Raw genomic sequence first — 57,293 nt, 5'->3', positions numbered from 1 at the left:
TTTCGCGCGGAACTGTCCACCTTCCGCGCCGTGCCGCTGCGTGGCGAGGGCTCGACCACCCGGGTGCATGCGCTCGAGGCCACGCCCGGCTACCTGGACAAACCCGGCAACCTGCAAAGCACCGGCCGCCCGTTGGACGTGGCCGCGGTGGGGCGGGCGTTTTTCGCCATCCAAGCGCTGGACGGCACCGAGGCCTACACGCGCGCGGGCGCGCTGCAGGTCAACGCGCAGGGCAATCTGGTGGGGTTCAACGGGCTGCCGATGCTCGACGCGGGTGGCGCCCCGATCCAGGTGCCCAACGACGCGCAGGTGAGCATCGCGCGTGACGGCACCGTCACCGCCAAGGTGGGCAACGAGGCGCCGCAGGTGCTGGGGCGCCTCAAGCTGGTGACGCCGCCGCAGGGGCAGCGCCTCAAACGCGGTGAGGACGGCCTGTTTCGCGCCCCGGACGGGCAGCCGCTGCCAGCGGACGAAACCGCCCGGTTGGTGGATGGCATGTTGGAGGGCTCCAACGTCGACCCCGTCGCCGCGATGGTGGACATGATCGCCGCCACGCGCCAGTACGAAGCGCAGATGCGCCTGATCCAAAACGCCGACAAAAACGACCAAACCGCCGCGCAGCTGCTCAGCGTCAACGCCTGAGGGCCGGGGCCCGTACACGGAGCATTGCCATGATCAACTCGCTGCACATCGCCAAGACCGGCATGCAGGCCCAGCAAACGCAGCTGGACGTGATTGCCCACAACCTGGCCAACGTGGCCACGGCCGGCTTCAAGCGCGGCACGGCGCTGTTCGAAGACCTGATCTACCAAAACCTGCGCCAGGTGGGGGGCAACACCGCCGACAACGCCGAGCTGCCCACCGGGTTGCAAATCGGCCTGGGTGTGCGCACGGTGGCCACAGCGCGCACCTACAGCCAGGGCAACCTGCAGCAGACCGACAACAACCTGGACGTGGCCATCAACGGCAACGGGTTTTTCCGCGTGCAACTGCCCGATGGTTCCATCGCCTACACGCGCGATGGCAGCTTCAAGCTCAACAACCAGGGCCAGATCGTCACCAACCAGGGCTACTTGCTGGTGGACACGCCCACCGTGCCGGCCAACGCACGCAGCCTGACGATTGGCAAGGATGGTCAGGTCAGCGTGGTGGTGCCGGGTCAGACCGCGCCGCAGGTCATCGGCCAGATCACACTGGCCAACTTCATCAACCCGGCCGGCCTCGAGCCGCTGGGGCAAAACCTGTTTTTGGAGTCGCAGGCCTCGGGCGCGCCCAACGAGGGCAACCCTGGCACCGAGGGCTTTGGCCAGGTGCTGCAGGGGTTTTTGGAGAGCTCCAACGTCAACGTGGTGCAGGAGCTGGTCAACATGATCCAGACGCAGCGCGCCTACGAGCTCAACTCCAAGGCGGTCACCACGTCCGATCAGATGCTGCAGCGCCTGACGCAACTGTAACGCACGCCTCCCAAGGAGCCGCCGTCATGAACGCCGCCCACCGCCTGCTCGCGCTGGCCGCCGCCGCCCTGCTGGGCGGCTGCGCCAGTCTGTCGCAAATCCCCGACGTGGACCTGGCCAAGCCGCCCGAAGACGGCATCCGCTACCCGCAGACGCGGCCCGCGGCGGGTGAGCCGCCCAGCGGCTCGCTGTACTCGGCGGTGGCGTACCGGCCGGGGTTCGAAGACCACCGCGCGCGCCTGCCAGGCGACGTGTTGACGATTCAGATCACCGAGTCGCTGTCCGCGACCCAAAGCGCCAAGACCGACGTCAGCCGCGACAGCGGCTTGAGCGCCAGCGTGTCGGCGTTTCCGTTCCTGAGCGCGGCCAACCTGGTGGACCTCAACGCCGGGGCCAAGAGCAGCAACACCTTCAAAGGCGACGGCAAGACCGAGGCCAGCAACACCTTCCGCGGCTCGATCACCGCGGTGGTCACCGAGGTGCTGCCCAACGGCCACCTGGTCGTCATCGGCGAAAAGCAAATCGGCGTCAACCAGGCGGTGGACGTGCTGCAGTTCAGCGGCACCGTGGACCCGCGCGCCATCCAGCCCGGCAACATCGTGCCCAGCACCCAGGTGGCCAACGTGCGCGTGCTGTCGCGCGGCCGCGGCGCGCCGGCCGATGCGCAGACATTTGGCTGGTTGGCGCGGTTCTTTTTGACGCTTTTGCCGTTCTAAAGTTTTTCCACAATCGGTTCACGAGGTGATGCGCGATGAACCGATCCAAGCAACTTCTGCGCCGGCTGGCGCTGCCCCTGGTGGCCTGGGCGCTGGCGTGCGCGCCGGCGCTGGCCGCCCGCGTCAAGGATGTGGCCAGCGTGCAGGGTGTGCGCAGCAACCAGCTCGTCGGCTACGGGCTGGTGGTGGGGTTGGATGGCACGGGCGACGGCAACAACGCCTACACCACCCGCAGCCTGGCCAACTTCATGCAGCAAATGGGCCTGGCGCTGCCGCAAGGGGTCACGGTGCAGCCCAAAAACGTCGCTGCGGTGATGGTGACGGCGGAGCTGCCGCCCTTTGCCCGCCCGGGGCAGACGATCGACGTCACGGTGTCGTCGGTGGGCAGCGCCAAGTCGCTGCGCGGCGGCACGCTGATCCAGACCCCGCTGCGCGGCGCCGACGGGCAGGTGTACGCGCTGGCCCAGGGTAACTTGGTGGTGGCGGGCGCGGGGGCCTCGGCCGGTGGCAGCAGCGTCACCGTTAACCACCTCAACGCGGGGCGCATCCCCAACGGCGCGTTGGTGGAGCGCACCGTGCCCACGCCGCTGCTGCTGGGCGACACCGTCACGCTGGCGCTGCGCGCCGAGGACTTCCAGACCGCCACGCGGGTGGCCGCGGCCATCAACCGCGCCATCGGGGACGGCACGGCGCAGGCGCTGGACGGCCGCACCGTGCAGGTGCGCGCCCCGCGCGACCCCAACGAGCGCGTCGCGTTCCTGGCCAGCTTGGAGGATTTGCCGGTCGAGCTGGCGGCGCCCACCGCGCGCGTGGTGTTCAACGCCCGCACCGGGTCGGTGGTGCTCAACCAGGCCGTGACGCTGGCGCCGGCGGCCATCGCGCACGGCAACCTGTCGATCAGCATCACCTCCACGCCGCAGGTGAGCCAGCCGCCGCCCTTTGCCCCGCCCGGCGCGCAAACCGTGGTCACCGAAAAGGCCGACATCCAGGTGCAGCAGGAGGGCGGCAAGCTCATCGAGGTGCAGGCCTCGGCGCAGTTGGCCGACGTGGTGCGCGCGCTCAACAAGCTCGGGGCCACGCCGGCGGACCTGCTGGCCATCTTGCAGGCGCTCAAGGCGGCCGGGGCGCTTAAAGCCGAGCTGGAGGTGATCTGACCATGGTGGCCGAGACGCGACTGTCGCTGGGCGTGCAAGACGCCGCGCGTGGGTTGGCGGCGGACGCCCGCAGCCTGGACGCGCTCAAGGCCAGCGCCGGGCGCGACCCGAAGGCGGCGCTCAAAGAAACCGCCCGTCAGTTCGAGGCGCTGTTCATGCGCGAGCTGCTCAAGTCCATGCGCGAAGCGACGATGAAAAGTGGCTTGATGGACAACGAGGGCAGCGACATGGGCACCGAGCTGCTCGACGAGCAGTGGGCGGTCAAGATGAGCGGCCTGCCCGGTGGGCTGAGCGAGATGATCGAGCGCCAGTTGCAGCAGCAGATCGACCCCGCCGCGCGGCGTGGCGCGGCGGCTTCGGCCGCGACGGCCCCAACGGCGGTGTCGGGGAGCGCGGCCGCCAACGCGACGCCGACGCAGGCTGCGTTCGTGGCGCGGCACCGCGACGTGGCGCTGCAGGTGCAGCGCGAAACCGGCATTCCGGCCGCGTTCATGATCGGGCAAGCCGCGCACGAAACCGGCTGGGGTCGCAGCGAAATCCGCGCCGCGGATGGCAGCAACTCGCACAACCTGTTCGGCATCAAGGCCACCGCCGGCTGGCAGGGCAAGGTGGCTGAGGTGCTGACCACCGAATACGTGGACGGCCAGCCGCGCAAGGTGGTGCAGCGCTTTCGCGCCTACGACAGCTACGCCGAGGCGTTTCGGGACTACGCGCGCCTCATCACCCAAAGCCCGCGCTACCAGGCCGCGGCCCGCAGCGTGCACTCGGTGCAGGCGTACGCGCAGCAGTTGCAGCAAGCCGGCTACGCCACCGACCCGCAGTACGCGGCCAAGCTCAGCCGTGTCATCAACACCACGCTGCAGTTGCAGCGCGCGTTGGGCTGACGCACCGCAGGGGTTGATCCATGAGCGCCCTCAACATCGCCACCCGCGCGCTGACCACCAACCAGGCGGTGCTGCAGGTCATCGGCCACAACATCGCCAACGCCAACACCGACGGCTACACGCGCCAGCGCGTCGAGCTCAACTCGGTGCCTGGGCAGCAACTGGGCAGCGGCTACTTTGGCAAAGGGGTGCAAATCGAAGCCGTCGTGCGCGAGGGCTACAACGCCTTTTTGACGCGCGAGTCCAACGCCAACCGCGCCGTGGCTGCCGCCGACGCCACACGGCTGCAGTACCTGCAAGGGGTCGAGTCGCTGTTTCCGCTGGGCGAGGGCAGCCTTGGCAAGCTGCTGGGCGACGCGCTCAACAGTTGGACCGACGTGGCCGCCAGCCCCAACGACAGCGCCGCGCGCCAAGTGGTGCTGGACAAGTTCGACGAATTGGCCGCGCGCATCCGCGACACGTCCGCGCGCATCACCGACATCGCCACCGGCGCGCGCCTGCAGGCCACCGAAATCACCAACGAAATCAACCGGCTGGCGCAGGCGATCGCCAACGTCAACCAGGCCATCGCCCGCGCCCAGGGTACCGGCGCCAGCCCCAATGACCTGTTGGATCAGCGTGACCGGCTCATCGCGCAGCTCAACGAGCAGGTGCAGGTGACCACGTTGCCGGCCGACGACGGCACGCTGTCGGTGTTCGTGGCGGGCAGCCTGCCGCTGGTGCTGGGCAGCACGGCCGCCGAGTTGCGGGCCACCCGCGCCGACCTGGACGGCGACCGCCAGCTCAAGCTGCAATTCGTGCAGGGGGCCAGCACCTACGACGTACCGCCCGAGTTCATCCCCGGTGGCAAGCTTAAGGGGGTGCTGGACTTCGTTAACCGCGACGTCATCCAAACCCAGGCGGAGCTGGGGCGCATGGCGTTGGCGTTGGCTGACACGCTCAACCGGCAGCAGCGCAGCGGGCTCGACCTCAACGGCGTGGCCGGGGCAGACCTGTTCAGTTACGGCGCGCTCACGGGCAAACCTGCCACGACCAACACCGGCTCGGGCTCGGTCAGCGCCTTGGTTGGCAATGCCACCGCGCTTAAGGCCGAGGACTACACCATCGAGATGACCAGCGCGACCCAAGGCCACATTCGCCGCAACAGCGATGGCTGGTACTGGAATGGCTCGACGTGGCAGGCCAGTGCCCCCGGCACGCCTTTGGCGCTGGCCTCGGGCGTGTCGGTCGATGGCTTGACCATCACCGCATCAGGCTCGGCTAGCGCGGGTGACCGGTTCGTGTTGTCGCCAGGAGCCACCGCCGCCGCGTCGTTGCAAATGGCGTTGTCGCGCCCGGCGGAGTTGGCGGCGGCCAGCCGCGTTTCGCTCTCGTTGGGCACGCCCAACGCTGGCAACGCGAGCATCGAGTCGGTTACGGCCACGGTGACGCAGGGCGCGTGGGCCATGCCCTCCTTGCCTGTGAACCTGACGTTCACGGCACCCAACACCTTTGCGTTGAGCGGTTTTTCGCCGGCATCGGTCACGTACACCCCAGGCGAGCCGATGACGTTCACCTATACGTCGGGCAGCAACACGGTCGAAGTCAAGCTCACGCTGCGTGGCCAGCCCGCCAACGGCGACGTCTTCGTGCTGGACAACACGCCCGCCATTGGGGTGGGGTTCAACGGCGGCAACGCGCAAGCCATGCTGGCGTTGCGCGACCAGGTGATGTTCGAAGGCAGCGTCAAGCTCTCGGAGGGGTACGTGGCGGTGTTTTCCAAGCTGGCCTCGCGCGTCAACGAGGCACAAACGCGCGCCACGTTTTCGCAGGCGCAGGCCGAAGACGCCGAGCAGCGCCGGGCCAACCAGGCGGGCGTCAACCTGGACGAGGAAGCGGCGCGCCTGCTGCAATTCCAGCAGGCCTACCAGGCGTCAGCCAAGTACCTGCAAACGGTGCAATCGATATTCGACACGCTCATCAGCACCTTCCGCTGATGGGTCAGGGGTCTGATCATGACGACGATCTACCGCGTGGCCACCGCCTACAGCTACGACAGCACCATCGGCCGCTTGCAGCGCCGCCAGGCGGAGCTGACCGAAGCGCAGGACCAGCTTTCATCGGGCAAGCGCGTGCGCCGCGTCAGCGACGATCCGGCGGCGGCGGCCCTGGCCGAGCGCGAGCAGGCGCGCATGCAGCGCATCCAGTCCGACCAGCGCGCGCTGGAAGCCGCCCGGCGCAACCTTGAGCTGGCCGAGAGCACCCTGGCCGACGTCGGTGACCTGTACCACCGTGCCAAAGAGCTGATCGTGCAGGGCGGCAACGGCGCGCTCAACGCCAGCGACCGGGCCACGATAGCGCAGGAGCTGCAGGGCATCCGCGAGCGCTTGTTGGCGCTGGCCAACACGCAAGACACGCTGGGTCGGCCAATGTTCATGGGGGTGGGGGTTGGCAACAGCCTGGCCAAACCCTTTCGCGAGGTGCTCACGCCGCCTGCCAACACGACCTACGGGCCCGACGGGCGTCAGGTGCTTGAGGAAGGCCTGCGCGGGCAAGCAGCCCCCACCGAAAGTACGCTGCCCACTGTCATCGATGGTTACCCGGTATTTTCCGGGCGTTTGGCCGCAACGGCCTCAGCGATTGTCGCGGCCAACCCGACCAACGCCGGTACCGCCGTGGGGTTGGATGTCCAGGTTGTCGATGCCACAGCCCTCAACACCACGCAGGTGTTCACGCTGGATGACAGCGTCCCCAACGTCGGCTCGTACACGCTGCAGTTCGATGGGGCGAATTGGTCCGTCAACGGCACCGACAAGTCCGGTGCGCCGTTTGGCCCCGTTTCGCCGATCACGGTCAACACCACTGGCGGCACGACCGAGGTTGCGTTTCAGGGCCTGAAGGTGCGCATCCAAGGCACGCCGGCTGCTGGCGACAGCTTTACCGTGACCCCAACGGTCGATACCGACATTTGGGAGAGCCTGGACCGGGCCATTGGGGCGCTCCAAAACGAGTCCGGCCATGACCTCAACCAGGAGCTTGCGGTGGTCAACCTGCACCTGCAGGCCCGCCTGGATCGGGTGCTGTCCGCCCGTGGCCAGTTGGGCGACTGGCTCAACCGCGCCGATGCGATGCAGGCCGCGCTCAAGGCGCGCGAGGACTACCACATCGAGCAGCAGTCGGAACTCACCGACCTGGACATGGTGGCGGCGATTTCGCGCTTTCAGACCCTGCAGCTGGGCTACCAAGCGGGGTTATCGGCCTACAGCCAGGTGCAGCGCCTGTCGCTGTTTCAGTACTTGGCGTGACGCGGTGCCTCGCGGCTTTCAAGCGGCCGTGCGCTGCGCTTCCCACTCGCGCAAGCGGAAGCGCTGGATCTTGCCGGTGGCGGTTTTGGGCAGTTCCGGCACGAACGCGATGGCGCGCGGGTATTTGAACGGCGCCAAGTGCTGTTTGCAGTGCGCCTGGATCTCCTCGGCGGTGGCGCTGGCGCCGGGGCGCAGCACGACGTAGGCTTTGGTTTTGGTCAGGCCGTCGGCGTCGGTGATGCCGATGACCGCGGCTTCCAGCACGGCTGGGTGGCGCACCAGCGTCGCTTCCACCTCGAACGGCGACACGTAAATGCCGCTGACTTTGAGCATATCGTCGTTGCGACCGGCGTAGATGTAGCGGCCGTGGGCGTCGCGCGTGTACTTGTCACCGGTGCGCGTCCACGCGCCCTGAAACGTCTGACGCGAGCGCTCGCGGTCGTTCCAGTACATCAGCGCCGCGCTGGGGCCGCGCACGTACAGGTCGCCGACGTCGATCGAGCCGTCGGGGTTGGGCGCCATGGGCAAGCCGTCTTCGCCGCGGATTTCCAGTTCGTAGCCGGGCACCGGCGTGCCGCTGGTGCCGTAGGCCACCGCACCAGGGCGGTTGGAGCAGTAGATGTGCAGCATCTCCGTGGAGCCAATGCCGTCGATGATGTCGACGCCGAAGTGCGCCGCCCAGCGCTCGCCGATGTCGCGCGGCAGCGCTTCGCCGGCCGACGAGCACAAGCGCAAGCCGACGTGGTGCCGCTCGGGGAGCTCGGGGTGCGCCAGCATGCCCGCGTAGCCGGTGGGGGCGCCGTAAAAAACGGTGGGCCGCCGCCCGGCCAAGGTGGGGGTGTTGCCCGTCAACCGGGCGAACACCGCGGTTGGCGTGGGGCGCTCGGCCATCAGCACGACGCTGGCGCCGACGCTGAGCGGGAAACTCAGCGCGTTGCCCAAGCCATACGCAAAGAACAGTTTGGCCGCCGAGAACACCAGGTCATGGGCTTGCAGCCCAAGCACCCCACGTCCGTACAGCTCCGCCGTCCAGTACAGGTTGGCGTGGGTGTGCACGGTGCCCTTGGGTCGGCCGGTGGAGCCGGACGAGTACAGCCAAAACGCCGGCTCGTCCCCGTGGGTGTCGGCGGCGGCGTTGGCAGGAGGGTGGGCGTCCAGCCAGGCGTCGAAGGCGTGCAGGGCCACGCCGCCGGGCTGCGCGGCGTCGGTGCTGCCACGGCTGACCACGACGCTGTGCACCTCGTGCCCGCCTTGTTGCAACGCCTGCGCCAGCGTGGGCAGCAACGCGGCGGACACCAGGGCGGCCTGCACACGCGCGTGGCGCAGCTGGTAGGCGTAGTCGTCGGCGGTCAGCAGCGTGTTGACGGCCACCGGCACCACACCGGCGTACAGGCAGCCCAGAAACGCCACCACCCAGTCGCTGCTGTCGTGCATCAGCAGCAGCACGCGTTCTTCGCGGCGCAGCCCCAGCGCGCGCAACGCTTGGGCGCAGCGGCGCACCCGCTCGTGCAGCGCGCCGTAGCTGAGCTCGCCCACGTCGTCGATCAGGGCCGGGCGCTCGGGGTGCGCGGCGTTGCGCGTCAGCAGGTGGGCGGCGAAGTTGAAGCGTTCCGGCGGGGCCGGGGGCAGGGCGGGTGGCATGGTGATGTCTCCTCGTGGTCGGGTGGCGTGGACAGCAGGTGCAGCGTGGTGCTGTTCACGCCCGGCGGTTGCGGTTATAAATGCACCATCGTGCGTGCGGTGCGACATGCACGATACTGCATGTTTGTGGCGGCTTAGGCCATTCGGGTTTTCCCGGATGGTGGGACCGCCCTCCCGACCTGGATACGATCTTGAAGCCCAACGACTTCGATCCTGCGCGCCGTCGCGCACCTGCGCCCGAGGCGCACCCCGACCCGGTGTTGCAGCTCACGCTGCCCACCGTGACCGAACCCCAGCCCGACCCCGCCGGTGGGGAGCCGCGCGTGCCCTTTCTGGTGGCGTTGGGCGAGCGCGTGCGGCTGCTGCGCGCGCGCCGTGGCATGACGCGCAAGGCCGTGGCGCTGGCGGCGGATGTGTCGGAGCGTCACCTGGCCAATCTGGAGTACGGCGCGGGCAACGCGTCGATCCTGGTGCTGCTGCAGGTGGCGCGTGCGCTGCAATGCCCGCTGGCCGAGCTGCTCGGTGACATCAGCACCAGCTCGCCGGAGTGGTTGTTGATCCGCGAGCTGCTGCAGGGCCGCGACGAAGCCGAGCTGCGCCGGGTGCGGCACAAGTTGGTCGAGCTGCTGGGCGCGCAAGGTGGGGTGGACAACGTGGGGCGGCAGGGGCGCATTGCCCTCATTGGCCTGCGTGGGGCGGGCAAGTCCACGCTGGGCCGACGCCTGGCCGAGGCGCTGGGCTACCCGTTCATCGAACTCAGCCGCGAAATCGAGCAGTTCGCCGGGTGCAGCATCAGCGAGATCCACAACCTCTACGGGGCGGCGGCGTACCGTCGCTACGAACGCCGCGCGCTGGAGGAGGCCATCCAAATCTACCCCGAGGTGGTGATCGCCACGCCAGGCGGCCTGGTGTCGGACCCGACCAACTTCAACCTGCTGCTGCAGCACTGCACGACGGTGTGGCTCAAAGCCGACCCGGCCGACCACATGCGACGCGTGGCTGAACAGGGCGACCTGCGTCCGATGGCGGCCAGCCCCGAGGCGATGGAAGACCTGCGCCGCATCCTGGCTGGGCGCTCGGCCTTTTACGCCAAGGCGGACCTGACCATCGACACCAGCGCACAGCCGCTGGAGGCCACCTTTGCCTTGCTGTTGCGCGAGGTGCAGGCCTTGCTGCACAAGGAGGCGCAGCGCGTGTGACGGCGCGCGGGATTAGGGTTTATCCCGATGGCGAGGCGATCGGTGGTGCTTGCGCGGGCTGGCAATGTGCACTATCATGCACACCAAGGATGCACGATGATGCATCTTGCGACCCCCTCCCGACCCACGCGAGCCGCCTGCCATGACCACCAACCCGCGCACCGACCCCATCGTCGACTACCAAACCCACCCAAGCCAGTACCGTCACCTGCGTCTGGAGGTGGATGGGCCCATCGCCACGCTGTCGCTCGACATCGATGAAGAAGGGGGCCTGCGCCCCGGCTACAAGCTCAAGCTCAACAGCTACGACCTGGGCGTGGACATCGAGCTGCACGACGCGCTCAACCGCATCCGCTTCGAGCACCCGCAGGTGCGCACGGTGGTGCTCACCAGCCTCAAGGACCGGGTGTTTTGCTCGGGCGCCAACATCTTCATGTTGGGCCTGTCGTCGCACGCCTGGAAAGTGAACTTTTGCAAGTTCACCAACGAAACGCGCAACGGCATGGAAGACTCCAGCCGCCATGAGGGCCTGAAGTTCCTCGCAGCGCTCAACGGCGCGTGCGCCGGTGGCGGCTACGAGCTGGCGCTGGCCTGCGACGACATCGTGCTGGTGGACGACCGCTCCAGCGCCGTGAGCCTGCCGGAGGTGCCGTTGCTGGGCGTGCTGCCGGGCACCGGTGGGCTGACACGCTTGACCGACAAGCGCCGCGTGCGCCACGACCTGGCCGATGTCTTTTGCACCAGCGTCGAAGGCGTGCGCGGCCAGCGCGCCGTCGAGTGGCGGCTGGTCGACGCCATCGCCAAGCCGGCCGTGTTTGCGCAGACGGTGCGCGAGCGCGCGCTGCGGCTGGCCGCCGGCAGCGACCGCCCGGCCGACGCGCAAGGGGTGGCGCTGCCGCCGTTGCAGCGCACCTTCAGCGATGACGGCGTGCGCTACCGGCACGTGCAGGTGGACATCGACCGCGCCCGGCGCGTGGCGACGCTGACCGTGCGTGCGCCGGACGCGGCCCTACCCACCGCGCTGGACGGCATCCTGGCCGCGGGGGCCGATTGGTGGCCGCTGGCCATGGGCCGTGAGCTGGACGACGCCATCTTGCACCTGCGCACCAACGAGCTGACCCTCGGCACCTGGGTGCTGCGCACCGAGGGCGACGCCGCGGCGGTGCTGGCCTGCGACGAGGCCCTGCAAGCGCACGCCGGGCACTGGTTCGTGCGCGCCACCACGGGCTTGCTGCGGCGCACGCTGGCGCGCCTGGATGTGTCGTCGCGCAGCTTGATCGCACTGATCGAGCCGGGCTCGTGCTTCGCCGGCACGCTGGCCGAGCTGGCCCTGGCCGCCGACCGCAGCTACATGCTGGTGTTGCCCGATGAGCCGCAGCGTGCCCCGCACCTGACGCTGCACGCCGACGCCAACTTCGGCCGCTACCCGATGGTCAACGACCGCAGCCGGCTGCAGCGCCGCTTTTACGACGAAGCCGAACCCCTGCAGGCGGCGCGTGCTGCGGCGGGCCAGCCCCTGGACGGTGATCAAGCCGCGGCGCTGGGGCTCGTGACCGCGGCGCTGGACGACATCGACTGGGCCGACGAGGTGCGCCTGGTGCTGGAGGAGCGTGCCGCCATGTCGCCCGACGCACTCACCGGTCTGGAAGCCAACCTGCGCTTTGGCGGACCGGAAACGATGGTCACGCGCATCTTCGGGCGACTGTCGGCGTGGCAGAACTGGATCTTCCAGCGGCCCAACGCCGTCGGCGACAAAGGCGCGCTCAAGGTGTACGGCAAAGGCGACAAAGCCCAGTTCGACTGGCAGCGCGTCTGAAGCGCCGCTGCTCCCCTCAGCCCCCAACCCATCCCACCCTTGCCCCCTGGTCAGCAGGAGACCCTCATGAACTCGATCAACTACAGCGACAAGATTCCCAACAACGTCAACCTGTCGGAAGACCGCACGCTGCAGCGCGCGCTGGAGCATTGGCAGCCCAACTACCTGCAATGGTGGCAGGACATGGGCCCCGAAGGCTCGCACGGCTACGAGGTGTACCTGCGCACCGCGGTCAGCGTCGACCCCCAGGGCTGGGCGCAGTTCGGCTACGTCAAAATGCCCGAGTACCGCTGGGGCATCTTCCTCAACCCGCCTGAGCCCGGGCGCAAAATCCACTTCGGCGACCACATGGGCGAAGACGCTTGGCAAGAAGTGCCGGGCGAGCACCGTGCCAACCTGCGCCGCATCATCGTCACGCAAGGCGACACCGAGCCGGCCAGCGTCGAGCAGCAACGCCACCTGGGCCTGACCTGCCCCAGCCAGTACGACCTGCGCAACCTGTTCCAGGTCAACGTCGAGGAGGGGCGCCACCTGTGGGCGATGGTGTACCTGCTGCACAAATACTTCGGGCGCGACGGTCGCGAGGAGGCCGAGGCGCTGCTGGAGCGGCGCAGCGGCGACCGCGACAACCCGCGCATCCTGGGCGCGTTCAACGAGCGCACGCCGGACTGGCTGAGCTTTTACATGTTCACCTACTTCACCGACCGTGACGGCAAGTTCCAGCTGTGCGCGCTGGCCGAATCCGGCTTCGACCCGCTGGCGCGCACCACCCGCTTCATGCTCACCGAGGAGGCGCACCACATGTTCGTCGGCGAGTCGGGCGTGTCGCGCGTCATCCAGCGCACCTGCGAGGTGATGAACCAGCTCAAGACCGATGAGCCCGACAAGGTGCGCGCTGCCGGCGTCATCGACCTGCCCACGATCCAGCGCTACCTCAACTTCCACTTCAGCGTCACGATCGACCTCTTTGGCGCCGACCAGTCCAGCAACGCCGCCACGTTCTACACCTCGGGCCTCAAGGGTCGGTTCGAAGAGGGCAAGCGCACCGACGACCACCGCCTCAAAAACGACACCTACCGCATCCTGGACGTCGTCGATGGCCGCCTGGTCGAAAAAGAGGTGCCGATGCTCAACGCCCTCAACGAAGTGCTGCGCGACGACTACATCCGCGACTCGGTGGGCGGTGTGGAGCGCTGGAACCGGGTGATCGAAAAGGCGGGCATCCCGTTCCGGCTGCAGGTGCCGCACAAAGCGTTCAACCGCAAGATCGGCACCCTGGCCGGTGTCAAGGTCAGCCCCGATGGCCGCGTCGTCAGCGAGGCCGAATGGAACGCGCGCGTCAGCGAATGGCTGCCCACCGACGAGGACCGGGCCTTCGTGGCCAGCCTGATGGGGCGCGTGGTCGAGCCGGGCAAATTCGCCAACTGGATCGCGCCGCCGGTGATGGGCATCAACCGCCAGCCGGTGAACTTCGAGTACGTGCGGTTCAACTGAGGGCCAACGATGGACGCCGCCGCCACCGTCGTGCAGCAGCACCTGATCGACCCCGAGATCTGCATTCGCTGCAACACCTGCGAGGCCACGTGCCCGATCGGGGCGATCACGCACGACGGCCGCAACTACGTCGTCGATGCGGACAAGTGCAACGCCTGCATGGCCTGCGTGCCACCGTGCCCGACCGGTGCCATCGACAACTGGCGGCTCGTGCCCCGTGGCCGGACCTACAGCGTGACCGAGCAGTTGGGGTGGGACGAACTGCCCCCACCGCTGCCCGAGGCCGAGCTGGCCAGCCTGGGGGCGGAGGCAGCGGCGCAGACCGAGGCCGTGCTGGCGCGCGCGGCGCAACCCTCGGTGGCCTCGGCGGCGTTGCAACCCGAGCCGGCCGCCCTCAGCGGCGCGACGCTGGGCGCCACCGTGCCCCCGTGGTCGGCGGCCCACCCCTACGTCAACCTGTACGGGCCGCGCGCGGCGCGCAAGTCGGTGCGCGCCACCTGCGTGGGCAACCTGCGCGTCACCGAGGTCGGCTCCGACTACGACACCCACCACATCGTGCTCGATTTTGGCGCCATGCCGTTCCCGGTGCTGGAGGGCCAGTCGATCGGCATCATCCCGCCCGGGACCGACGCCCAGGGCCGGCCGCACCACCCGCGCCAGTACTCGGTGGCCAGCCCACGCAACGGCGAACGCGCCGGCCACAACAACCTGTCGTTGACCGTCAAGCGCGTGTTGACCGACCACCAGGGCAACCCGGTGCGCGGTGTGGCCTCCAACTACCTGTGCGACCTCAAGGTGGGTGACGAAGTCGAGGTCATCGGGCCGTTCGGCAGCAGCTTCCTGATGCCCAACCACCCGCGCAGCCACATCGTGATGATCTGCACCGGTACCGGCAGCGCGCCGATGCGGGCCATGACCGAATGGCGCCGCCGTCTGCGGGCCAGCGGCAAGTTTGAAGGCGGGCGGCTGCTGCTGTTCTTCGGTGCGCGCACCCCGCAGGAGCTGCCGTACTTCGGCCCATTGCAAAAGCTGCCGCGCGACTTCATCGAGGTGCACTTCGCCTTCAGCCGCGTGCCGGGCCAACCCCGCCAGTACGTGCAAGACGCCATGCGCGCCCAGGCTGCCACGTTGGCCGAGCTGCTGCGTGATCCCGACGCCTACTTTTACGTCTGCGGCCTGCGGGCGATGGAGGAGGGTGTGCTGCTGGCGCTGCGCGACATCGCGCTCGGCGCCGGGCTGGACTGGGAGGCGCTGACGTGCCAGCTGCGCGACGAAGGGCGGCTGCACCTGGAGACGTACTGAACCGGCAAACCCCCGCTGTCGCCAAGGTTGGTGCCCGGCCACGCGCCGATGCGCTACATTGCGCCCCGTGGAGACCAAGCCATTGTCGCAGGGGGTGCAGGCGCATCCCCACAACGTTGCGGACGGCCAGCCCCCCACGCTGCGCGTGGGGGTGGTGATGCGGCGCGAACCGGTCAGCGGCCCCATGGCGCGCTGGCAACCGTGGCGCTGGGCCCTGGCCGACGTGCAGGTGCTGCAGGCGCCGCCCGGCATCGCGTGCACCCCGTGGCCGGCCGAGTGGCAAACCGGGGCCGCCGTGCCGCTGGAGCCCGAAGCCGGCGCGGCCCCCGGGGTCCAGCATTGGGGCTACGCACCGTTGAACGTGGCGCTGCACCCGCAGGACGCCGAGGGCTACTTGCTCAACGTGACCGCGCCCGCGCCGTGTTTTTGGGTGCTGTGGCGTGAGCCCGAGACCGACGACGGGTTGGCGCAACCGCTGATCGTCACGCTGAGCTACCACGACGCCGGCCGCTGGCTCGACGCGCAGGAGCGTGTGGATCAGGTGGCCGCCCCGGTCGCGCTGGTGCGCTGGTTGGCCGACTACGCGCAGCGCCACCACCAGCCCGAGCCCAAGCGGCGGGCGCGTCCGGCCAGCTTCCGGCCGTTGACCGACCGCTTCGGCCAGCCCGCGCGCATCAGCACCGGCACGCCGCGCGGCGCTGCAGGAGGGGGCGCAGGATGACGCCGACGGACGAGAGCTTTTGGTCGCGGTGGTCGCGCCGCAAGGCGCAGGCGCGCCAGGGTCGTGCCGAGCCTGCCCACGCCGATCCGGCGCCGCCCGCGCCCGCCGCGGTGCCCAGCCGTGTGGCTGCGCCCGACGCCGGGCCCGAGCCACGTCCGATGGCCGTCCCCGGGGCAGCGTTGGACGCGCCCCTCGACACCGCCCCCCCGGCCACACCACCAACCCCGGCGCCGCCGCCTCCACCGACGCTGGAGGACGTGCAGCGGCTCACGCCGCAGTCGGACTTCCGGCCCTTCGTGCGGCCCGAGGTGGCGCCGGAGGTGCGCAACGCCGCGCTGCGCAAGCTGTTCGCCGACCCGCACTTCAACCAGATGGATGGGCTCGACGTTTACATCGACGACTACAGCCGGCCCGACCCGCTGCCGCTGGCGCTGGCCAAACGCATGGTGGCGGCGCAGGTGATGGGTCTGTTCACCGAGCCTGCGCAAGCCACCCCAACCGCCCCTGCCGCGGCGCCAGCCGCTGCGCAGCCGCCCCAGTCACCCCAGCCGCTGCAGCCCCAGGCGGCGCGGCCCGAGGTGGCTGCGGCGCAGCCGTGGCCGCCCGGTGACCCCGCCGCGGAGCGGGGCGCGGCCGGCGATGAGCCCACCACCCAAGCCGATCACCCATGACCGTCCTTGCCTGTACCTGCAACCGCACCCAACCGATCGACGCGCAGGCCCTGCAGGCTGCGCTGCGCACCCCGGTGGTGCTGCACCATGCCCTGTGTCGGCGCGAAGCGGCGAGCTTTCAACGCGCGGCGCGCCACGGCGATGAGTTGATCGTTGCCTGCACCCAAGAGCAGCGTTTGTTCACGGAATTGGCCGCCGCCACCGAAGGGGTGCCGCCGCCGGACGTGCGGCCGATCCGCTTCGTCAACGTGCGCGAGACCGGCGGCTGGTCGCGCGACGCGCAGCGCGCCACGCCCAAGATGGCTGCGTTGCTGGCCGCCGCGCGCCTGCCCGAACCTGAACCGGTGCCGACCGTGCGCTACACCAGCCAGGGTCGGCTGTTGATCGTGGGGCCGCTGGAGCAGGCGGCGGCGCTGGCCGACCGCTTGAGCGACGTGTGGCAGGTGACCCTGTTGGGCACAGGGGGGGCGCTGCCGCAGGCGCACCAACACCCCGTGCTGGCCGGGCGGGTGCACGCGTTGCGGGGTTGGCTGGGCGACTTCACGCTGCAATGGGTGGACGACAACCCCATCGCGCTGGACCTGTGCACGCGCTGCAACGCGTGCGTGCAGGCTTGCCCCGAAGGCGCCATCGGCTTGGACTACCAGGTGGACTTGAACGTGTGCCGCGCCCACCGTGATTGCGTGCGTGTGTGCGAGGCCCCCGGCGCCATCGACTTCACCCGCAGCCCCGAGGTGCAGCAGGCCACGTTCGACGCCGTGCTGGACCTGCGGTCCGAGCCGGCGTTCACGCAGCACGCGTTGCCCCAGGGGTACGTGCACCTGCCGCCCACGTTGGACGCCGAGCAGCGGTTGCAGCGTCTGTGGGCGTTGCGTGACCTGGTGGGCACGTTCGACAAGCCCAAATTTTTCCGCTACCAGCCGCGGCTGTGTGCGCACGCCCGCAACGAGCGCGTCGGCTGCCAGGCGTGTGTGGACGTCTGCTCGGCCAGCGCCATCCGCAGCGACGCGCAGCACAACCGCATCGTCGTCGAGCCGCACCTGTGCGTGGGCTGTGGGGCCTGCAGCACGGTGTGCCCCAGCGGGGCGCTCACCTTCGCCTACCCCGACGCGGCCTACCAGGGCCGCGCGATCAAAACCCTGTTGGACACCTACCGTGCCGCCGGGGGACGCGACGCGGTGCTGCTGCTGCACAGCCAAGGTGCCGGCCAGCGCCTGGTGCAGGACTGGGGCCGCGCGGCCCGGCTGGACGCTGCGCTGCATGGGGTGCCCGCCCGCGTCATTCCGTGGGCGCTGTGGCACACGGCCAGCACGGGGCTGGAGCTGTGGCTCAGCGCCATCGCCTACGGCGCCAGCCAGGTGGTGCTGTTGCTCACCGACGAAGAAGCCCCTCAGTACCGCGACGCGCTGCAAGCGCAACTGGCGCAGGCCCAGGCGGTGCTGAGCGGCCTAGGTTACAGCGGGCAGCACATGCACCTTGTCCAGGCGCGCGACGCGCGTGACCTGGCCGCGCTCGACGCCACCATCCGCACGCTGCCGCCCGCCCAAGGCGTGGCGGTGGCGGCCACGTACGCGGTGCTGGCGGACAAGCGCGCCACGCTGGAGCTGGCGCTGCAGCACCTGATCGACCACGCTCCAGCGCGACCCGCCGATGACACGATTGCGCTGCCCAGCGAGGGCGCGGCGCTGGGCACGGTGCAGGTGGACCCCGAGCGCTGCACGCTGTGCATGAGCTGCGTGGGCGCCTGCCCCGCCGGCGCGCTGCAAGACAATCCCGCGGCGCCGCAACTGCGCTTCATCGAAAAAAATTGCGTGCAGTGTGGCCTGTGCGTGCGCACGTGTCCTGAGCAGGCGGTGGTCCTGCAGCCGCGCTTGTGGCTGCACACGCAGCGGCGCGAGCCGCGCGTGCTGCACGAGCAGCCGCCGTTTCACTGCATCCGCTGTGGCAAACCGTTTGGCACCCTCAAAGGGGTGGAGACGATGCTGGCGCGGCTGGCCGCGCACCCGATGTTTCAAGGGGCGGCGGCCGAGCGGCTCAAAATGTGCGGCGACTGCCGGGTCATCGACATCCACACCCACGCCGACGTGCGCATCACCGACCTGTGAGCACCGCCATGGCCGAACAACCGTTGCCCATGCCCACCCGGGCCGACTTCGACGAAGAACTGGCCCGCGCCGACACCTACGGCCTGCTGGCGGCGTTGCTGTACGCCCCCCCGCCCGAGGCGCTGCTGGCCCAACTGCGGCTGGCGGTGACCGAGCCCCCCGGCGCGGCGCAAGCGTACCTGCAGCCCGCCTGGCAAGCCCTGGTGGGGCAGGCGCGCACCCTCACCACCGCGCAGGTGCATGACGAGTACGACACCCTGTTTGGCGGCGTGGGCCGGCCCGAGGTGTACCTGTACGCGTCGCACTACCTGAGCGGGTTTTTGCACGACCAGCCGCTGGCGGCGCTGCGCGCCGAACTGACCGAGCTGGGGTTGACGCGGGCCGACGGCGTGGCCGAATCGGAAGACCACATCGCCTACCTGTGCGAGGTGATGCGCTACCTGATCGCCGGCGACGATGCGGCCATCTGCAACCTGGCGCGCCAGCAGGCGTTTTTCGCGCGCCATCTGCACCCCTGGGTGCCGGCGCTGTGCGACGCCGTGCAGCAGCACCCGGCGGCGCGGTTCTACGCCGCCGTAGCGGGTTGGCTGCGCGCCTTCATCGACATCGAAGCGCAAGCGTTCGAGATGGCCGGTTAGGTCAGCCCGACGCCGCGCCGGGCGCCGGCTCGCGCGGCTCGCTGTACAGCCGGACACGGAACACCGCGCCCGGGCGGCCATCGGCGCGTGCGTCGGCTTCCAGCCGCGCGCCGTAGCGCTCCAGCAGCCCTTGGCTGACCCACAGCCCCAGGCCGTTGCCGTTGGCTTTGGTGGTGAAAAACGGCGTGAACAGCCGTGCCCGCACCTCGGCGCTCAAGCCCGGCCCTTGATCCCGCACCTCCAGCCACGCCCCCACCACACGGTCGTCCTCGATCCAATCGCCGCTGTCCAGCTCCACCACACCGCCCGGGGGCGACGCTTGCACCGCGTTGACCACCAGGTTGATGATGACCTGCTGCAACTCTTGCCGGTTGCACGCCACCGGCGCCGTGGCGCGGTCGTGGCGTTGCAGCGTGATGCCGTGCTGCTGCACCAGCCGCTCGACCAGCACCAGGCAATCGGTGACCACCTCTGGCAGCGCCAGCGGCTCCACGTAGCCCGCGAACTCGGTCGGGCGCGCGTGTTGCAGCAGCCGCGTCACGATCAGGCGAATGCGCTCGATTTGCGCGTCGATCAGCCGCAGCTCGGCCTGCACCGGTGCGGCTGCCGGGCCCAGGGTGTCGCGCAGCAGGTCCAGGTTGCCCTGAATGACCGCGACGGGGTTGTTGAGCTCGTGCGCCACGCCGGCGGCCAGTTGCCCGATGGTGGCCAGCCGCTCGCTTTTGACCAGCTGTTGCTGCGCCTGCCGCAGCGCGGCGTTGGACTGTTGCAGCTCGCGCGTGCGCTCGGCGACCTTGCGGTCCAGCGTCTCGCCCCAGGCGCGCAGGCGCGCGGTTTGTTCGGCCACCGTATCCAGCAGCCGGTCCAGGTGCCGGGCCAGCTCGCCCAGCTCGTCGTGTTGGGGCAATGGGCCCACGCGCGCGTTCGCGTCGCCGTCTTCAACGCGGCGCATCGTCGCGTGCATGCGCTCCACCGGTTGCACCAACGCGCGCGCCCAGCGCAGCGACCACGCCACGGTGCCGGCCATGACCAGCGCCAACAGGGCCGCGGTGCCCACCAGCACCCCCAACCGCACCCAACGCAGTGGCGCTTCCAAAAAACCCACGTACAGCATCCCAATGCGCTGCCCGGCGCTGTCCAGCAGGGGTTCGTAGGCGCTCACGTACCAGTCGTTGACGACGAAGGCGCGGTCCAGCCACGTGCGTCCCTGGCCCAGCACCGCGTCGCGCACCGCCTGCGACACCCGTGTGCCGATGGCACGCTGCTGCTCAAACAAGCGTACGTTGGTGCTGATGCGCACGTCGTCCAAAAACAGCGTCGCGGTGCCCTGGCTGCCAAACGGCAGCGCACCGGGCGGGTAGACGATGCGGTTGATGTGGTCGATGAAGTCCAGGTTGCCGTTGAGCAGCAGCCCGCCGTGCAGCACCCAGCCACGCAACGCGGCGTCGGGGGGCAGCGCGACGCTGGCCAGCATCAACATGGCGCGCCGCTCATGGGTACGGGTGGTGGGGGCGGCGTTGCGCGTCGGCACCAGCGCGATGTCGAGCCGGGGCAGCAGGTGCGGCGCGTGGGCCGCCACCTGCGCCGGCTCCCACACCACCAGCCGCGCGCTGCTGCCGCTGCTTTGCGCGGGCGGGCTGTCGGGATCGTGCGGCGGGCGCAACACCAGAAAATCCAGCCCCAGGCGTTGGCGCTCGTGCTCCAGCCAATCCTGCACCGCCGCGGGCACCTGCGCGGGCGGGCGCGGCGCGACGTTGCCTGTCTGCAAGCGCAGGTGCAGCGCGTGCGATTCGGCCACGCTGCGCGTGCCACTGCCCACCTCCAGCAACACCTGCTCGAAGTAGCCGCGCGCCACCGCCAAGTCGGCACGCACCTTGGTGCGCAGCAGCTGGTCGTAGGCGTAGCTGGTCCACAGCGACAGCGCCAGCAGCAGCAACGGCAGCGCCAGCGCCAGCGGCGCCAAGGCCAGCACCAGCACCTTGGCGCGCACCGAGCGGCCCAGCCATGCCCGCCAAGGCCGCAGCAGGCTCATCGCGCTGTTCCGTCTTGTGCGGCCCACTCGGCGGCGCGACGCTCCAGCGTGCGCCGCGAGACCCCCAGCAACTGCGCGGCGCGCGTTTTGTCGCCGCCCACCGCATCGAGCACCGCTTGGATGTGGCGCCGCTGCAGCGTTTCGAGGTCCAGCGGTTGTCCCGGTGGGCTGGTGGGGCGCTCGCGCAGCGGTGGGTACAGCGCCGACACGTTGACCTCGCCCAGGATCAAGCTGCGCTCGACCCAATTGCGCAGCTCGCGCACGTTGCCCGGCCAGTGGTACTGCTGCAGCAGCGCCATCGCGTCGGCGTCGACCTGCAGCGGCGCCACGCCCAGCGCTGGGGCCAGCGTGGCCACGAAATGCTCCACCAGCGCCGGGATGTCCTCGCGCCGCTGGCGCAACGGTGGCAGCTCAATGTCCACCACCCGCAGCCGAAAGTACAAATCCTCCCGAAAGCGCCCGGCGGCCACCTCGTCGGCCAGCGGCCGGTTGGTGGCGGCGATCACCCGCACGTCCACCGGCACCGTTTGTTGACTGCCCACCGGGCGGATGTACAGCTCTTCCAACACCCGCAGCAGGCTGGCTTGCACGGCCGGGGGCAGGTCGGCCACCTCGTCCAAAAACAACGTGCCACCCTGGGCGTACACGAACAAGCCGTCGTGCGCCCCGTGCGGTCCGCGCGCGTGACCAAACAGCTCGCGCGCCAACAACTCCGGCGCCAGCGTGCCGCATTGCACGGCCACAAACGGCCCCGCCGCGCGCGGGCTGGCGGCGTGCAGCGCGCGCGCCACCAGCTCCTTGCCGGTGCCCGACTCACCTTGCAGCAGCACCGTGCTGGGGGTGGGCGCGACGCGGGCGATCGCGGCGCGCAGCCGCTCGGTGGCGGCCGCCACCCCAATCAGCGGTGTGCCCTCGGCGCGCGACGGGCGCGCGTGGCGGCGCAGCACGTAGTTTTCGCGGCGCAGCCGCGCGCGCTCGTGGCACTGCCGCACGGCGTTGAGGATTTGCGGCACCCGAAAGGGCTTGAGGATGAAGTCCGACGCGCCGGCGCGCAGCGCTTCGATGGCCGTGTCCAGCGACGCAAACGCCGTGATCAAAATCACTTCGCCCCCATAGCCCTGTTCGCGCAGCGTGTGCAGCCACTGCACCCCGCTGACCCCTGGCAAGGCAATGTCCAGGATGACCAGGTCGAAGCGCTGCGCGCGCATCCACTGCTCGCCTTCCTCGGCGCTGGCCGCGGCGGCCACGAAGCGGCAGCGCGGCGCCAGCGTTTTGACCAAAAAGTTGCGCATGCCCGGCTCGTCGTCAACGACCAGGATCGCGCCTTCGGGCCAGCGGCCCTCGACCAGACCGGAGGCGGAGCCGGCCTCCTGCGTGGGGGGAATGGCCTCGTGAACCATGGCCCCATCATTGTAAAAAACCAAGTGATTTGGTGGGGCATTGTCGCGTTGGCGACACGGCAGGTACCCGTGGCGTCCGCGACAACTTGTCGCATGCCGCGCGACAAGGTGCCGCCTGGGCGTGGGGCAGGCGGCGGCATGCTGGCGCACGGCGGGGTGTCGCGTTCGGTGTTGCGCCGCAGCACCCATCATCGCATCAGCATGCGGCGATGGTACATGCTTTGCTTGCGTGAGGGGGTGGTACGCGCCTGCGAACGCCGGGCGCGGACGCGTGGCGATGGTGCGTCGCGCGGGGGGCTGGTCAACGCTTGGGCCTGGCGGTAACGTAATGGTTACCAACGTTCGAGCCACACCGTCTGCCAGTCCTCCGAGGAAACGCGTATGAAGCACGAATCGACCCCCGCACAACCCGGCCGGCGGCGCTGGTTTGCCGCCGCTGGCGCGGTCGGCGCCGCGGCTGCAGCCGCCACGGTGTTGCCGCGTGCGCCGATGCCGGCGGCCGACGCCGCCGCCCAACCCGCACCGCCTCCGCGCCGTGGGGGCGGCTACCAGTTGAGCGCCCACGTCCAGCGCTACTACGACACCACCCGCGTTTGAACCCGCACCGTCCAGGAGAACCGGCCATGCTGCTGAAGCGCACTTCGGACCGCCGCGCCGCCCAAGCGGCCGGCGACGGCGTGTTGATCGATCGCTTGCGCCACGGGTTGGCGCGCGCGCTGCCCACCGTCGACCGGCGCGCCTTTTTGCGCCGCAGCGGGTTGGGGTTGGGCGTGGGGCTGGCCGCCACGCAGCTCACGCTGGTGCAGCGTGCCAAGGCCGCCGAGGGCAAGCCGGCGCCCACCGGCCAAGGCAAGGTCGAGGTCAAGCGCACCGTCTGCACCCACTGCTCGGTGGGCTGCGCCATCGACGCCGTGGTCGAAAACGGCGTCTGGGTACGGCAAGAGCCGGTGTTCGACTCGCCCATCAACCTGGGTGCGCACTGCGCCAAAGGGGCGTCGATCCGCGAGCACGGGCACGGCGAGTACCGGTTGCGCTACCCCATGAAGCTGGTCAACGGCAAGTACCAGCGCATCAGCTGGGAGCAGGCGCTCGATGAGATCGCCGCCAAGATGAAGCAGCTGCGCGATGAAAGCGGTCCCGACGCGCTGTACTTCATCGGCTCGTCCAAGCACAGCAACGAACAAGCCTACCTGCTGCGCAAATTCGTCAGCTTCTGGGGCACCAACAACTGCGACCACCAGGCGCGCATCTGCCACTCGACCACGGTGGCTGGGGTGGCCAACACCTGGGGCTATGGCGCGATGACCAACTCGTACAACGACATGCAAAACAGCAAGGTCGCGCTGTACATTGGCTCCAACGCCGCCGAGGCCCACCCGGTGTCGATGCTGCACATGCTGCACGCCAAGGAGCTGGGCTGCAAGATGATCGTGGTCGACCCGCGCTTCACGCGCACCGCGGCCAAGGCCGACGAGTACGTGCGCATCCGCTCCGGCACCGACATCCCGTTCCTGTTCGGCGTGCTGTACCACATCTTCAAAAACGGCTGGGAAGACAAGCAGTACATCCACGACCGCGTCTACGGCATGGACAAGGTGCGCGAGGAGGTGCTGGCCAAATGGACGCCCGACAAGGTCGAGGAGGCCTGCGGTGTCAAAGAGGAGCAGGTCTTCAAAGTGGCCAAGATGTTGCACGAAAACCGCCCCGGCACCATCGTGTGGTGCATGGGGCAGACGCAGCACACCATCGGCAACGCGATGGTGCGCGCCTCGTGCATCCTGCAGCTGGCGCTGGGCAACATCGGCGTGTCCGGTGGCGGGGCCAACATCTTCCGTGGTCACGACAACGTGCAGGGCGCCACCGACGTCGGCCCCAACCCGGACTCGCTGCCGGGGTATTACGGCTTGGCCGCGGGCGCGTGGAAGCACTTCGCCACCGTGTGGGGCGTGGACTATGAGTGGATCAAGTCCCGCTACGCCGAGGGCATGATGGAAAAACCCGGCATCACGGTGTCGCGCTGGATCGACGGCGTGCTGGAGAAAAACGAACTCATCGACCAGGGGCCCAACCTGCGCGGGGTGTTTTTCTGGGGCCACGCGCCCAACTCGCAGACCCGTGGCCTGGAGATGAAAAAGGCCATGGACAAGCTGGACCTGCTGGTGGTCATCGACCCGTACCCGTCGGCCACCGCGGCGATGGCGGCGATGCCGGGCAAGCCCGAAGACCTCAACCCCAACCGCGCGGTGTACCTGCTGCCCGCGGCCACGCAGTTCGAGACCAGCGGCTCGTGCACGGCGTCCAACCGGTCGATCCAGTGGCGCGAAAAGGTCATCGAGCCGCTGTGGGACAGCCGCACCGACCACATGATCATGTACCAGTTGGCGCAGCGGCTGGGCTTCGCCAACGAGCTGTGCAAAAACTACAAGATGCAAAAGGTCAAGGGCATGGACGAACCCGTGCCCGAGGACATCCTGCGCGAGATCAACCGTGGCGTGTGGACCATCGGTTACACCGGCCAAAGCCCCGAGCGCATCAAGGCGCACATGCGCAACATGCACGCCTTCGATGTCAAGACGCTCAAATGTAAGGGCAAGGTGGTCGACAAGGAAACCGGCTACGACCTCACCGGTGACTACTTCGGCTTGCCCTGGCCGTGCTACGGCACGCCCGAGCTCAAGCACCCGGGCTCACCCAACCTGTACGACACCTCCAAGCACGTCATGGAGGGCGGCGGCAACTTCCGCGCCAACTTTGGCGTCGAGCGCGACGGCGTGAGCTTGCTGGCCGAAGACGGCTCGCACTCCAAGGGGGCCGACATCACCACCGGCTACCCCGAGCTGGACCACATCCTGCTCAAAAAACTCGGCTGGTGGGACGAGCTCACCGAGGAAGAAAAGAAAGCCGCCGAGGGCAAGAACTGGAAGACCGACCTGTCGGGCGGCATGATCCGCGTGTTCATGAAGAACCACGGCTGCCACCCGTTCGGCAACGCCAAAGCGCGCGCCGTGGTGTGGAACTTCCCCGACCCGATTCCGCAGCACCGCGAGCCGATCTACGGCAACCGGCCGGACCTGATTGCCAAGTACCCCACGCACGACGACCAGAAGAACCGCTGGCGCCTGCCCATTCTGTACAAGACGCTGCAGCAAAAGAACGTCGAGGACAACCTGCACGAAAAATTCCCGCTCGTGATGACCTCCGGGCGGCTGGTCGAGTACGAAGGCGGCGGGGAGGAGACCCGCTCCAACCCCTGGCTGGCCGAGCTGCAGCAGGAGATGTTTGTCGAAATCCACCCGGCCGCGGCGGCGCAGCGCGGCATCCGCAACGGCGACCGCGTCTGGGTGACCACGCCCACGGGCGCGCGCATCAACGTGCAGGCCCTGGTCACCCCGCGCGTGGCCGAAGACCATGTCTTTTTGCCCTTCCACTTTTCGGGCCGCTGGCAGGGGCAAGACATGCTGGCGTACTACCCGCAAGGCGCCGCGCCCGTGGTGCGTGGCGAAGCGGTCAACACCGCCACCACCTACGGCTACGACATCGTGACCATGATGCAAGAGACCAAGACCACGATCTGCAACGTGGAACGCGCCTGAGGAGCAGACCATGGCCCGCATGAAATTCATCTGTGATGCCGAGCGTTGCATCGAGTGCAATGGCTGCGTGACCGCGTGCAAAAACGAGCACGAGGTCCCCTGGGGCGTCAACCGCCGCCGCGTCGTGACGATCAACGACGGTGTGCCCGGCGAGCGCTCGATTTCGGTGGCGTGCATGCACTGCTCCGACGCGCCGTGCATGGCGGTGTGCCCCGTGCAGTGCTTTTACCGCACCGAAGAGGGCGTGGTGCTGCACGACAAGGACATCTGCATCGGCTGCGGTTACTGCAGCTACGCGTGCCCGTTTGGCGCACCGCAGTTTCCTGGCCAGGGCACGTTTGGCGTGCGCGGCAAGATGGACAAATGCACCTTCTGTGCCGGCGGTCCCGAGCCCAACGGCAGCCAGGCCGAGTTCGAAAAATACGGCCGCAACCGCCTGGCCGAGGGCAAGCTGCCCGCCTGTGCCGAAATGTGCTCGACCAAGGCGCTGCTGGCCGGCGACGGTGACGTCATCGCCGACATCTTCCGTACCCGCGTGATCCAGCGCGGCAAAGGTGCCGAGGTCTGGGGCTGGGGCACGGCGTACGGCACACAAGCCAAAGCGGGGGCCTGACACCATGCGCCGCACCCTCGCCATCCTTTCGATGACCGCCGCGGCCGCGTGGCTGCTTGCAGCGTGCGGTGAGCGGCCGCAGACCGCCAGCGGCAGCAAAGCCGACGCCGCCCCCTACAGTGGCACGACGGCGCCCGCCTACGCCGCGGCCCAGTGGCCGGCGGGCGACCGCAACGCCTGGGCGCAGCAGTTGCGCGCACGCGCCCAATACGGGCAAAACGAGTACAGCCGCCCCAGCGGCACCCACCCCTGAACACCGTGGAGGGCAGGCCATGAACGCAAGGTCCATCGCCGCATCGCGCGGCCGCTGGCGCGGTGCGCTGGCCGCCGTGGCGCTGATGTTGGCGGCCAACGCCGGCGCCCAGCAAGCCCCGGCCGCCACGCCCGAGGCGGCACCCAAGGCGCCCGTGTTGGTCGACGCCGCCCAGCAGCCGGGTTACGCCACCCAAAGCAACGCCGAGCGCCAGCGCGTGCAGCCCGGCAACAACGCGCCCGTGTGGCGCCAGGTCGGCCAAGGGGTGGAGGGGACGGTCAACTTCCCGTACCGGGAGTACGGTGTGCTGATCCAGCCCACCGTCAGTTACCCCGGCGCAGCCACCACCAACGCCGGCGAGGCATGGCGGCAGGTGCGCAACCGCGTGATCATCCCCTACGGCGGTTCGCTGGTGCTGATTGCCTTGCTGGCGGTGGCCATCTTCTACTTCACCAAGGGGCCACTCAAGCTGCACGCGCCGCCAACCGGGCGGCGCATCGAGCGCTTCACCCCGCTGGAGCGCGCTGCCCACTGGGCCAACGCCGCGGCGTTCGTGGTGCTGGCGGTCTCGGGCCTGGTGATGGCGTTTGGGCAGTACATCCTGCGCCCCATCATCGGCGCCACGCTGTTCGGGTGGCTCACCTACGCGCTGAAAAACCTGCACAACTTCGTCGGGCCGCTGTTCGTGGTGTCGCTGCTGATCGTCATCGTCACCTTCGTGCGCGACAACCTGCCGCGGCGCGAGGACTGGGCCTGGCTGGTGCGCTTCGGCGGCCTGCTGGGCGACCAGGAGATGCCCTCGCACCGCTTCAACGCGGGTGAAAAGGTGGTGTTCTGGCTGGGTGTGTTCGTGCTGGGCCTGGTGGTGGTGGGCTCGGGCCTGGTGCTGGACAAGCTGCTGCCCGGCATCGAGTACCTGCGCGCCCAGATGCAGGTGGCGCACATGATCCACGCCAGCGCCGCGTTGGTGATGATCGCGCTGTTCATCGGCCACATCTACATGGGCACGGTCGGCACCGAAGGCGCCTACGCCGCGATGAAAACCGGCTACGTCGACGAAACCTGGGCACGCGAGCACCACGCCCTGTGGTACCAAGACATTCAAGCCGGCAAGATCCCCGCGCAGCGCAGCGCGCCCGCCGAGGGTTCGCCGAGCCCCGCGCGCGCCTGAACACATCGCCCACGGATGTCAGGAGAGATCGCACCATGAAACTGCGCACCCCCCTCGTCACCAGCGTGATGTTGGCCATGGTGGCCGGCGCGGCGTGGGCCAAGTTGCCCACCCCGCCGTTGACCGACGAGCAAAAAGCGGCGGCCGAACTGGCCAAAGCCAAGGCCGCGCACCAGGCCAAGGTCGACGCCTACCAAACCTGCATGGCCGCCCAACGCGCCGCCGACCACTACTTCAAGACCCACCCCCAGGCGGCCCGGCCAAGCAACGCACCGGCGTGCACCGACCCAGGCCCGTTTGCGGCGCCGGGCGCCGCGCCTGCGCCCGCCGCGGCGGGTGCACCCAAAAAGTCCTGACCGCCCACCGCGGGGTGACCCACCATGTGGTTGCACGAACCCACGGCCTTCGGTACGGCGCTGGCGCCAGCCGGCTGCCCGCCCAGGTTGTCGCAGGCCGCAGCGCCGCTGACGCGCGCGGTGGAGGTGATCAACGAGTTTGGTGAGCGCCGCACCATGCACATCCCGGCCGAGCGTGGCCTGACGGTGTACGTGGACAAGCGCGAGCTGGTCACGCTGATGACGCTGGGGGCGCACCCCGAGTGGCTGGTGCTGGGCTACCTGCGCAACCAGCGCCTGCTGGACGGCCCCGAGCAGGTGGAGTCGATCACGGTGGATTGGGACGTGGGCGCCGCCGCCGTGCGCACCCGCGGTGGGGTGGCTGATTGGGCCGAGCGCACCGCGCAGCGTATCGTCACCACCGGCTGCGGGCAGGGCAGCATGTTCGGCAGCCTGATGGAGCAATTGGCCAGCGTGCGCGTGCAGGCGGCCGAGCCGCTGCGTCAGTCGCAGCTCTACGCCATCTTGCGCACGGTGCGCGAACAGGATTCGGTCTACAAACAGGCGGGCTCGGTGCACGGCTGCGCCCTGTTCCGCGGCGAGGAGCTGCTGCTGTTCGTCGAGGACGTGGGGCGTCACAACGCCGTCGACACCATCGCCGGCTGGACGTGGCTGCAGGGCGAGCAGGTTCTTCGCGGCGACGACAAGGTCTTTTACACCACCGGTCGGCTGACCAGCGAGATGATCATCAAGGCCGCCCAGATGGGCATTCCCGTCGTCGTGTCGCGCAGCGGCATCACCCAAATGGGGCTGGAGGTGGCGCAGCAGGTCGGCGTGTGCGCCATCGGCCGCGCCACCCACACGCGCTTTCTGTGCTACACGCACCCGCACAGGCTCGTGTGGGATACTCCGCTTTCATGAACGCTTCCCCATCGCTGCGACAAGTCCACGTCATCGACCATCCGCTGGTGCAGCACAAGCTGACGCTGATGCGGCGCAAAGACACCAGCACCAAGACCTTCCGCCAACTGATCCACGAGCTCAGCGCGCTGCTGGCCTACGAGGTCACGCGCGACATGCCGATGCAGGAGGTCGAGATCGAAACCCCGCTGGAAAAGACCACCGGCCGCGTCATCGACGGCAAAAAGACCGTGCTGGCCTCCATCCTGCGCGCCGGCAACGGCTTTCTGGACGGCATGCTCGAGGTGCTGCCCAGCGCGCGCGTCGGGCACATCGGCCTGTACCGCGATCCGGCCACGCTCAAGCCGGTCGAGTACTACTTCAAAATGCCCTCCGGCATGGACGAGCGTGACGTCATCGTGCTGGACCCGATGTTGGCCACCGGCAACTCCGCGGTGGCCGCGGTGGATCTGCTCAAACGGCTGCAGCCGCGCTCGATTCGCTTCGTGTGTCTGGTGGCCTGCCCGGAGGGCATCGCCAACTTCCACGCCCACCATCCGGACGTGCCCATCTACACCCCGGCGGTGGACCGGGGCCTGAACGAGCACGGCTACATCGTGCCGGGCTTGGGCGACGCGGGTGACCGCATCTTCGGAACCAAGTAGCCGGCGCTGCGATCCCACCGCGTGTGACCGCCGTCCCTGCCACCCCCCTTGCGTTGGCGCGCGCGCCCTCGGCGTGGGCGCTGGGCGTGCGGGCGCTGTGGCGTGATGCGCGCGCCGGCGAGCTGACCGTGCTGGCGTTGGCCATCGTGTTGGCGGTGGCGGCCTTGGCGGCGGTGGGCTTTTTCGCCGACCGTCTGCAAGCCGGCCTGCAGCGCGACGCGCGCCAGTTGCTGGGCGGCGACCTGGTGCTGCGCAGCGACCATGCGCTGGCGCCCGAGTACACCGCGCAGGCCCAGGCCTCGGGCTTGCGTGTGACCGAACACTGGACCTTCCCCACGATGGCGCGCGCCGACGCCGCCCAAGGCGGCGAGGTGCGGCTCGTGTCGCTTAAGGCGGTGCAGCCTGGCTACCCACTGCGGGGCGAGCTGCGCACCAGCACCGACCCGGCCGACCCCGACGGTCAACCCGCCGGTGCGATCCCCTCGCCGCAGGAGGCGTGGGTCGACGCCGGCTTGCTGGACGTGCTGGGTCTGCGCCTGGGTGACGCCCTGTGGTTGGGCGAGCGCTCGTTCACCGTCACCCGGGTCATCACCTACGAGCCCGACCGCGGCGCCGGGTTTCTGACGTTCGCGCCGCGCGTGCTCATCAATGCCGCCGCGTTGCCTGACACGGGGCTGGTGCAGCCGGCCAGCCGCATCCAGTACCGGCTGGTGGTGGCGGGTGACGACGCCGCCGTGCGCCGCTACCGCGCGTGGCTCGAACAGCGCCTGCGCGAGGGTGGCGAACGTGGCACCCAGCTCGAAAGCCTGGAAGGTGGCCGTCCCGAGCTGCAACAAACGTTGCAGCGCGCCGAGCAGTTTTTACGCCTGGTGGCGCTGCTGGCCGCGTTGCTGGCGGCGGTGGCGGTGGCGGTGGCCTCACGCCATTACGCCCAGCGTCACTTGGACGACTGCGCGCTGCTGCGCGTGTTGGGGTTGGCGCGGCGCACGGTGGCGCGTGCGTACACCGTGGCCTTCGGGCTGGCGGGCCTGGCCGCGGCGCTGCTGGGGGTTGCGCTGGGCTGGGTGGTGCATTTTGCCTTTGCCTGGTGGTTGGGCGGCCTGCTGCAGGTGACGCTGCCACCGCCGGGGTGGGCGCCGGTGGGTTTGGGGCTGGGCGTGGGCATGGCGTTGATGGCCACCTTTGGGTTGCCGCCGGTGTTGCAACTGGCCCGCGTGCCGCCGTTGCGTGTGTTGCGCCGCGACGTCGGCCCTGCGCGGCCGGCCACGCTGGCGCTGGTGGCGATCGGCGCCGCGGGCCTGGGCGCGTTGTTGATGCTGGCGGCCCGGGACCTGCGGCTGGGCGTCATTGCCGTGGGGGGGCTGGCGGCGGCGTTGGCGGTGTTCGCCGCCGCGGGCTGGTTGGTGTTGCGGCTGTTGCGCATGGCGTTGCGCCGTGGCGGGCCGCCGTGGTGGGTGCTGGCCACCCGCCAACTCACCGCCCGCCCGGGCCTGACGGTGCTGCAGGTGGCCGCGTTGGCCGCGGGGCTGATGGCCTTGCTGCTGTTGGTGTTGCTGCGCACCGACCTGATTGACAGCTGGCGCGCTGCCACGCCACCGGATGCCCCCAACCGCTTTGTCATCAACATCCAGCCCGACCAGGCGCAGGATTTCCAGCGGCACCTGCACAACGCGGGCGTCACCCGCTACGACTGGTACCCGATGGTGCGTGGGCGGCTGGTGGCCATCAACGGTCGCCCTGTGCGGCCCGAGGACTTCGAGGGCGCGCGCGCCCAGCGGTTGGTGGAGCGCGAGTTCAACCTGTCGTACAGCGCCGAGCGGCCGCCCCACAACCCGATCGCCGCCGGCCGCTGGCAAGCCGAAGAAGCGGGGGCCCTGAGTGTCGAGACCGGCTTGGCCGAGGAGCTGGGCTTGGCTTTGGGTGACCGCTTGGCCTTCGACATCGCCGGTCAGGTGCACGAAGCCCGCATCACCAGCCTGCGACGGGTGGATTGGGCGTCGATGCACGTCAATTTTTTCGTGCTGTTTCCGATGGCGGCGATGCCGCCGGAGGTGCCCTACACGCACATCGCGGCGTTTCGGGCCCCCGCGCAACCCGGGTTCGACCGGGCGCTGCTGGCGCGCTTCCCCAACGTGACCAGTGTCGACACCAGCGCCGCGGTGGCCCAGGTGCAGCGCCTCCTGGGGCAGGTGATCGCGGCGGTGGAGTTTTTATTCCTGTTCAGCCTGGCCACGGGTGCGGTCGTGCTGCTGGCCACGGTCGGCACCACCCGCGTCGAGCGCGAGCGCGATTACGCCGTGCTGCGTGCTCTGGGCGCACGTGCGGCCCTGTTGCGGCGCTTGCAGCGCACCGAATTGGCCGGGGTGGGGGCGTTGGCCGGAACGCTGGCCGCGCTGGCGGCGCTGGCCGTGGGGGCGGCGCTGGCGCAGTGGGTGTTTCGCTTTGCCTGGCAGCCGGCGTGGTGGCTGGCCCCGGCAGGGGCGCTGGTGGGCGCCAGCTTGGCCCTGGTTGCCGGGTGGTGGACGCTGCGCGGGGTGCTGCACACCCCGGTGGTGCAAACGCTGCGACAGGCCACGGATTGAGCCCGCCGGCGCAGCCGGGCGTTTCAGGCACGGCCGTGGCTGGCCGTGCGCAGCAGCACGATCAAGGCGCCAGCCCCACCGTCGGCGGGCCGAGCCTGCACAAAAGCCAACACCTCGCTTTTTTGCACCAGCCAACTGTGCACGCGGCCCTTGAGCACAGGCGTCTTGCCTGGTGAGCCCAACCCCTTGCCATGCACCACACGCACGCAGCGCAAACCCTGGCGGTGCGCCTCGCGGATGAACCCGCCCAGCCGTTCGCGGGCTTCGTCGGTGCGCAGGCCGTGCAGGTCCAGCTCGGCCTGGATGGCCCACTCGCCACGGCGCAGACGGCGCACCACGTCCGGCCCCAACCCGGGACGGCGAAAGCTCAGGTGTTCGTCGGTGTGCAGCAGGGTTTCGGCGTCGAAGGCATCGCTGAGCGCTTCGCGCATCACCGCACGCTCGTCGGCTTGACGCTGGCGCGGCAAGGGCAGCGGTGTCGGCCGCTCGGCGACGGCCCGCCCGTGGGGCCGCAGCGGTCGCACGGGTCCCACCGCGCGTTCGAACAGGGCGCGATCGCGGACCGCGCGCTCCTGGGCGGCGCGCTGGGCGGCGGCCAAGGCAGCCTGGGTGGCGGCCTGTTCGGCGGCGCGGCGCTGCATTTCCTGGCGCAGCCGCTTCAGATCGGCAAGGCTGTGCACTTTCATCGCGACACGCATGGTAGCGCGCCCCGCGCGGGGGCTGAGCCTTGGCGCGGGATCACACCAGGCCGCGCTGGGCCATCGAGGTGCAGCCCCCCTGCGTCACCACCAAATGGTCCAGCACACGGATATCCAGCAGCCCCAACGCCTGCCGCAAGCGCTGGGTCAGGGCCACATCCGCCGCCGACGGTTCGGCCGCCCCACTGGGGTGGTTGTGGGCCAGGATCACCGCCGCGGCGCCGTGGTGCAGGGCGCGCAGCGCTACCTCGCGTGGGTACACGCTGGTCTGGTCCAGCGTGCCCCGAAACAATTCCTCCAGCGCGATCAGCCGGTGCTGGTTGTCCAAAAACAGCACGGCAAACACCTCGTGCCCGCGGTCGGCCAGTTGCAGCCGCAGCACGTCGGCCACCGCCGAGGGCGAGTCCAGCACCGGCCGCTGGCGCAAGCCCTCCGCCAGGGCGCGGCGCGCCAGCTCGAACACCGCCAGCAGCTCGGCGCGTTTGGCCGGCCCCAATCCCTTGGTGCGCGCCAACTGCGCCGGCGTGGCCTGCAGCAGACCGCGCAGGCCACCGTGCTGCGCCAACAGCGCCTGGGCGAATTGCAGCACCGGCTGGCCACGCAGCCCGGTGCGCAGCAGCAGCGCCAGCAGCTCGGCATCGGCCAGCGCCTGGGGGCCGCGGGCCAACAGCTTTTCGCGCGGGCGTGCCTCGGGTGGCATGTCTCGCATCGTGGTTTCCTCCCCGGTCCGTACAATGCGCGCATTGTGAACCAAGCCGTCCACACCTCAGAGCCCGACACCGCGCCGGCGCGCGTGGCCCCAGATTCGTTCGTCACGCTGCACTACCGCCTGGCGGGTGCCGATGGCACCGTGCTGATCGACACCTTCGCGGCCCAGCCGGCCACGCTGTCGCTGGGCAGCGGCGAGCTGGCCCCAGCGCTGGAGCAATGCCTGCTGGGGTTGGCCGAGGGCGACGAGGCCACGTTCGAACTCCCCCCGGGGCAAGCGTTTGGCGCGCGCGACCCGGCCAAGGTGCAGTGGGTGGCGCAGCGCCTGCTGCAGCAGTTGGGCGCCCCGCCCGAGGGCTTTGCCGTGGGCGACGTCGTGCAGTTCCCCACCCCTGACGGGCAGGGCAGCTACGCCGGCACGGTGCGCGCGGTGCGCGACGACGGCGCGCTGTGCGTGGACTTCAACCACCCGCTGGCGGACCAGGCCGTGCGCTTGACCGTGCGCATCATCGGGGTGCTGTGAAATGGCTGCGGTGCAGGAAGTATGGCTGGCCGAGCCGCGTGGCTTTTGCGCCGGTGTGGACCGCGCCATCGACATCGTGGAGCGTGCGCTGGCCAAGTTTGGCGCTCCCGTGTATGTGCGGCACGAAATCGTGCACAACCGCCACGTTGTGGCGGACCTGCGTGCCCGTGGGGCGGTGTTCGTCGAGGATCTGGACGATGTCCCCCCGGGGGCGGTGCTCGTGTTCAGCGCGCACGGGGTCAGCCGGGCGGTGCAAGCCGAGGCGCAGCGCCGTGGCTTTCGCATTTTCGACGCCACCTGTCCTTTGGTCACCAAGGTGCACGTCGAAGTGGCCAAGCTGCGCCGCGAGGGGTACGAATTCTTTCTGATCGGCCACGCCGGCCACCCCGAGGTGGAAGGCACGATGGGCCAGGTGGACGGCGGCATTCACCTGATCGAAACCCTGCACGACGTGGCGCGCGTGCAGCCCAGCCAGACCGAGCGGCTGGCGGTGGTCACCCAGACCACGCTCAGCGTGGACGACACGGCCGAAATCCTGGCCGCGCTGCGGGCGCGTTTTCCGGCCCTGCGCGAACCCAAGCAGCAGGACATTTGTTACGCCACGCAAAACCGCCAAGACGCTGTCAAGGCGCTGGCACGGCAGGTGGACGTCGTCATCGTCGTGGGCAGCCCCAGCAGCTCCAACACCAACCGTCTGCGCGAACTGGCCGAGCGCCTGGGCGTGCGCACCTACATGGTGGACGACGCCAGCCAGTTGCGCGACGAGTGGTTGGCCGACGCCCCGCGCGTGGGCGTGACGGCGGGCGCTTCAGCACCCGAAGCGTTGGTGCAGGGCGTGGTGCAGCGCCTCAAAACCCTGGGCGCCACCGCCGTGCGGCGCATGACCGGCCCGGTCGAAACGATGCGTTTTCCGCTGCCCAAAGGCTTGAAAGTTTGACGCAAGGGCACGTTGCCCGCGTGTTGTTGGCCCGCAACGATAGCTTGCCCGGGGCCCGGGTGGTGCTGCACTTGACAAGCTTGTGAAACCACCCAATGTGGCTGGCCTTTGGTATGCTCGCCGCACAATGGGAGAGCAACAACACCGATCCGTATTGCTGGCCGTGACAGGGCTCAGTCCACAGGTGGTGACCGAAACCCTGTACGCGCTGGCGCAAGAAAAGAATCCAGACGCGATACCCAGGGAGGTTCATTTGATCACCACCGCCGAAGGGGCCGAGCGTGCCCGGCTGATGCTGCTGTCGGAATCGCCAGGGTGGTTTGAGCGGTTGCGCCGTGACTGGGCTTTGCCGCCCATCGCGTTCGACGAAACCCACATCCACGTGCTGCGCGACGGCAACGGTCAGCCGCTCAGAGACGTGCGGACGGCGCAAGACAACCGTGCTGCGGCTGACCAGATTGCCGATTGGGTACGTCGGTTGACCGAAGACGAGCACAGCACCTTGCACGTCAGCTTGGCGGGAGGGCGCAAAACCCTCGGTTTTTTTGCCGGGTATGCTCTCAGCTTGTGGGGGCGCTCTCAAGACCGGCTCAGCCATGTGCTGGTCAGCGAACCGTTTGAGTCCAGCTGGGAATTTTTTTACCCAACCCCCTACGAGCGTGTGATCTCGGTTGGACCCAACCGTGTCGCTGACTGCGCACAAGCGCAAGTTACCCTCGCGGATATTCCATTTGTGCGCATGCGCACGGGACTGCCTGCAAGCCTGTTGCAAGGCCAAGCCAGTTTTGCCCGCGCGGTCCAGGCTGCTCAGGGTCACATTGGTCCACCCTGTTTGGTGCTGAATTTGGCCCGTCGCACGGTGGTCGCGCACGGCCAAGAGGTTGTGTTGCCGCCTGCCGAACTTGCGTTCTTGGCGTGGTTCGCCCGCCGTTGCCAGCAACGCCTTGATCCCCTGCCGCGCCCTGCCGACGGTGTGCCCGAGCCGGCGTATGCGCATGCCTATTTGGCCGAATACCAGCGCATCGTCGGCACGATGGGCATGCACGACCGCGTTCGCAACCGTTTGGCCCAAGGTATGAGCCGCGCCGATTTCGACGAGCGCAAATCCCGCCTCAAAAACCTGTTGCAAAGCGCCCTGGGTGCAGCGGCCCAGCCCTACCTGGTCCAAGGCGTGGGGCGGCGTCCGCAACGCTTTGGCCTGTCCTTGCCGCCTGAAGCCATCCACTTCGCAACCTGAACCGCCATGCACACCATCCGCAAGCACCGCGTGCAGTTCAACACCCCCGCCTTCCTTGGCAACGCCGAGCAAAATGCCCAATGGCGCACGCCGCCGTTCAAGGCGCAACTGCGCCAGTGGTGGCGGGTGGCCTACGCGGCGGACCACAAGTTCAACGTCCAGTTGGCCGACATGCGGCGCGAGGAGGGGTTGCTGTTCGGGCATGCGTGGTTGGAGAACGACCGAGATGAAAAGGGGAATAAGGTGGCGGCACGCAGCAGCCAGGTGCGGCTGCGGCTGAGTCGGTGGGAGGAGGGTGGACTCAAGAAAAACCAATGGCCCCGACTTGCCAGCGTGCGTCATCCCGAAGTTCCACAGCAGGTGGCCAGTGATCTGTACCTCGGCTATGGGCCGGTGACGTTGCCGCGCGGTGCGCAGCAACCTACGCTGAAGTCCAACGCCGCTATCCAACCAGGAGAAGAAGCCGAGCTCCTGCTCGCTTACCCCGAAAGTGTCATCCAGCGCCTCGATCGTGCCCTGTGGCTCATGCACCAGTACGGCACGGCCGGCGGTCGCAGCCGCAACGGCTGGGGGTCCTATGAACTTGCCCCTGTGCCCATCGTAACAGAGCAGGGCACGAAGGCGCCGCTGCGCAACTGGCGTGAATGCCTCGCCCTCGATTGGCCGCATGCCATTGGCCAGGACGAACAAGGTGCGCTCATCTGGCAAACCACGCCGCACGATGACTGGAAGGTGCTGATGAAAACGCTGGCCATCATTAAGATCGGCCTACGGACGCATTTTCGGTTTGCCACCGGTGATGGCGCCTATCAGCCCGACGCTCGTCATTGGCTCAGCTATCCAGTGACCCGCCACTCCGTGCAGCCTTGGGGCAACAACGCTCGCTTGCCCAACCAACTGCGCTTCAAGGTGCGCAGGAACAGCGACGGCAAGCTCATCGGCGTGATCTTCCACATGCCGCACCTGCCACCGCCTGCTTTCAATCCCGATCGGCAAGCCATCGTAGCCGTGTGGACGCAGGTGCACCGCTTTCTGGACAACCCAGCACAACAACTCAAGCGGATTGCGGAGTGAGCGATGAGCAACGACTTTGTCTGGCAAACCAAACTTGCCGCCCGCCTGCACGATCCAGCTGAAAAGGCCCTGGTGCTGCTGCGCGACCCGGCCGGCCATGAAAACGGCACTTCGCGCACGCTCAAGCGGCTGCTCGGCTTCGAGCAACTTGCCGCTGACATCGATCTGGACAACGACGAAGCCGTCGTCAAAGTTCTGTTCAACAATGGCTTGCCGCTGGATATGTACCGGCACGTGCAGCGCGCCGACTGGTGGGCTGCCGCGGCCGACCGGCCGCAGTTCCCGATGCAGGCAATCACCGTCACGACCCAGGCGGGCGAGCAAAAGACCCTGGCCGTGGCCGACTGGGCGCAGGTGCGCTGGGCCAAGCACCCGGTGCTCATCCACCCGCTCACCGGGGCGCAGTTCGACCTGAGCCGGCACGGCGGCCTGACGGACACGGAGCTGGCCGATATCAAGCAACGCAGCTTCGATCATTTTTCCAGATTGGTGGCCGCGCTCGGCGCCCGTGAGGAAACCAGCGCCGATTGGCGCAAGTTGCTGCTGGCCTTTTGGCGCTTCGGCCCGGAGCTCACCGAGGAAGCAGACAACGGCAAGCTGGGGGCGCTATGGGGCCTGCTGCCCGCCGACACGCGCATTCCCGATCACTCGATCTGGGACCACCTTGATCTCACGTCGGCGTTTGCGGGGGCTTTTGCGGCCGACCCGCAGGGCGAGGTGGCGCTGTTGACCCTCTCGATTGGGCCGGTGCAGTCGTTCATCGCTGCGGCGCGCAAGATGGACGATCTATGGGCTGGTTCGCATCTGTTGTCGCGGCTGAGTTGGGAGGCCATGCGGCCACTGTGCGAGCGTCTGGGGCCCGACGCCATCCTGTTTCCGCGCCTGCGCGGCATCCCCCAGGTGGACCTGTGGCTGCGCGATGCCATGGGGCTACCGAACGACTTGTTCGCCAACAGTGACTGGATGCAGGGCGGCACCGACGCCAACCCGCTGTTTTCGGCTGCGCTGTCCAACCGCTTTGTGGCCGTGGTGCCTGCAAGCCAGGCCAGGGCGATCGCCGAGCGTTGCGCGCAAGCCACGCGCGAGTGGCTGGCCAGCCTTGGGCGCGAGGTTGTCGCACGGCTCCTGCAAGCGGCCGGCTGCGATGTGAACGCGACCACAACCCCTTATGAGCAGATGGAGGCGCAGCTTGCGGGCTTTCCAGAGGTGCACTGGGCTGCCGTTCCTTTCTCGCTGGTCAAACCGCGCAACACAGAAAAACAGACCGACCTTGATACCGCCGGCCTCACGGGCGCCATGGCGCCGTTTTTCGGGGTCGAGGACGGCCAGCCTTGTGGGTTTCTTGCGACCCCGGCGTGGCAAGTGCTGCAAAAGTCCATCGATTGGAACGATGGCACCACCTTCTTTGCCCCCAACCCCGGTGTGCTCTACCCAGCGGTGTACGACCTTGCCGAACGCGTGCTGGCGGCCGCCAAGGCGGTGCGGCCGTTTGCGCAGAACAAGCAGGAAGGCTGGCGCGATTCCATGAGCGGCGAGGCTGAATGGCTGACCACCGATCGCCAGCACCTTGCCATGCCCCCCGGCCAGCGTCAGGACACGCTCTGGAGCCGCGTGGCCAAGGCCAAACCCTCCTGGGCCAAGGAAGGCGAACACCTTGGCGCGCTTTCCGCGATCAAGCGCCTGTGGCCGACGATCTTCGCCGAGGAGGTTGGCCAAGCGCTCGCGGCTGGCGAAAAGGGAGAAAAGAAAGACATTGGCCGCTTCGTCGTCTCCACCCACACCATGGCGCTGGCGCACCAGCTCGACCAATGGTTGGAGCGCGGCGGGCATACGGTGGATGGCATGGGCGACCGGATCCAGAAGGCCGAGGCGGTGGCCTTGCCGCGTAAGCTCGTGCGCAAGCACGCGGCCAATCCGGCGCTGGCCGATGCCAAGCGCATCCCAGGTTTGCTCGAAGCCGCCGCGCGCGGCACCAACAACGATGCGCACGACTATGAACAGGCCCAACGCCTGGTCAAAACCGCCTTGGGCCGTACCCTCGACCAGGCTTCGGCGCGGCTGGAGACCTACTATGCGTTGATCATGATGGATGGCGACAAAATGGGCGCCATCCTCTCGGGTGACGACAAAACGACGATCCCGTTTTGCGAAAGCTTCCACCCCCACGTGCGCAAGGGCTTCGAGGCGAGGGCGGCAAGCCAGCCGCTCATCCGGCAGTACGGTGCTCAAAAGCGTCCCATCTCGCCCAACCGGCACCTTGCCATTTCCGGCGCGCTCAACGATTTTTCGCAAACCGTCGTGCGCCACGTGGTCGAAGAGGAACACCTTGGCCGGGTGATCTACGCCGGGGGTGATGATGTGCTGGCCATGCTGCCGGTGGCCGATTTGTTGTCCTGCATGCAGCGGCTGCGTTACGCCTACTCAGGCATCGATCCCGAGCATGAAGGTGGCGTTTGGCAGGGCTTGACGCTGCAAAACGGATTTGCCGCGCTCAAGAAGGGGCAGCAGCAGCGGGTCATGCGCATGATGGGCGAAAACGCTACCGCCTCCTGCGGCGCCATCATCGCCCACCACCAGGCGCCACTGTCGGCGGTGATGCGCGCGCTGCGCGAAGCGGAAAAACGCGCCAAGAGCGAGGGCGGGCGCGACGCCTTTTCCATCACCGTGCTCAAGCGCTCGGGTGGGGCTCTCTTCCTCACCGCCAAGTGGGGCGAACCGGTCGAGCTCCTCAAGAAATTGGTCGCGTTCCTGCGGGGGCAAGACACCTCGCGTCGCGCGGTCTATCACACGCTTGAATGGTTACGTGACCTGCCTGAACCCAAGGACAACCCAGAGATGCTGCAAAGCCTGCTTGCCTATCAACTGGCGCGGCAGTCGGGCAACGACCCGCGTGCGATGGACCTGGCCAAGCGGCTGACCGCGCTGGCCCGCGCTCAGCACAAAGACGGTCGCCAGTGGCTGGAAAACTTCCTCACCGTAGCCGAGTTCCTCGCCCGCGAGACCCGCAGTGGAGGCCAAGCATGAGCACTCTGTTCCTCGAACCCCTGGACGTGCTATTCCTGCGCGGCAACAAGCTTTTTGGCGATGCCGGCAGCTTCGGCGAGGCCTTGATTCCCCCCTGGCCATCGGTCGCGGCCGGCGCGCTGCGCAGCCGCATGCTGGCCGATGCGGGCGTGGATCTGGCTGCGTTTGCGCGCGGGCAGCTCGAGCATCCGGCGCTGGGTAGACCGTCCGCGCCGGGCCCCTTCACCGTGACCGCCTTTTACGTGGCCCGCCGCTCAGAAAATGGCCGCATCGAGCTCTTGCTGCCGCCGCCGGCCGATCTGGTCGTCGCCGAGCATGATGGCAAGCAGGTCACGGTGCGGGCACTCAAGCCGACCGCCTTGCCCACAGAGGCAGGGATTCAGTCCTCAGCGCCGTTGCCACTGTTGCCGGTGCTGACCGAAGCCGAGCGCAGCAAGCCCGCGGGCGGTTACTGGTTGAAGGAATCTGGCTGGCGCCAATACCTGCGCGGGGAAACGCCCGGCGCGCACGACCTCGTCAAGTCCGGCGAATTGTGGTCGTTCGATCACCGCGTCGGCGTCGGGTTGCAAGCCACCACCCGCCGCGCCGACGACGGCAAGCTCTTTTCCGCCCAGGCAGTGGCGCTCAAGCAGGGCGTTGGGTTCATCGCCGCGGTTCGTGGCGCCGAGCCGCCCACCTCGGGTACGGTTCGGCTCGGCGGTGATGGCCGTGCCGCTGCCCTGCATGCTGCGCAGCTCGACTGGCCCGAGCCCGACTACAACACCATCGCCCGAGAGCGCCGTTGCCGCTTGGTGCTCACGAGCCCCGGCATCTTTGAGCGCGGCTGGCTGCCCACGGGGGCTGCCGAGCCGTCCCAAAACGGCGTGCCCTTTGAGCTGCACGGTGTGCGCGGTCGCATCGTCGCTGCCGCCGTACCACGCGCCGAGGTCGTCTCCGGCTGGGACCTGGCGCAGTGGCAACCCAAGCCCGCCCATCGGGTTGCGCCCACGGGCAGCGTCTATTGGCTCGAACTCGACGGTAGCGTGACGGCGGATGCGTTGCGTCAGTGGGTCGACAACGGCCTATGGCGCGATCCTTGCGAAGACGCCGCCCGCCGCGCCGAAGGCTTCAACCGATGCATGCTCGCCGCCTGGAGCGACGGACGATGAACCGCCTCAGCACACCCTCAATCCCACAGCGTGCGGATCGGATAACGATGAATGGCCACGTCCGGCGTGACCAAGGTCATGGCGTTTTCGATCGCTTGGCAGATCAACATGCGATCAAACGGATCGCGGTGCAGCATGGGCAGCTGAAGCGTGTGGCGCAAGTCGTGTTCCAGCAGCGCAAGCGTCTTGAACCCGGACGCGGCCACTGCCTTCAACAAAAAGTCATAGGTGCCATGGCCCTCGGCGAGGATGCGGATCTTGCCACTACGCACCTTGACCAAGATCTCCCACAACGTCACCACACTGACCGCGACGTCGACGGCAGGATCGGCGATGACGTCGCGAACTTTGGGTGTCAGCCGTTGCGGCTGCGCAAGCCACCACAGCAGCGTGCAGGTGTCCAGAAGGTACATCGGCTGGGTCAAGCCTTGCAGTCAGGGTGCAGCGGGTCGTCTGGCCGGATGTCGTACCAATCCGCAAGCTCGTCCTCGCTCATTGGCGCGAAGGCATCAGGCGCGATCTCGATCATGCCCTGGGCCAGCCCGATGGGGCGGCGCGTCGCAGGCGGCGCCTGTGTCACTGGGCGCAGCTCGGCCACCGGTTTGTTGCGCCGCGCGATGACCACGGTTTCTCCACGCTCGACGGCATCCAGCAGCTCACTCATGTGGGCCTTGGCTTGATGAATGTTGACCACTGCCATTGCGTCCGGACCATGTAGATGACCAACACTGGAGGATTCTAGACCATGTTTGAGCAACACGCCGCCGTTTTCTTGTACGCCGTCAGCCCTGTGCACATGGGTGCCGGCCAAGCCATCGGCGTCATCGACAACCCCATCCAGCGCGAGCGCCACACCAGGCATCCGTGCTTTGCGGGTTCTGGCATCAAAGGCGCGGTGCGCCATGCGTGGGAGGCGCTCGGTGGCGACCAAGCCCACATCGGCCGTTTGTTCGGCCCGGAGTCTGGCAGCCCGAGCCTGCACGCCGGCGCTGTTTCCTTTGGCGACGCACAAACCGTGCTGCTGCCCATCCGCTCGATCAAGGGTGGCTACGTGTACGCCACCTGCCCGACCGCGATTGAGCGCGCGCGCCGCTTGTTGACCCTCATCAACATCAAACCACAATGGCCCGCGCTGCCAGCGGTCGCTGAAGGCCAGTGCCTGTTGGCCAACCCGGCGCTGCTGTCCGGCGAGAAGCTGCACCTGGAGGCTTTCGAATACACCGCGCGCGTTTCGCAGGAGCTGCCCAAGCTTGCCGAGGACCTTGCCAGCCGTGCGCTGCCGGACGGCGAGGCGTACGCCTTCTTTCGCGACAAGCTCAAGACCGATCTCGTGGTGCTCTCGGACACCGATTTCGCCTACTTCTCCGAGCACGCCACGCTGGTCGAGCCGCACGTGCGCATCAACGACAAAACTGGCACGGCGGACGACGGTGGCCTTTTCTACACCGAAAACCTGCCGCCCGAATCCCTGCTCGTGGCGCCGTTGCTGGCAAGCCAGACGCGCACCGGCAATGGCAAAGACAACGAACTGCCCGCCGAAGCGGTGATGGCGCAAGTCAAGACCGTCATCGATGGCAAGCTGCTGCAGCTTGGCGGCGATGCCACCACGGGGCGGGGCTTGGTGGTGGCGAAGATCGTGGAGGGACCGAACCATGGCTGACAACACAGCGACCAGCAGGAAGTTGACCCTGGAACAGCTGCGCGCGCAGGATGCCTGGAAAAAAGCCGAACAGGGCATCGCCCAACATGGCAAGGACTACGTCAACGACGCCAAAGGCTTGCCCGCGCTCATCATGAACTCGGGCCTCATGCAGGTCATGGCTTTCCTGCACGAAAAGGGCGGGCGCCACGAAACCCTCGCGCAGCACCTGCGCGATTGGCTGCATACGCAATGCCAGACACCGCGCGACTTCGAAGGCTTTATGCAACACCTGTTCGAGATGCGCGACGCCCGGCGCTTCCAGATGATCACCACCGAAGCCTTCGCCTGGCTCAAGTGGCTGCGCCAGTTGGCCAGTGCCCGTCTGGGGTGAGCGCGATGCGGCTCGCCAATTCACGCCAGGCCACGCAGCTTGAGGTAGGCCGCGCGCGGCTCCACGATCGGCATGCTTTCCACGGCACCAAGAGCGAGCAGCGCCTTGTCGCCGGTGACGAACAGGTCGGCGCCGGCGGCCAGCGCTGCGGCAAGGATGGGGGCATCGTCGGGGTCGGGGATGTCGGTTGGGAGCAGCCCGGCCGTCGCGGGCACGCAGGTCGCCGCCATGGCTTGGACATCCAAGGCGGTGTCAATGGCGGCCGGATCAAGACCGAACTTTTCACGCAGCACGCGCGCCGTCTCTTGCTGTACGGCGTCGCTGATCAACAGTGTGAGTTCGCCGCTGGCATTCAAGTCCAACACCAATGCCACCAGCTCGCGCGCAAGCCCTTTTGTGGCAAAGGCGCTGATCCAGACGTTGGTGTCGAGAAAGGTTTTCACGAAACGTCGCGAAAGACGTCTTCGTCCGTGAGATACCCTGCGCGCTCAGCCGCGGGCTCGATGAGCCGCCGCGCGCGCTCGAACCGCGCCCGGGCCATCTGCTGTCGAATGAAGCTGCGCACGAGCTCGCTTCTCGTGCGTCCAGTCTCCTGGGCCAGCCGGGTGAGCTGCACATCGAGCTTGTCATCGAGCCGGATCGTCAAAGTGGTGGACATCGCAGCCATCCCCCTCAATACGTGTAAGACATTGTAATACACAGGAGTCTCACCATGCCTGTTGCTGCTGTGCCCGCCTACCTTGGGCAAGACTTCAAAGATGCTTCGCCAGGGATGCGGTTTGGGCTTTTACTGCCGATATGGACCGACCGTGCCGATCAGGAAGCGCAGGTGCGCAAGCGGGGGCAAGCCCGAAGCCGTGAAGGTCAGGAAGTGGCGCAGCTGCTGCACCACAGCGGCATGGAAGCTACCATTGCCGCGCTTAGGGCGCGTCCACGCAGTCCTCTGCCGGGGCTTTGGGAGAAAAATGACTTTGCTGCTCGCGAGGCATGGAGCCAAGTCCGAGCACTTACCAAGCGGGATCTTGAGTACATACGGGCGCTCAACACACGTGCACGCGAAGTGGTCGGCACAATGCCCGCCATCCAGTGCCTGACCATCGATGCCACCGCCATTGCCCCCTTCACCACGGGCCTGGGCAACGAACACCCCCTGGAAAACGGCTTTTCGTTCCTGTGGCCGTATGGGCTGCCGTACCTGCCCGGCAGTGGCGTCAAAGGCGTGCTGCGTCGCGCGGCGCAGGAGTTGGCTCGCGGTGAGTGGGGCGATACGCGGGGCTGGAACCAGGCAGCCATCGACGTGCTCTTTGGAACCGAAGACAGCAACAACCCGCAACGCGGCGTGCTCAGCTTTTGGGACGTGATCCCGCAGATCAAGGGCGACAGCCTGATGGTCGAGATCATGACGCCCCACCAGTCGCACTACTACCAGCAGAAGAACGAGCGCAAAGCGGGAGACTCAACCTCGCCCCACGACTCGGGCCAGCCCAACCCGATCGCGTTTCTCACGGTGCCGCCGGGCTCCACCTTCAGCTTCCATGTGGTGTGCGATGTGCGCCGCCTCGAGCGCCTGGATGGCGCCCTGTTGGGCAACGACGGCGGCCAGCCCCGTTGGCAGACCCTGCTCGAAGCCGCCTTCGAACACGCCTTTGCGTGGCTGGGCTTTGGCGCCAAGACCGCTGTGGGCTATGGTGCGATGCGGTACGACAGGCAGGCGCGGCAGCGTGCCCTGGAGGAACAACGGCAACGTCAGGCCGAACACGAGCGCCAGCAACGGCTGGCCCAGCTCAGCCCGGCGCAACGCGCCCTTGAAGAGTTCAATGCCCGCATGCAGGCGCGGGCCAACGAGCTGCGCGGCCGCAAAACATTGGTTGGGCAGCAGGATTACCAGGCCCTGCAAAACATGGTCACGCTGGTCCAAAGTGAAAATTGGAGCCCGGCTGACCGCGCGGCGGCAGCGGATGCCGTCGAAACCTGGGGCGCCAAACTCATCAACATCGACCCCAGGGACCTGCGCAGAAGGCTGGGGCTGGCCGCGTTGCGTGGATCCCATGGCTGAAGCGACGCAACACCCACGCCACATACTGGTCGCCAGCCTTGGCGCCAGTTGGGCCGTGGTGCCCGAAGTGCTGGGCTGGCTGGCGCCCGGCTGGGTGGACCTGTACGCCCTGCATCCCCAGCGCGCGGCCCTGCAAGAGCACCACCAGCGCCAAGGCCTTGCCGAACCGCACGAGGTCTGGGTTCTGACCACCGGTGGCGGCTCGGCACGCAAGAGCGTCGATCAGCTGTGCCAATGGTGGCAAGTGTTGACCGAGCGCCTGCCTGAGCCCGAGCGCCCGCTGTTGCAGATCTGGGCTGCAGCCGACACCGATGCGCTGGCCACGGCCGAGGAGTGCCGGTGCTGGCGCGAAATGGCGCTGCGCGCTGTGCTGGCGGCGCATGAGCGCGCCGATGGCGGACAGGTCATGATCTCGCTGGCTGGCGGGCGCAAAACCATGAGCGCCGACCTGCAAGACGCTGCGCACGCCTTTGGCGCACAGGCCTTGCTGCACGTGGTGGCCGATGATGTCGCGCTACGCCAACGCGGCTGGCTTGATGCTCCGTACACCGAATGGCTGCAGCCGCTGCCAGCCGATGTGGCGGCAGCCCTCTCGCCCATCGTCGTGTCTGCCGCCGCGGGTGAGCCGGCGGTGCGCATGGGCAGCGAGGGAGCATCCCTCGCGGCCGCAGATTTCCCGCTGCCTCTCAAGGCAGGCCATGACATCGTGCAAAACACGTGGCAACCCGACGGCCGCTGGCTGCACGATGCCATTGAGCGCCGCCGCCAAGAAGCCCAGCGTTTGCTGATCGGGCAAGCGCTGGCCATGGCGCGCCAAGATCCTTACGAACCTTGGCCCGTGTTGCTGCGCTTGGATCCGGCACGCATCGACAGGCTGCGCCAACCCTTGTTGGCCTGCAGCGACGACCCACTGGCCCACCCAGGGCGCTGGCCCTTGGCTGACCTTCATCGGCACCTGGGCGGCAGCCTACCGCTTGATCAGCAGCGTGAGGTGGCGGCGTGTGTGCTCCACGTGACCGACGCGGGCACGCGCGCGTTGGCCCAACACGCTTTGCAACACGCTTGGCCGAGCTGGGTTGGCGATGGCAGCGCCCGCGCGGCCGGCGACTGGCCGCAGCGGCTGCGCGACGCCGCGGCGGCGCTGGCACAAGCTACCGGACTACCACGTGAACACGCCCGTGCTGTGATCGTGAGCCTGGTGCTGACCGAGCGCAGCCCCGAGTCGCTCGCGCGACTGCTGTGGGCTGATACCGAGCCCCGCATCGCGCTCAAGCGCCGCCACCCGTTGGGGTTTGCGGCCTACGAGCGTCCGGGGGAGCTCAGCGGCTCGGCCCTGTTGGGTCACCCCGCGGCCATCGAACCGTATGCGCGTGCCGTGGTGCGCCAGGCCTTGGACGAAGGCTTGTTGTACGTGGAGTGGCGCGCCAGCCCGCACAAGTACTGGCCGCATGACCCGGTCGGTTGGGTGCAGGCGTTCGAGCGGGCTTTGCGGGATGCAGGCGCTACCACCACCCGATTCAATGGCAGCGGGTGCCTGCGGGCTGGTCTGATCTGGATCGTCGATCGCCGTCAGCGTGACCAGTCAGCCCACGTCGTGCGCGCCGCCGTTCGGGCCAGCGAACGCTTGCCTGATTTCATGTTGGGGCTGGATCTGGCCGGCGACGAAGGTACCACCCAACCCGAGGCCTTGGCCCGCGACTTCGAACCGGCGTTGCAGGCCTGCTTGCGCATCACCATCCACGCGGGCGAAGGTGAGAGTGCCGACCGCATTTGGCAAGCCGCCTACCATTTGCACGCCGACCGCATCGGCCACGGCCTGACGCTAATCGACCACCCTCCGCTGGCGCAGCGCTTCCGCGACCGCGGCATCGCCTTGGAGCTATGCCCCACCTCCAACCGCGAGGTCGTCGGCTTCAAAGATCCAGCGGTTCCTGCCACTGCCGAGCTGGACGACTATCCGCTTGATCGCATGTTGGGCATGGGCCTGCCCCTGACCCTCAACACCGACAACCCCGCCATTTCGCGCACCACCTTGGCGGACGAGTACCGACTGGCGGCCCGCGTGACCCCCAACCTCACGGCCTGGACTGCGTTGGCCCTGTTGCGCACAGCCTACCAAAGTGCCTTCGTGTCGGCGCAGGAGCGGCTCGACCTGCAGCGCGCAGCCGCGCAGCGCTTGATGGATGTCGCCATGTGCCCCACGGCAACACCCACTATCCGATGAACCGCTACCTGCTCAACAGTCCCGTGCTCACAGACTACGGGCATTGGCACTACCAAGGCCCGTTGACTGTGGAGCAAGCTCGCGCGTTTGCGGCTGCCGGCCCCTGGCGCAGCGCGATCGGGCACGCCGCCACGGCGCAATTCCTCTCGCAGTGCCTCGGCCAGCCGGTGCCGTGCGCGCGCATCGCCGTGCACATGCAGCCCGGCGACGAAGCCTTGGTGCTGCGGCTCGAGCAGCGCCTGCCCGAAGGACAGGTGCTCGATGCCCAGGCGCTGGCGCGGTTGCCCCATAGTTTTGGCTTGCTCCGGCGCATCGCCTGAGCCGCTGCACACCCATGACCGCTCTACCCAACCCGTTTCCCGTCCAGCGCTGGCGTGTACAAGCGCGCGTGCTGCGACCCGTGCACTGGCCCGAGTACGAAGGTTCCGCCCTGCGTGGCTTATGGGGGCATGCGCTGCGCCGCATGGCCTGCGCCACAGGACTGTCCGACTGCGCGGCGTGCCCCCTGCGCACACGCTGTCCGTACATGGCCTTGTTCGAGCCAGCGCCGCCGCCCGGCAGCCGCACCTACGGGGACATGACCCCACCGTACGTCATCGAGCCGAGCGATGGCCCGCGTAGCTTGCCAGTCGGGCAGACCTTCCACTTCGACCTGGTGCTGTTCGGCGCGGCGCTCAACCATGGGCCGCTGGTGCAACAAGCCTGGAGGCAAGCGCTCAGCGCCAACATCGGCCCCGCGCGCGGCGCGATGGCGCTGGAACGTTTTGAGTGCTTGCAACCGCACGTCCAACTTGACATGGGCCCTGCGCCGGTCCGGGTGCACGTGCAGCTGCTCACCCCGCTGTTCATCAAGCGGGAAGGCCGGCCCGTGCCCGCGCGTCAATGGTCTGCAGCCGATTTTGTGTGGGCGGTGGTGCGCCGCGTGGCCGAGGTGTGCGAGCTGCACTTGCAGCACCCCACGGGGCTGGACTTCCAAGCCCTCAAATCCGCCGCGGCCCGCTTGCGCTTTGCGCACGGGCAGTGGAGCGACCACCGCTTCGAGCGCTGGAGCAACCGCCAAGGCCGCAACACCCCGTTGAGTGGCGTGGTCGGTCACGGCGTGCTGGTGGGCGACCTGGTGCCTTTTTGGCCGCTGCTGCAACTGGGCCAATGGCTGCACGCTGGCGGCAAAACCAGCTTTGGTCTAGGGCGCTACCAACTCCATCCGGTCTGAATCGCCATGAGCACCCCACCGCTGCACATCGTCATCGCCACCGGGCAAAATCAAGCCAACCTTATTCCCGCGCTGCAGTGCCGGGCCCAGGAAGTGTGGATTCTGGAAACGCCGGCCATGCAGCGCCTGCGTTCCGCCGCTCATCTGGTCACGGCCCTCAATGCGCACGGCATTGCCGCGCGCACGCTGCCTTTTGCCGACGACGACGTTACCACCTTGCACCGGCAAGCCGAGCGTATCGCGCGCGAGGTGGGCAGCCGGGCTGTCACCATCAACTTTACGGGCGGCACCAAGCCCATGACCCTGGCGCTGGTGCAAACGCTGGCCGCCGATTTGGCCACCGCGCCCGGCGCCGAGCCGCCACACCTGGTGTACTGCGACACCAAAAACCGGCGTTTGGATTGGCTGGCTCCACAGCCGCGCAGCGAGGCTATGCAACCCGTGCTGGGCATTGACGACATCTTGCTCGTGCAAGGCTACCGCCGCGTGGGTGGCACCGGCGGCCCCAACCTGGCCGGCTGGCAAGCGGCGGCGCAGGAAAGGGCAGACCTCACCCGGTGGTTGGGTGAGCACAGCGCGGAACTGGGGGGTTTTTTGGGCGCGCTCAACCACGTGGCCAACGCCGCGCGGGCCGATCCGCACCGACACAAGCCCTTTGAGCCCGAACAGCGTCTGCGCCACATTCCCAACGGCGCACCCAAGGAACTGCTGCGGCGTGCTTGCGCGCATGGCCTCATCAGCTGGGGCGGAGCCGACACCGTGCACTTCCACGACGACTCAGCGGCCCAGTACCTCGGCGGCGGCTGGGTGGAGGAGCTGGCCGCCCTCAAAATGCGCGGTCTTCGACCCAATGGTGGTTGGGAGCCCCGCCTGTGCATCGAACACGTCGACACACGCACCCGCAACGAGCTTGACGCCGTGCTCGTGCACGACAACCGCATGCTGGTGGTGGAGTGCAAAGCTGCGCGCCCTGACGATGACCTGAGCGACTGGATCTACAAGCTTGCCAAACTTGCCGAAGCGGTGGGTGGGCAAATGGCCCAAGCGATGCTGCTGTCGGCACGGGAGATGAACCAGGCCCAGCGCAACCGTGCCAAGGAGTACCGCGTTGACGTCCTGAGTGCGGGTGAACTGCGACAACTGCCCGAACGTTTGCGCCACTGGACGCAGGCGTGAGCGCACCGCTTCAACGGGGCCGTTTGCAGCTCACAAGCTTGTGAAAGCTGACAACCCGGGCTTGCCGAGGCACGATGCGCGTATCCGTCCCGTGTTCATCTGCCTTGCCTGCCATGCTGCGCCACCTGTTTCTCATTGGCTACGACATCAGCAGTCACAAGCGCCGCCGCCAAGCCCTCAAAACCGTCAAGGGCAACGCCATCGGCGGGCAAAAATCGCTGTACGAGTGCTGGCTGACCAGCGCCGAGCTGCAGCAAGCCATGCATGCCCTGCGTCGCATCATCGATCCGCAAACCGACCGGGTTGTTTTTGTGCAACTGGATCCGCGCGCCCGCGTGCACACCTTGGGCAAAGCCGTAGCCCCTCAAGACAGCGAATTTTTTTACCACGGCTGAGGGTGGCACCGTGGGCGTGCTGTACTTGGACCAAGCGGACACCGAGCTGCGCTACCGACAAGGCGCCATCGAACTGCGCCGCGACGGCACGCTGCTGCGCACACTGCCGGGTGCCTTGATCACCCGCGTGGTGCTGCGGGCCGACACGCGCCTGAGCAGTCACACCCTCGCGGCACTGGCCGACGATGGCATTGGAGTCGTCGTCTTGGGCGGCCGCAACGGCCAACGGGTCGCGCACGTGCTGGGCAAACCCCACAACGACGCCCGCATCCGCATCGCCCAGTTGCTAAACCACCAAGACCCTGCCCGAGCGGGGCACTGGTGCTCGGTGCTGGTGGGCGCCAAAGTGCGTCGGCAATGGCGGCTTCTCAGCCACGCCATCCAGCACCGCCCCGACTTGCACCTGCCGTTGACGCAGGCATGCCAAACATTGCAGTCCATCGTCAACAGCGTGCAAGCGTGCCGCGAGCCCGGCACCCTGCGTGGGCTGGAAGGGGCCGCCGCGGCTGCGTACTTCAGGGCGTACGCCCAGCTCTTCGCCGCGTCCCTGCATTTTGGTGGGCGCCAGCGGCGGCCGCCGCCCGACCCCGTCAACGCCACACTCTCCCTGGGATACACCCTGCTGTACAGCGCCGCCGTACAGGCCTGCTGGGTTGCTGGGCTGGACCCCATGGTGGGTTTTTTGCACCAACCTACGCACGGCCGTGCCTCCATGGCCAGCGATCTGATGGAGCCGTGGCGCCCAACGGTTGACGCCTGGGTGTGGGATCAATTCCGGCAACGGTACCTGCGCCCCGACCACTTTGGGCGCGACGGCGCGGGGGCGTGCCTGATGGGCAAGGCCGCCCGTGCGCACTTCTACGCCGCCTTCACCCCCGTGCAAAAAATGTGCAGTCGCGCCATGCAACGCCATGCGCGTCAGCTCGCCCGCGCGCTGTTACGAGACGCCCCGCAGTGGCCCGACGCCGCACCCACCGACGAGCCATGAGCACCAACCGTGCCCTGTACATCGAGCATGGGGTCCCCTGCGTCATCACCTTGGACCAAGGGGTTGCTTTGCGTATCGAAACGCCCCACCGCGCCCCTGCATGGTATCCCCTGCAACGTCTGGGGCGGGTGCAAAGCAGCACGCAGGCCCGCTGGCACATCGATGCCTTGTTGGCCTGTTTGCGGCAGGGTATCCCTGTCGTGTTCACAGACCGGCGTGGCCAGCCCGTTGCCTGGTGCTACGGCCCCCGCCGCCGGGAGCGCACACTAACCCAACTGCTGCGCGACGCGTTGCGCCATGCCGACTGGCCAGACTTCTGGCGCGCGTGGGTGGCGCAAATCGAGCGGGCCGAATGCGACCACTTCCAGCGTCGCCACAAGCTCCCCAACGGCCGCAACAACACGCTACAGCAATTGCACGTGCGGGCCGTCAACCATATGCAGCAGCGCTGGAAGCGTCCGCCTGGCCCATGGTTGCGTGCCACCGGCCAGGCGGTGGCCACCTTGGTCAGCGCCATTTGTTACGACGCCGTCAGCGATCACACCCTGTTGCACCATGCCCGCCCCGGCCTGCACATCCCCTCTGAATTAACGCGCTTGCTGCAGGGCCGTGTGGACGCCCTGTTGCTCAGCATCAACCCCGATGACCTGCAACAACAACCGCCCGCCGTCTTTGCCGCCAAGCTGCTGGACGCCAGGCGCCCGGAGCTGCACCGGGCATGCGCCACCATGCTGGCCGATTTGGAACACTGCCTGAGGGAGTGGACATCGTGAAAGCAAGCACCAACCAAAAAACCTGGTTGTTGGCGTACGACATCGCCAACCCCCGCCGATTACAGCACGCCTACGCCCAAGCCAAGCGCCACGGAACGCGCTTACAATACTCTGGCTATGTTGTCAGTCTAAACGATGCGCAGTTGGCGCAACTGATAGAAAAGCTGCGCACCATCATCGACGAGCGCTACGATGACATCCGGATCTACCACGTGCCGCCGCGCTGCAAGGTCTGGACCCTGGGGCGCCAAGCGTTGCCCGAAGGGGTTGAGGTCGACGCTGAGCTGGCGGCAAGGCTGCTGCTGGATGCGGTGGAAGCCACCGACACCGCGCCTGTGCCATGACCTCAGCCTTGCGATGCCCCAAAAAATCTTCAACCCCCTTGCCAAGTTCTTGTTTCGTAAAGGCTTTCCGGGCTAAGCGGCCCGAAACACTTCCCCGATATCGAGGGGATTAAGACGAAGCTCGGCCACCCAGACATAGCGGCACTCGGGCCCGAAACACTTCCCCGATATCGAGGGGATTAAGACCTTGAGGTCGGCCACAACTTCGGGTTCACGGTAAGCCCGAAACACTTCCCCGATATCGAGGGGATTAAGACGGTCGGCATCGAGGATGAACTCGAACCGCTCAGGGGCCCGAAACACTTCCCCGATATCGAGGGGATTAAGACGGATCATCGAGCGACTGATTAGTATGATTTACAGCCCGAAACACTTCCCCGATATCGAGGGGATTAAGACGACAAGAACACACTCACGCATAGCTACTCCTCAAGCCCGAAACACTTCCCCGATATCGAGGGGATTAAGACTCCTGCAAACACGCGGGAAGCAACGAACGAAATGCGGCCCGAAACACTTCCCCGATATCGAGGGGATTAAGACTTTCATCAGGTAGCCGACCGCATCGCGGGCGACGCCCGAAACACTTCCCCGATATCGAGGGGATTAAGACGCGCGACGTAGCAAGGAGCGGATGGCCGCGCAGCGCCCGAAACACTTCCCCGATATCGAGGGGATTAAGACAGCGCGACGTGGTAGTGCATCACGCCCGACTGTTGCCCGAAACACTTCCCCGATATCGAGGGGATTAAGACCCCATGCGAGAGAAGGCGCCGACAGCAGCAAGGCCCGAAACACTTCCCCGATATCGAGGGGATTAAGACGCCCCCGACTTTGCTCATGTACTTCATCAAGTAGGCCCGAAACACTTCCCCGATATCGAGGGGATTAAGACCCCGTTGCCCGCACCACACGACCGCAGGCACGGGCCCGAAACACTTCCCCGATATCGAGGGGATTAAGACGCTTGGTCGGCATCGAGGATAAACTCGAACCGCGCCCGAAACACTTCCCCGATATCGAGGGGATTAAGACTCATGTTGAGACTCCAGAGAACGAACACCGAGAGCCCGAAACACTTCCCCGATATCGAGGGGATTAAGACATGTGCACGTGCATGCCGCAGTTGCCCGTGTGCCCGAAACACTTCCCCGATATCGAGGGGATTAAGACGCTTTGTCTCGCCGCGCTCGTGGCGCTCCTTCGCCCGAAACACTTCCCCGATATCGAGGGGATTAAGACCAGCCGCGAATGTCCCGACTGGAACGCTTGAGCGCCCGAAACACTTCCCCGATATCGAGGGGATTAAGACGCGCTTTGCTTGACCGGAGCCAGCGCGATGGTGGCGCCCGAAACACTTCCCCGATATCGAGGGGATTAAGACCGGCATCCCGCGCTTTCTCGCGCTGGGTCAGGGCCCGAAACACTTCCCCGATATCGAGGGGATTAAGACTGAGCCAGCCGCGAATGTCCCGGCTGGAACGGCCCGAAACACTTCCCCGATATCGAGGGGATTAAGACACGTAACGGGAATCCACGATTCGGGAACAAGACGCCCGAAACACTTCCCCGATATCGAGGGGATTAAGACCGAACTTCCGAGGACTCGATTTCGATCTTGATCGCCCGAAACACTTCCCCGATATCGAGGGGATTAAGACCTTCGTGACGTGATTGACTTCGTGCGCGACTTCCGCCCGAAACACTTCCCCGATATCGAGGGGATTAAGACGCATCACAGCCACCCACCGATCCACATGGCCGCGCCCGAAACACTTCCCCGATATCGAGGGGATTAAGACGTAACTCAGGCGCGCCGTCAGCGTCACCTTGTGCCCGAAACACTTCCCCGATATCGAGGGGATTAAGACCCGCCCTTCCAGACACGGGTCCACTGGTTTTGGGGCCCGAAACACTTCCCCGATATCGAGGGGATTAAGACCGAGTGAAGGGGAGCGGTTGCCCGCCAATGTAGGCCGCCCGAAACACTTCCCCGATATCGAGGGGATTAAGACGCCTACGCGGGCGCATATGGTATGCCACAATGGGCCCGAAACACTTCCCCGATATCGAGGGGATTAAGACCACCAGCTCACAGCGGATCACGATGTGCTCAAGGCCCGAAACACTTCCCCGATATCGAGGGGATTAAGACCGCTGGCATCCACCAGCTCACAGCGGATCACGAGCCCGAAACACTTCCCCGATATCGAGGGGATTAAGACCCCATCAAGCAGCACCGCGGATTTTCTTCACGTAGCCCGAAACACTTCCCCGATATCGAGGGGATTAAGACTGATTTCCACCAACGTATGCAAAACCAAAGATTGCCCGAAACACTTCCCCGATATCGAGGGGATTAAGACCGAAAAGGGCGCGCATCAGCGCGCCGTTGGGGCGCCCGAAACACTTCCCCGATATCGAGCGGATTAAGACGCAAGCTTCTCGCCGCCGTTGTCAACTATGCTTCGCCCGAAACACTTCCCCGATATCGAGGGGATTAAGACGCCGTGCGCTGTACAAAATGCCGCTAGGCTCCGCCCGAAACACTTCCCCGATATCGAGGGGATTAAGACCGTCTTCGATAGACTCTGCCGGTGTTGCGCGCGGCCCGAAACACTTCCCCGATATCGAGGGGATTAAGACAGCATTACCTTGAACGATAGAATCGTACTTGATTCGCCCGAAACACTTCCCCGATATCGAGGGGATTAAGACACGAACTCGACAAACAGCCTAGGCTTGCTGGCAGAGCCCGAAACACTTCCCCGATATCGAGGGGATTAAGACGCCTTGGCGCGCATGCGCTTCATGAGCTTGAGCGCCCGAAACACTTCCCCGATATCGAGGGGATTAAGACCAGGCCGCAAGGTCGGCGTAGCGGCTGCGATACAGCCCGAAACACTTCCCCGATATCGAGGGGATTAAGACTCTGCCATTGATGTCTTTGCGCTTGGACTCCTTGAGCGCCCGAAACACTTCCCCGATATCGAGGGGATTAAGACGCTGTCCAGAGGGTTGAGTGCCGCCTTGATCACGGCCCGAAACACTTCCCCGATATCGAGGGGATTAAGACTGCCAGCGCCTCCAGCACGTCGTCGCGCGTCGGCCCGAAACACTTCCCCGATATCGAGGGGATTAAGACCTTGAATGATGATGGCCCCGTGCCCGTACACGGCCCGAAACACTTCCCCGATATCGAGGGGATTAAGACTTGTTGAGATCGCCGCCGTCTTGGCGCAGGCTGGCCCGAAACACTTCCCCGATATCGAGGGGATTAAGACGTGCATGGCATGGCATGGTGCATGGCGCATGGCAGCCCGAAACACTTCCCCGATATCGAGGGGATTAAGACGCGGTCTTTTTGAAGACGGTGACGCGAACGTCACCGCCCGAAACACTTCCCCGATATCGAGGGGATTAAGACCCTCTCTGACCGACTCAATGTGCCCGCTGTGGCGGCCCGAAACACTTCCCCGATATCGAGGGGATTAAGACTTGGGGTACTTCAACATGGGCGTCAATGACGCCCAGCCCGAAACACTTCCCCGATATCGAGGGGATTAAGACCGGATTTTCCGGAACACTGTTATGGCCCGCCTACGGCCCGAAACACTTCCCCGATATCGAGGGGATTAAGACGGTCATCTCGAACACTCCTTTCGTTACCACCAAGCCCGAAACACTTCCCCGATATCGAGGGGATTAAGACGGCGGCAACTTTCCTAAAAACTGTGACGCGAACGCCCGAAACACTTCCCCGATATCGAGGGGATTAAGACAAAGTGGACTATCTTGTATTCCGCCCCCTCAGGGGGCCCGAAACACTTCCCCGATATCGAGGGGATTAAGACTTATGAAGACTTTTCTTTTTCGTTTTCTGTCAATCCGCCCGAAACACTTCCCCGATATCGAGGGGATTAAGACATTAAACTAACAACAACAAACGCACCAAGGTACGCCCGAAACACTTCCCCGATATCGAGGGGATTAAGACACTGTGCGATTTGCGCACAAGAGTAGCTAGTCGTCCCTGAAAAATTCATTTTCACGCCGCCCTTAGCCGCAGCTGGGCAGGGTTGGCGCCACTGGACTCGGTTGGCCGCCGCTGGGCGAGCC

The 57,293-nt window shown here is 67.2% G+C and carries 50 protein-coding genes and 1 CRISPR repeat array (1 of these 51 running past the window's edge); of the genes, 41 read left to right on the top strand and 9 right to left on the bottom strand.

All coding sequences use genetic code 11. The features are described 5' to 3' along the window. The 7 genes in view from flgF to flgL are tightly spaced (at most 35 nt apart) and all read left to right on the top strand, a layout consistent with a single transcriptional unit that may run on beyond the window. Positions 1-642, top strand: partial view of a flagellar basal-body rod protein FlgF gene (flgF, locus tag EDC36_RS09840; protein WP_132963086.1) — the 3' portion only. It extends 99 nt beyond the left edge of the window; the window shows 642 of its 741 coding nt (coding positions 100-741); its start codon lies beyond the left edge, outside the window; the stop codon is at positions 640-642. A 29-nt stretch (positions 643-671) separates the two neighbouring features. Then, the gene (gene flgG / locus EDC36_RS09835; RefSeq protein WP_132963085.1) at positions 672-1,454 is read left to right on the top strand and encodes a flagellar basal-body rod protein FlgG; all 783 of its coding nucleotides are present in this window, start codon (positions 672-674) and stop codon (positions 1,452-1,454) included. Between the two features lie 26 nt (positions 1,455-1,480). Next, positions 1,481-2,170 carry a flagellar basal body L-ring protein FlgH gene (locus tag EDC36_RS09830; RefSeq protein ID WP_132963084.1) on the top strand — a complete coding sequence of 230 codons (690 nt, stop codon included), beginning with the start codon at positions 1,481-1,483 and terminating at the stop codon, positions 2,168-2,170. A gap of 35 nt (positions 2,171-2,205) precedes the next feature. Next, positions 2,206-3,324 carry a flagellar basal body P-ring protein FlgI gene (locus EDC36_RS09825; RefSeq protein WP_132963083.1) on the top strand — a complete coding sequence of 373 codons (1,119 nt, stop codon included), beginning with the start codon at positions 2,206-2,208 and terminating at the stop codon, positions 3,322-3,324. Between the two features lie 2 nt (positions 3,325-3,326). Further along, a complete protein-coding gene (gene flgJ / locus EDC36_RS09820; RefSeq protein ID WP_132963082.1) occupies positions 3,327-4,208 on the top strand; it encodes a flagellar assembly peptidoglycan hydrolase FlgJ in 882 nt (293 codons plus the stop codon). A gap of 20 nt (positions 4,209-4,228) precedes the next feature. Next, positions 4,229-6,184 carry a flagellar hook-associated protein FlgK gene (flgK, locus tag EDC36_RS09815; protein WP_132963081.1) on the top strand — a complete coding sequence of 652 codons (1,956 nt, stop codon included), beginning with the start codon at positions 4,229-4,231 and terminating at the stop codon, positions 6,182-6,184. Positions 6,185-6,202: 18 nt separating this feature from the next. Beyond that, a complete protein-coding gene (gene flgL, locus EDC36_RS09810; RefSeq protein WP_132963080.1) occupies positions 6,203-7,492 on the top strand; it encodes a flagellar hook-associated protein FlgL in 1,290 nt (429 codons plus the stop codon). An 18-nt stretch (positions 7,493-7,510) separates the two neighbouring features. Here the strand turns inward: flgL and EDC36_RS09805 are convergent, their stop codons facing one another. Further along, positions 7,511-9,133 (bottom strand): benzoate-CoA ligase family protein, encoded by a 1,623-nt coding sequence (locus EDC36_RS09805; RefSeq protein ID WP_132963079.1) that lies wholly within the window; start codon positions 9,131-9,133, stop codon positions 7,511-7,513. A 272-nt stretch (positions 9,134-9,405) separates the two neighbouring features. Between EDC36_RS09805 and EDC36_RS09800 the strand changes: the two genes are divergently transcribed. From EDC36_RS09800 to EDC36_RS09765, 8 genes are all read left to right on the top strand, one after another. Next, positions 9,406-10,332 (top strand): helix-turn-helix transcriptional regulator, encoded by a 927-nt coding sequence (locus EDC36_RS09800; RefSeq protein ID WP_390616592.1) that lies wholly within the window; start codon positions 9,406-9,408, stop codon positions 10,330-10,332. Between the two features lie 142 nt (positions 10,333-10,474). After that, on the top strand, positions 10,475-12,148 hold the full coding sequence (boxC, locus tag EDC36_RS09795) for a 2,3-epoxybenzoyl-CoA dihydrolase (RefSeq protein WP_132963077.1): 1,674 nt from the start codon (positions 10,475-10,477) through the stop codon (positions 12,146-12,148). Between the two features lie 66 nt (positions 12,149-12,214). Continuing rightward, the gene (boxB, locus tag EDC36_RS09790) at positions 12,215-13,642 is read left to right on the top strand and encodes a benzoyl-CoA 2,3-epoxidase subunit BoxB (protein ID WP_132963076.1); all 1,428 of its coding nucleotides are present in this window, start codon (positions 12,215-12,217) and stop codon (positions 13,640-13,642) included. 9 nt (positions 13,643-13,651) lie between these two features. After that, positions 13,652-14,944 carry a benzoyl-CoA 2,3-epoxidase subunit BoxA gene (gene boxA / locus EDC36_RS09785; RefSeq protein ID WP_132963075.1) on the top strand — a complete coding sequence of 431 codons (1,293 nt, stop codon included), beginning with the start codon at positions 13,652-13,654 and terminating at the stop codon, positions 14,942-14,944. Positions 14,945-15,011: 67 nt separating this feature from the next. Beyond that, on the top strand, positions 15,012-15,665 hold the full coding sequence (locus EDC36_RS09780; protein WP_260680217.1) for a DUF3305 domain-containing protein: 654 nt from the start codon (positions 15,012-15,014) through the stop codon (positions 15,663-15,665). Further along, on the top strand, positions 15,662-16,336 hold the full coding sequence (locus tag EDC36_RS09775; RefSeq protein ID WP_132963074.1) for a DUF3306 domain-containing protein: 675 nt from the start codon (positions 15,662-15,664) through the stop codon (positions 16,334-16,336). Before EDC36_RS09780 ends, EDC36_RS09775 begins: the two co-directional genes overlap by 4 nt. Continuing rightward, positions 16,333-18,441: a 4Fe-4S dicluster domain-containing protein gene (locus EDC36_RS09770; RefSeq protein ID WP_132963073.1), complete on the top strand. Its 2,109-nt coding sequence runs from the start codon at positions 16,333-16,335 to the stop codon at positions 18,439-18,441. The genes EDC36_RS09775 and EDC36_RS09770 overlap by 4 nt, the downstream gene beginning before the upstream one ends. Positions 18,442-18,449: 8 nt before the next feature. After that, positions 18,450-19,079, top strand: coding sequence for a TorD/DmsD family molecular chaperone (locus tag EDC36_RS09765; RefSeq protein WP_132963072.1), 630 nt, complete (start codon positions 18,450-18,452; stop codon positions 19,077-19,079). 1 nt (position 19,080) lies between these two features. Here the strand turns inward: EDC36_RS09765 and EDC36_RS09760 are convergent, their stop codons facing one another. Together EDC36_RS09760 and EDC36_RS09755 are read right to left on the bottom strand one after the other, a co-directional pair. Beyond that, the gene (locus tag EDC36_RS09760; RefSeq protein ID WP_132963071.1) at positions 19,081-21,111 is read right to left on the bottom strand and encodes a sensor histidine kinase; all 2,031 of its coding nucleotides are present in this window, start codon (positions 21,109-21,111) and stop codon (positions 19,081-19,083) included. Next, positions 21,108-22,511 carry a sigma-54-dependent transcriptional regulator gene (locus tag EDC36_RS09755; protein ID WP_132963070.1) on the bottom strand — a complete coding sequence of 468 codons (1,404 nt, stop codon included), beginning with the start codon at positions 22,509-22,511 and terminating at the stop codon, positions 21,108-21,110. Before EDC36_RS09755 ends, EDC36_RS09760 begins: the two co-directional genes overlap by 4 nt. 381 nt (positions 22,512-22,892) lie before the next feature. Here EDC36_RS09755 and EDC36_RS09750 point away from each other — a divergent pair, with 381 nt between their 5' ends. From EDC36_RS09750 to EDC36_RS09710, 9 genes are read left to right on the top strand one after another with little or no spacing between them, the layout of a single operon-like run. Further along, a complete protein-coding gene (locus tag EDC36_RS09750; protein ID WP_132963069.1) occupies positions 22,893-23,108 on the top strand; it encodes a formate dehydrogenase in 216 nt (71 codons plus the stop codon). Between the two features lie 26 nt (positions 23,109-23,134). Next, positions 23,135-26,104: a molybdopterin-dependent oxidoreductase gene (locus EDC36_RS09745; RefSeq protein WP_132963068.1), complete on the top strand. Its 2,970-nt coding sequence runs from the start codon at positions 23,135-23,137 to the stop codon at positions 26,102-26,104. 10 nt (positions 26,105-26,114) lie between these two features. After that, a complete protein-coding gene (gene fdh3B / locus EDC36_RS09740; RefSeq protein ID WP_132963067.1) occupies positions 26,115-26,717 on the top strand; it encodes a formate dehydrogenase FDH3 subunit beta in 603 nt (200 codons plus the stop codon). Between the two features lie 4 nt (positions 26,718-26,721). Then, a complete protein-coding gene (locus tag EDC36_RS09735; RefSeq protein WP_132963066.1) occupies positions 26,722-26,970 on the top strand; it encodes a hypothetical protein in 249 nt (82 codons plus the stop codon). A gap of 19 nt (positions 26,971-26,989) precedes the next feature. Beyond that, the gene (locus tag EDC36_RS09730; RefSeq protein ID WP_132963065.1) at positions 26,990-28,141 is read left to right on the top strand and encodes a formate dehydrogenase subunit gamma; all 1,152 of its coding nucleotides are present in this window, start codon (positions 26,990-26,992) and stop codon (positions 28,139-28,141) included. 35 nt (positions 28,142-28,176) lie between these two features. Beyond that, positions 28,177-28,497, top strand: coding sequence for a hypothetical protein (locus EDC36_RS09725; RefSeq protein WP_132963064.1), 321 nt, complete (start codon positions 28,177-28,179; stop codon positions 28,495-28,497). 24 nt (positions 28,498-28,521) lie between these two features. Next, positions 28,522-29,397 (top strand): formate dehydrogenase accessory sulfurtransferase FdhD, encoded by an 876-nt coding sequence (locus EDC36_RS09720; RefSeq protein ID WP_132963063.1) that lies wholly within the window; start codon positions 28,522-28,524, stop codon positions 29,395-29,397. A 14-nt stretch (positions 29,398-29,411) separates the two neighbouring features. After that, positions 29,412-30,041: a uracil phosphoribosyltransferase gene (gene upp, locus EDC36_RS09715; protein WP_390616588.1), complete on the top strand. Its 630-nt coding sequence runs from the start codon at positions 29,412-29,414 to the stop codon at positions 30,039-30,041. Positions 30,042-30,064: 23 nt separating this feature from the next. Then, complete coding sequence (locus EDC36_RS09710; RefSeq protein WP_243646551.1) at positions 30,065-32,623, top strand: ABC transporter permease; 2,559 nt, start codon at positions 30,065-30,067, stop codon at positions 32,621-32,623. Between the two features lie 23 nt (positions 32,624-32,646). On the opposite strand, the gene EDC36_RS09705 is transcribed toward EDC36_RS09710, so the two are convergent. Further along, positions 32,647-33,309, bottom strand: coding sequence for a Smr/MutS family protein (locus EDC36_RS09705; RefSeq protein WP_243646550.1), 663 nt, complete (start codon positions 33,307-33,309; stop codon positions 32,647-32,649). Positions 33,310-33,361: 52 nt separating this feature from the next. After that, positions 33,362-34,030, bottom strand: coding sequence for a RadC family protein (radC, locus tag EDC36_RS09700; protein WP_132963060.1), 669 nt, complete (start codon positions 34,028-34,030; stop codon positions 33,362-33,364). Positions 34,031-34,066: 36 nt separating this feature from the next. Here radC and EDC36_RS09695 point away from each other — a divergent pair, with 36 nt between their 5' ends. The 6 genes from EDC36_RS09695 (at position 34,067) to EDC36_RS09670 (ending at position 41,972) form a co-directional block, all read left to right on the top strand. Continuing rightward, positions 34,067-34,552, top strand: coding sequence for an FKBP-type peptidyl-prolyl cis-trans isomerase (locus EDC36_RS09695; protein WP_185971186.1), 486 nt, complete (start codon positions 34,067-34,069; stop codon positions 34,550-34,552). Between the two features lies 1 nt (position 34,553). Continuing rightward, on the top strand, positions 34,554-35,489 hold the full coding sequence (gene ispH / locus EDC36_RS09690; RefSeq protein WP_132963059.1) for a 4-hydroxy-3-methylbut-2-enyl diphosphate reductase: 936 nt from the start codon (positions 34,554-34,556) through the stop codon (positions 35,487-35,489). 82 nt (positions 35,490-35,571) lie between these two features. Further along, entirely contained in the window at positions 35,572-36,726 is a 1,155-nt protein-coding gene (csm6, locus tag EDC36_RS09685) for a CRISPR-associated ring nuclease Csm6 (RefSeq protein WP_207895072.1), read from the top strand. Positions 36,727-36,732: 6 nt separating this feature from the next. Then, complete coding sequence (locus EDC36_RS09680) at positions 36,733-37,800, top strand: RAMP superfamily CRISPR-associated protein (RefSeq protein ID WP_132963058.1); 1,068 nt, start codon at positions 36,733-36,735, stop codon at positions 37,798-37,800. 3 nt (positions 37,801-37,803) lie between these two features. Next, on the top strand, positions 37,804-40,824 hold the full coding sequence (gene cas10, locus EDC36_RS09675) for a type III-B CRISPR-associated protein Cas10/Cmr2 (RefSeq protein ID WP_132963057.1): 3,021 nt from the start codon (positions 37,804-37,806) through the stop codon (positions 40,822-40,824). After that, the gene (locus tag EDC36_RS09670) at positions 40,821-41,972 is read left to right on the top strand and encodes a type III-B CRISPR module-associated protein Cmr3 (RefSeq protein WP_132963056.1); all 1,152 of its coding nucleotides are present in this window, start codon (positions 40,821-40,823) and stop codon (positions 41,970-41,972) included. Before cas10 ends, EDC36_RS09670 begins: the two co-directional genes overlap by 4 nt. Positions 41,973-41,989: 17 nt before the next feature. On the opposite strand, the gene EDC36_RS09665 is transcribed toward EDC36_RS09670, so the two are convergent. Both EDC36_RS09665 and EDC36_RS09660 read right to left on the bottom strand, forming a co-directional pair. Then, a complete protein-coding gene (locus EDC36_RS09665; protein ID WP_132963055.1) occupies positions 41,990-42,385 on the bottom strand; it encodes a type II toxin-antitoxin system VapC family toxin in 396 nt (131 codons plus the stop codon). Between the two features lie 8 nt (positions 42,386-42,393). Next, complete coding sequence (locus tag EDC36_RS09660) at positions 42,394-42,732, bottom strand: type II toxin-antitoxin system Phd/YefM family antitoxin (RefSeq protein WP_207895071.1); 339 nt, start codon at positions 42,730-42,732, stop codon at positions 42,394-42,396. Here EDC36_RS09660 and cmr4 point away from each other — a divergent pair. Both cmr4 and cmr5 read left to right on the top strand, forming a co-directional pair. Beyond that, complete coding sequence (cmr4, locus tag EDC36_RS09655; RefSeq protein WP_132963054.1) at positions 42,718-43,632, top strand: type III-B CRISPR module RAMP protein Cmr4; 915 nt, start codon at positions 42,718-42,720, stop codon at positions 43,630-43,632. The two genes, EDC36_RS09660 and cmr4, sit on opposite strands and share 15 nt — an antisense overlap. Next, a complete protein-coding gene (cmr5, locus tag EDC36_RS09650; protein WP_132963053.1) occupies positions 43,625-44,005 on the top strand; it encodes a type III-B CRISPR module-associated protein Cmr5 in 381 nt (126 codons plus the stop codon). The genes cmr4 and cmr5 overlap by 8 nt, the downstream gene beginning before the upstream one ends. Positions 44,006-44,025: 20 nt before the next feature. On the opposite strand, the gene EDC36_RS09645 is transcribed toward cmr5, so the two are convergent. Beyond that, a complete protein-coding gene (locus EDC36_RS09645) occupies positions 44,026-44,448 on the bottom strand; it encodes a putative toxin-antitoxin system toxin component, PIN family (protein ID WP_132963052.1) in 423 nt (140 codons plus the stop codon). Continuing rightward, positions 44,445-44,663 (bottom strand): CopG family ribbon-helix-helix protein, encoded by a 219-nt coding sequence (locus EDC36_RS09640; protein WP_132963051.1) that lies wholly within the window; start codon positions 44,661-44,663, stop codon positions 44,445-44,447. Before EDC36_RS09640 ends, EDC36_RS09645 begins: the two co-directional genes overlap by 4 nt. Before the next feature lie 54 nt (positions 44,664-44,717). Here EDC36_RS09640 and cmr6 point away from each other — a divergent pair, with 54 nt between their 5' ends. From cmr6 to cas2 (EDC36_RS09595), 9 genes are all read left to right on the top strand, one after another. After that, the gene (gene cmr6, locus EDC36_RS09635; RefSeq protein WP_132963050.1) at positions 44,718-46,061 is read left to right on the top strand and encodes a type III-B CRISPR module RAMP protein Cmr6; all 1,344 of its coding nucleotides are present in this window, start codon (positions 44,718-44,720) and stop codon (positions 46,059-46,061) included. After that, positions 46,054-48,285, top strand: coding sequence for a CRISPR-associated ring nuclease (locus EDC36_RS09630; RefSeq protein ID WP_132963049.1), 2,232 nt, complete (start codon positions 46,054-46,056; stop codon positions 48,283-48,285). The genes cmr6 and EDC36_RS09630 overlap by 8 nt, the downstream gene beginning before the upstream one ends. Further along, a complete protein-coding gene (locus tag EDC36_RS09625; protein ID WP_132963048.1) occupies positions 48,282-48,605 on the top strand; it encodes an STIV orfB116 family protein in 324 nt (107 codons plus the stop codon). The genes EDC36_RS09630 and EDC36_RS09625 overlap by 4 nt, the downstream gene beginning before the upstream one ends. A 14-nt stretch (positions 48,606-48,619) precedes the next feature. Then, positions 48,620-49,498, top strand: coding sequence for a CRISPR system precrRNA processing endoribonuclease RAMP protein Cas6 (cas6, locus tag EDC36_RS09620; RefSeq protein ID WP_132963047.1), 879 nt, complete (start codon positions 48,620-48,622; stop codon positions 49,496-49,498). Between the two features lie 6 nt (positions 49,499-49,504). Then, the gene (locus tag EDC36_RS09615; RefSeq protein WP_132963046.1) at positions 49,505-50,674 is read left to right on the top strand and encodes a Card1-like endonuclease domain-containing protein; all 1,170 of its coding nucleotides are present in this window, start codon (positions 49,505-49,507) and stop codon (positions 50,672-50,674) included. Positions 50,675-50,787: 113 nt separating this feature from the next. Next, entirely contained in the window at positions 50,788-51,069 is a 282-nt protein-coding gene (cas2, locus tag EDC36_RS09610) for a CRISPR-associated endonuclease Cas2 (protein ID WP_132963045.1), read from the top strand. 10 nt (positions 51,070-51,079) lie between these two features. After that, positions 51,080-52,057, top strand: coding sequence for a CRISPR-associated endonuclease Cas1 (gene cas1 / locus EDC36_RS09605; RefSeq protein WP_132963044.1), 978 nt, complete (start codon positions 51,080-51,082; stop codon positions 52,055-52,057). Further along, positions 52,054-52,830 carry a CRISPR-associated endonuclease Cas1 gene (locus tag EDC36_RS09600; protein WP_132963043.1) on the top strand — a complete coding sequence of 259 codons (777 nt, stop codon included), beginning with the start codon at positions 52,054-52,056 and terminating at the stop codon, positions 52,828-52,830. Before cas1 ends, EDC36_RS09600 begins: the two co-directional genes overlap by 4 nt. After that, positions 52,827-53,174, top strand: coding sequence for a CRISPR-associated endonuclease Cas2 (gene cas2 / locus EDC36_RS09595; RefSeq protein ID WP_165902849.1), 348 nt, complete (start codon positions 52,827-52,829; stop codon positions 53,172-53,174). Before EDC36_RS09600 ends, cas2 (EDC36_RS09595) begins: the two co-directional genes overlap by 4 nt. 79 nt (positions 53,175-53,253) lie before the next feature. Continuing rightward, a CRISPR array of direct repeats spans positions 53,254-57,171; the repeat unit is 37 nt; unit sequence GCCCGAAACACTTCCCCGATATCGAGGGGATTAAGAC. Positions 57,172-57,293: the final 122 nt, after the last annotated feature.

The organism is Tepidimonas ignava, assembly GCF_004342625.1.
GTDB lineage: Bacteria > Pseudomonadota > Gammaproteobacteria > Burkholderiales > Burkholderiaceae_C > Tepidimonas > Tepidimonas ignava.
This window is presented reverse-complemented; position numbering and strand designations above follow the sequence as displayed.

What these genes read in the sequence shown, in the direction of transcription:
- flgG (WP_132963085.1), top strand. Translation starts at nt 672, where the DNA reads ATGATCAACTCGCTGCACATCGCCAAGACCGGCATGCAGGCCCAGCAA.
- EDC36_RS09830 (WP_132963084.1), top strand. Translation starts at nt 1,481, where the DNA reads ATGAACGCCGCCCACCGCCTGCTCGCGCTGGCCGCCGCCGCCCTGCTG.
- EDC36_RS09825 (WP_132963083.1), top strand. Translation starts at nt 2,206, where the DNA reads ATGAACCGATCCAAGCAACTTCTGCGCCGGCTGGCGCTGCCCCTGGTG.
- flgJ (WP_132963082.1), top strand. Translation starts at nt 3,327, where the DNA reads ATGGTGGCCGAGACGCGACTGTCGCTGGGCGTGCAAGACGCCGCGCGT.
- flgK (WP_132963081.1), top strand. Translation starts at nt 4,229, where the DNA reads ATGAGCGCCCTCAACATCGCCACCCGCGCGCTGACCACCAACCAGGCG.
- flgL (WP_132963080.1), top strand. Translation starts at nt 6,203, where the DNA reads ATGACGACGATCTACCGCGTGGCCACCGCCTACAGCTACGACAGCACC.
- EDC36_RS09805 (WP_132963079.1), bottom strand. Translation starts at nt 9,133, where the DNA reads ATGCCACCCGCCCTGCCCCCGGCCCCGCCGGAACGCTTCAACTTCGCC.
- boxC (WP_132963077.1), top strand. Translation starts at nt 10,475, where the DNA reads ATGACCACCAACCCGCGCACCGACCCCATCGTCGACTACCAAACCCAC.
- boxB (WP_132963076.1), top strand. Translation starts at nt 12,215, where the DNA reads ATGAACTCGATCAACTACAGCGACAAGATTCCCAACAACGTCAACCTG.
- boxA (WP_132963075.1), top strand. Translation starts at nt 13,652, where the DNA reads ATGGACGCCGCCGCCACCGTCGTGCAGCAGCACCTGATCGACCCCGAG.
- EDC36_RS09775 (WP_132963074.1), top strand. Translation starts at nt 15,662, where the DNA reads ATGACGCCGACGGACGAGAGCTTTTGGTCGCGGTGGTCGCGCCGCAAG.
- EDC36_RS09770 (WP_132963073.1), top strand. Translation starts at nt 16,333, where the DNA reads ATGACCGTCCTTGCCTGTACCTGCAACCGCACCCAACCGATCGACGCG.
- EDC36_RS09765 (WP_132963072.1), top strand. Translation starts at nt 18,450, where the DNA reads ATGGCCGAACAACCGTTGCCCATGCCCACCCGGGCCGACTTCGACGAA.
- EDC36_RS09760 (WP_132963071.1), bottom strand. Translation starts at nt 21,111, where the DNA reads ATGAGCCTGCTGCGGCCTTGGCGGGCATGGCTGGGCCGCTCGGTGCGC.
- EDC36_RS09755 (WP_132963070.1), bottom strand. Translation starts at nt 22,511, where the DNA reads ATGGTTCACGAGGCCATTCCCCCCACGCAGGAGGCCGGCTCCGCCTCC.
- EDC36_RS09750 (WP_132963069.1), top strand. Translation starts at nt 22,893, where the DNA reads ATGAAGCACGAATCGACCCCCGCACAACCCGGCCGGCGGCGCTGGTTT.
- EDC36_RS09745 (WP_132963068.1), top strand. Translation starts at nt 23,135, where the DNA reads ATGCTGCTGAAGCGCACTTCGGACCGCCGCGCCGCCCAAGCGGCCGGC.
- fdh3B (WP_132963067.1), top strand. Translation starts at nt 26,115, where the DNA reads ATGGCCCGCATGAAATTCATCTGTGATGCCGAGCGTTGCATCGAGTGC.
- EDC36_RS09735 (WP_132963066.1), top strand. Translation starts at nt 26,722, where the DNA reads ATGCGCCGCACCCTCGCCATCCTTTCGATGACCGCCGCGGCCGCGTGG.
- EDC36_RS09730 (WP_132963065.1), top strand. Translation starts at nt 26,990, where the DNA reads ATGAACGCAAGGTCCATCGCCGCATCGCGCGGCCGCTGGCGCGGTGCG.
- EDC36_RS09725 (WP_132963064.1), top strand. Translation starts at nt 28,177, where the DNA reads ATGAAACTGCGCACCCCCCTCGTCACCAGCGTGATGTTGGCCATGGTG.
- EDC36_RS09720 (WP_132963063.1), top strand. Translation starts at nt 28,522, where the DNA reads ATGTGGTTGCACGAACCCACGGCCTTCGGTACGGCGCTGGCGCCAGCC.
- EDC36_RS09705 (WP_243646550.1), bottom strand. Translation starts at nt 33,309, where the DNA reads ATGAAAGTGCACAGCCTTGCCGATCTGAAGCGGCTGCGCCAGGAAATG.
- radC (WP_132963060.1), bottom strand. Translation starts at nt 34,030, where the DNA reads ATGCGAGACATGCCACCCGAGGCACGCCCGCGCGAAAAGCTGTTGGCC.
- ispH (WP_132963059.1), top strand. Translation starts at nt 34,554, where the DNA reads ATGGCTGCGGTGCAGGAAGTATGGCTGGCCGAGCCGCGTGGCTTTTGC.
- EDC36_RS09680 (WP_132963058.1), top strand. Translation starts at nt 36,733, where the DNA reads ATGCACACCATCCGCAAGCACCGCGTGCAGTTCAACACCCCCGCCTTC.
- cas10 (WP_132963057.1), top strand. Translation starts at nt 37,804, where the DNA reads ATGAGCAACGACTTTGTCTGGCAAACCAAACTTGCCGCCCGCCTGCAC.
- EDC36_RS09670 (WP_132963056.1), top strand. Translation starts at nt 40,821, where the DNA reads ATGAGCACTCTGTTCCTCGAACCCCTGGACGTGCTATTCCTGCGCGGC.
- EDC36_RS09665 (WP_132963055.1), bottom strand. Translation starts at nt 42,385, where the DNA reads ATGTACCTTCTGGACACCTGCACGCTGCTGTGGTGGCTTGCGCAGCCG.
- cmr4 (WP_132963054.1), top strand. Translation starts at nt 42,718, where the DNA reads ATGTTTGAGCAACACGCCGCCGTTTTCTTGTACGCCGTCAGCCCTGTG.
- cmr5 (WP_132963053.1), top strand. Translation starts at nt 43,625, where the DNA reads ATGGCTGACAACACAGCGACCAGCAGGAAGTTGACCCTGGAACAGCTG.
- EDC36_RS09640 (WP_132963051.1), bottom strand. Translation starts at nt 44,663, where the DNA reads ATGTCCACCACTTTGACGATCCGGCTCGATGACAAGCTCGATGTGCAG.
- cmr6 (WP_132963050.1), top strand. Translation starts at nt 44,718, where the DNA reads ATGCCTGTTGCTGCTGTGCCCGCCTACCTTGGGCAAGACTTCAAAGAT.
- EDC36_RS09630 (WP_132963049.1), top strand. Translation starts at nt 46,054, where the DNA reads ATGGCTGAAGCGACGCAACACCCACGCCACATACTGGTCGCCAGCCTT.
- EDC36_RS09625 (WP_132963048.1), top strand. Translation starts at nt 48,282, where the DNA reads ATGAACCGCTACCTGCTCAACAGTCCCGTGCTCACAGACTACGGGCAT.
- cas6 (WP_132963047.1), top strand. Translation starts at nt 48,620, where the DNA reads ATGACCGCTCTACCCAACCCGTTTCCCGTCCAGCGCTGGCGTGTACAA.
- EDC36_RS09615 (WP_132963046.1), top strand. Translation starts at nt 49,505, where the DNA reads ATGAGCACCCCACCGCTGCACATCGTCATCGCCACCGGGCAAAATCAA.
- cas2 (WP_132963045.1), top strand. Translation starts at nt 50,788, where the DNA reads ATGCTGCGCCACCTGTTTCTCATTGGCTACGACATCAGCAGTCACAAG.
- EDC36_RS09600 (WP_132963043.1), top strand. Translation starts at nt 52,054, where the DNA reads ATGAGCACCAACCGTGCCCTGTACATCGAGCATGGGGTCCCCTGCGTC.